At 67.4% G+C, this 57671-nt stretch carries 48 protein-coding genes and 1 tRNA gene (1 of these 49 running past the window's edge); 27 read left to right on the top strand and 22 right to left on the bottom strand.

The annotated features are described in order from the left end of the window. From E1261_RS05920 to E1261_RS05905, 4 genes are all read left to right on the top strand, one after another. On the top strand, positions 1-65 hold the final stretch of the coding sequence (locus tag E1261_RS05920) for a DUF6493 family protein (protein ID WP_132403052.1). Its footprint begins 2374 nt before the window's first position; 65 of the gene's 2439 nt are visible here — the last part of the coding sequence; its start codon lies off the left edge, out of view; it ends in the stop codon at positions 63-65. A 9-nt stretch (positions 66-74) separates the two neighbouring features. Further along, on the top strand, positions 75-1436 hold the full coding sequence (locus E1261_RS05915) for an SWIM zinc finger family protein (RefSeq protein ID WP_238176025.1): 1362 nt from the start codon (positions 75-77) through the stop codon (positions 1434-1436). 101 nt (positions 1437-1537) lie between these two features. Continuing rightward, a complete protein-coding gene (locus E1261_RS05910) occupies positions 1538-1840 on the top strand; it encodes a hypothetical protein (protein WP_132403049.1) in 303 nt (100 codons plus the stop codon). Between the two features lie 97 nt (positions 1841-1937). Continuing rightward, positions 1938-2210 (top strand): 5-(carboxyamino)imidazole ribonucleotide synthase, encoded by a 273-nt coding sequence (locus E1261_RS05905; protein ID WP_132403046.1) that lies wholly within the window; start codon positions 1938-1940, stop codon positions 2208-2210. Positions 2211-2217: 7 nt separating this feature from the next. Here E1261_RS05905 and E1261_RS05900 read toward each other — a convergent pair whose 3' ends face one another. After that, positions 2218-3597 carry an FAD-binding oxidoreductase gene (locus tag E1261_RS05900; protein WP_132403043.1) on the bottom strand — a complete coding sequence of 460 codons (1380 nt, stop codon included), beginning with the start codon at positions 3595-3597 and terminating at the stop codon, positions 2218-2220. Further along, a complete protein-coding gene (locus E1261_RS05895; protein WP_165952391.1) occupies positions 3594-4043 on the bottom strand; it encodes an acyl-CoA thioesterase in 450 nt (149 codons plus the stop codon). The genes E1261_RS05900 and E1261_RS05895 overlap by 4 nt, the downstream gene beginning before the upstream one ends. Positions 4044-4391: 348 nt before the next feature. Here E1261_RS05895 and E1261_RS05890 point away from each other — a divergent pair, with 348 nt between their 5' ends. The 11 genes from E1261_RS05890 (at position 4392) to E1261_RS05840 (ending at position 14593) form a co-directional block, all read left to right on the top strand. After that, entirely contained in the window at positions 4392-4829 is a 438-nt protein-coding gene (locus E1261_RS05890; RefSeq protein ID WP_132403037.1) for a 4'-phosphopantetheinyl transferase superfamily protein, read from the top strand. Continuing rightward, on the top strand, positions 4826-5758 hold the full coding sequence (locus E1261_RS05885) for an ACP S-malonyltransferase (RefSeq protein ID WP_238176024.1): 933 nt from the start codon (positions 4826-4828) through the stop codon (positions 5756-5758). Before E1261_RS05890 ends, E1261_RS05885 begins: the two co-directional genes overlap by 4 nt. Further along, positions 5755-6489, top strand: a complete 735-nt coding sequence (gene fabG / locus E1261_RS05880; RefSeq protein WP_132403031.1) for a 3-oxoacyl-ACP reductase FabG — start codon at positions 5755-5757, stop codon at positions 6487-6489. The genes E1261_RS05885 and fabG overlap by 4 nt, the downstream gene beginning before the upstream one ends. Before the next feature lie 35 nt (positions 6490-6524). Continuing rightward, positions 6525-6809, top strand: coding sequence for a phosphopantetheine-binding protein (locus E1261_RS05875; protein WP_132403028.1), 285 nt, complete (start codon positions 6525-6527; stop codon positions 6807-6809). Next, positions 6806-7297, top strand: coding sequence for a 3-hydroxyacyl-ACP dehydratase FabZ (gene fabZ, locus E1261_RS05870; protein ID WP_132403025.1), 492 nt, complete (start codon positions 6806-6808; stop codon positions 7295-7297). Before E1261_RS05875 ends, fabZ begins: the two co-directional genes overlap by 4 nt. 11 nt (positions 7298-7308) lie before the next feature. Continuing rightward, positions 7309-8331 (top strand): aminomethyl transferase family protein, encoded by a 1023-nt coding sequence (locus tag E1261_RS05865; protein WP_165952390.1) that lies wholly within the window; start codon positions 7309-7311, stop codon positions 8329-8331. A 28-nt stretch (positions 8332-8359) separates the two neighbouring features. Continuing rightward, complete coding sequence (locus E1261_RS05860; RefSeq protein WP_132403020.1) at positions 8360-10786, top strand: beta-ketoacyl-[acyl-carrier-protein] synthase family protein; 2427 nt, start codon at positions 8360-8362, stop codon at positions 10784-10786. Beyond that, complete coding sequence (locus E1261_RS05855) at positions 10777-11136, top strand: holo-ACP synthase (protein WP_132403017.1); 360 nt, start codon at positions 10777-10779, stop codon at positions 11134-11136. Before E1261_RS05860 ends, E1261_RS05855 begins: the two co-directional genes overlap by 10 nt. Then, on the top strand, positions 11133-11894 hold the full coding sequence (locus tag E1261_RS05850; RefSeq protein WP_132403014.1) for an SDR family NAD(P)-dependent oxidoreductase: 762 nt from the start codon (positions 11133-11135) through the stop codon (positions 11892-11894). The genes E1261_RS05855 and E1261_RS05850 overlap by 4 nt, the downstream gene beginning before the upstream one ends. 139 nt (positions 11895-12033) lie before the next feature. Continuing rightward, the gene (locus E1261_RS05845; protein WP_132403011.1) at positions 12034-14463 is read left to right on the top strand and encodes a helix-turn-helix transcriptional regulator; all 2430 of its coding nucleotides are present in this window, start codon (positions 12034-12036) and stop codon (positions 14461-14463) included. Between the two features lie 56 nt (positions 14464-14519). Further along, positions 14520-14593 (top strand) — tRNA-Met (locus E1261_RS05840). A gap of 104 nt (positions 14594-14697) precedes the next feature. Here E1261_RS05840 and E1261_RS05835 read toward each other — a convergent pair. Next, positions 14698-14976 carry a type II toxin-antitoxin system RelE family toxin gene (locus E1261_RS05835; RefSeq protein ID WP_132403008.1) on the bottom strand — a complete coding sequence of 93 codons (279 nt, stop codon included), beginning with the start codon at positions 14974-14976 and terminating at the stop codon, positions 14698-14700. 5 nt (positions 14977-14981) lie between these two features. Then, entirely contained in the window at positions 14982-15263 is a 282-nt protein-coding gene (locus E1261_RS05830; RefSeq protein ID WP_202874337.1) for a type II toxin-antitoxin system Phd/YefM family antitoxin, read from the bottom strand. Positions 15264-15427: 164 nt separating this feature from the next. On the opposite strand from E1261_RS05830, the gene tcuA reads away from it, so the two are divergent. The 7 genes from tcuA to E1261_RS05795 all read left to right on the top strand — a co-directional run bounded on the left by tcuA (position 15428) and on the right by E1261_RS05795 (position 22195). Then, positions 15428-16876: an FAD-dependent tricarballylate dehydrogenase TcuA gene (gene tcuA, locus E1261_RS05825; protein ID WP_132403005.1), complete on the top strand. Its 1449-nt coding sequence runs from the start codon at positions 15428-15430 to the stop codon at positions 16874-16876. Between the two features lie 96 nt (positions 16877-16972). Next, on the top strand, positions 16973-17215 hold the full coding sequence (locus tag E1261_RS05820; RefSeq protein WP_132403002.1) for an MbtH family protein: 243 nt from the start codon (positions 16973-16975) through the stop codon (positions 17213-17215). Positions 17216-17258: 43 nt separating this feature from the next. Further along, on the top strand, positions 17259-17672 hold the full coding sequence (gene panD / locus E1261_RS05815; protein WP_132402999.1) for an aspartate 1-decarboxylase: 414 nt from the start codon (positions 17259-17261) through the stop codon (positions 17670-17672). A gap of 46 nt (positions 17673-17718) precedes the next feature. Beyond that, positions 17719-18465 (top strand): 4-hydroxy-tetrahydrodipicolinate reductase, encoded by a 747-nt coding sequence (gene dapB, locus E1261_RS05810; protein WP_132402996.1) that lies wholly within the window; start codon positions 17719-17721, stop codon positions 18463-18465. A gap of 37 nt (positions 18466-18502) precedes the next feature. Beyond that, complete coding sequence (locus E1261_RS05805) at positions 18503-19345, top strand: alpha/beta fold hydrolase (RefSeq protein WP_132402993.1); 843 nt, start codon at positions 18503-18505, stop codon at positions 19343-19345. Beyond that, positions 19342-20970, top strand: a complete 1629-nt coding sequence (locus E1261_RS05800; protein ID WP_132402990.1) for a (2,3-dihydroxybenzoyl)adenylate synthase — start codon at positions 19342-19344, stop codon at positions 20968-20970. Before E1261_RS05805 ends, E1261_RS05800 begins: the two co-directional genes overlap by 4 nt. A 4-nt stretch (positions 20971-20974) precedes the next feature. Next, positions 20975-22195, top strand: coding sequence for an FAD-dependent oxidoreductase (locus E1261_RS05795; RefSeq protein ID WP_132402987.1), 1221 nt, complete (start codon positions 20975-20977; stop codon positions 22193-22195). Positions 22196-22245: 50 nt separating this feature from the next. Here the strand turns inward: E1261_RS05795 and E1261_RS05790 are convergent, their stop codons facing one another. Further along, positions 22246-31542, bottom strand: coding sequence for a non-ribosomal peptide synthetase (locus E1261_RS05790; protein ID WP_165952389.1), 9297 nt, complete (start codon positions 31540-31542; stop codon positions 22246-22248). Positions 31543-31609: 67 nt separating this feature from the next. Between E1261_RS05790 and E1261_RS05785 the strand changes: the two genes are divergently transcribed. The 3 genes from E1261_RS05785 to E1261_RS05775 are packed head-to-tail and all read left to right on the top strand — an operon-like array spanning position 31610 to position 35372. Further along, positions 31610-33361, top strand: coding sequence for an ABC transporter transmembrane domain-containing protein (locus E1261_RS05785; protein ID WP_202874332.1), 1752 nt, complete (start codon positions 31610-31612; stop codon positions 33359-33361). Then, positions 33358-35121 (top strand): ABC transporter ATP-binding protein, encoded by a 1764-nt coding sequence (locus tag E1261_RS05780; protein ID WP_132402981.1) that lies wholly within the window; start codon positions 33358-33360, stop codon positions 35119-35121. The genes E1261_RS05785 and E1261_RS05780 overlap by 4 nt, the downstream gene beginning before the upstream one ends. Continuing rightward, on the top strand, positions 35121-35372 hold the full coding sequence (locus tag E1261_RS05775; protein WP_132402978.1) for a phosphopantetheine-binding protein: 252 nt from the start codon (positions 35121-35123) through the stop codon (positions 35370-35372). The genes E1261_RS05780 and E1261_RS05775 overlap by 1 nt, the downstream gene beginning before the upstream one ends. Positions 35373-35418: 46 nt before the next feature. On the opposite strand, the gene E1261_RS05770 is transcribed toward E1261_RS05775, so the two are convergent. From E1261_RS05770 to E1261_RS45135, 11 genes are all read right to left on the bottom strand, one after another. Next, the gene (locus E1261_RS05770) at positions 35419-37269 is read right to left on the bottom strand and encodes a siderophore-interacting protein (RefSeq protein ID WP_132402975.1); all 1851 of its coding nucleotides are present in this window, start codon (positions 37267-37269) and stop codon (positions 35419-35421) included. 1 nt (position 37270) lies between these two features. Then, a complete protein-coding gene (locus tag E1261_RS05765; RefSeq protein ID WP_165952388.1) occupies positions 37271-44425 on the bottom strand; it encodes a non-ribosomal peptide synthetase in 7155 nt (2384 codons plus the stop codon). Further along, positions 44403-45287, bottom strand: coding sequence for an ABC transporter ATP-binding protein (locus E1261_RS05760; RefSeq protein WP_420813956.1), 885 nt, complete (start codon positions 45285-45287; stop codon positions 44403-44405). The genes E1261_RS05765 and E1261_RS05760 overlap by 23 nt, the downstream gene beginning before the upstream one ends. Next, the gene (locus E1261_RS05755; RefSeq protein WP_132402969.1) at positions 45284-46333 is read right to left on the bottom strand and encodes a FecCD family ABC transporter permease; all 1050 of its coding nucleotides are present in this window, start codon (positions 46331-46333) and stop codon (positions 45284-45286) included. Before E1261_RS05755 ends, E1261_RS05760 begins: the two co-directional genes overlap by 4 nt. Continuing rightward, positions 46330-47376, bottom strand: coding sequence for a FecCD family ABC transporter permease (locus tag E1261_RS05750; protein ID WP_165952387.1), 1047 nt, complete (start codon positions 47374-47376; stop codon positions 46330-46332). The genes E1261_RS05755 and E1261_RS05750 overlap by 4 nt, the downstream gene beginning before the upstream one ends. After that, positions 47373-48362 carry an ABC transporter substrate-binding protein gene (locus E1261_RS05745; RefSeq protein ID WP_132402966.1) on the bottom strand — a complete coding sequence of 330 codons (990 nt, stop codon included), beginning with the start codon at positions 48360-48362 and terminating at the stop codon, positions 47373-47375. Before E1261_RS05745 ends, E1261_RS05750 begins: the two co-directional genes overlap by 4 nt. Positions 48363-48470: 108 nt before the next feature. Next, complete coding sequence (locus tag E1261_RS45140; protein WP_165952386.1) at positions 48471-48629, bottom strand: hypothetical protein; 159 nt, start codon at positions 48627-48629, stop codon at positions 48471-48473. A 34-nt stretch (positions 48630-48663) separates the two neighbouring features. Continuing rightward, on the bottom strand, positions 48664-49443 hold the full coding sequence (locus E1261_RS05740) for an endonuclease/exonuclease/phosphatase family protein (RefSeq protein ID WP_132402964.1): 780 nt from the start codon (positions 49441-49443) through the stop codon (positions 48664-48666). 11 nt (positions 49444-49454) lie between these two features. Continuing rightward, on the bottom strand, positions 49455-49778 hold the full coding sequence (locus E1261_RS05735) for a putative quinol monooxygenase (protein WP_132402961.1): 324 nt from the start codon (positions 49776-49778) through the stop codon (positions 49455-49457). A gap of 9 nt (positions 49779-49787) precedes the next feature. Beyond that, on the bottom strand, positions 49788-50756 hold the full coding sequence (locus E1261_RS05730) for a proline racemase family protein (RefSeq protein WP_132402958.1): 969 nt from the start codon (positions 50754-50756) through the stop codon (positions 49788-49790). A gap of 9 nt (positions 50757-50765) precedes the next feature. Next, complete coding sequence (locus E1261_RS45135) at positions 50766-50942, bottom strand: hypothetical protein (RefSeq protein ID WP_165952385.1); 177 nt, start codon at positions 50940-50942, stop codon at positions 50766-50768. A gap of 85 nt (positions 50943-51027) precedes the next feature. Between E1261_RS45135 and E1261_RS05725 the strand changes: the two genes are divergently transcribed. Continuing rightward, complete coding sequence (locus tag E1261_RS05725; protein WP_132402956.1) at positions 51028-52185, top strand: cytochrome P450 family protein; 1158 nt, start codon at positions 51028-51030, stop codon at positions 52183-52185. 189 nt (positions 52186-52374) lie between these two features. On the opposite strand, the gene E1261_RS05720 is transcribed toward E1261_RS05725, so the two are convergent. Both E1261_RS05720 and E1261_RS05715 read right to left on the bottom strand, forming a co-directional pair. Continuing rightward, the gene (locus E1261_RS05720; protein WP_132402953.1) at positions 52375-53148 is read right to left on the bottom strand and encodes an ABC transporter permease; all 774 of its coding nucleotides are present in this window, start codon (positions 53146-53148) and stop codon (positions 52375-52377) included. Positions 53149-53157: 9 nt separating this feature from the next. Next, positions 53158-54057 carry an ATP-binding cassette domain-containing protein gene (locus tag E1261_RS05715; protein WP_132402950.1) on the bottom strand — a complete coding sequence of 300 codons (900 nt, stop codon included), beginning with the start codon at positions 54055-54057 and terminating at the stop codon, positions 53158-53160. Positions 54058-54139: 82 nt separating this feature from the next. On the opposite strand from E1261_RS05715, the gene E1261_RS05710 reads away from it, so the two are divergent. Continuing rightward, the gene (locus E1261_RS05710; RefSeq protein WP_238176023.1) at positions 54140-54874 is read left to right on the top strand and encodes a TetR/AcrR family transcriptional regulator; all 735 of its coding nucleotides are present in this window, start codon (positions 54140-54142) and stop codon (positions 54872-54874) included. Here the strand turns inward: E1261_RS05710 and E1261_RS05705 are convergent. The 4 genes from E1261_RS05705 to E1261_RS05690 form a co-directional block, all read right to left on the bottom strand. Next, positions 54855-55499 (bottom strand): nucleoside/nucleotide kinase family protein, encoded by a 645-nt coding sequence (locus E1261_RS05705; RefSeq protein ID WP_132402947.1) that lies wholly within the window; start codon positions 55497-55499, stop codon positions 54855-54857. The genes E1261_RS05710 and E1261_RS05705 overlap by 20 nt on opposite strands. 132 nt (positions 55500-55631) lie before the next feature. Then, complete coding sequence (locus E1261_RS05700; protein WP_132402944.1) at positions 55632-56321, bottom strand: urease accessory protein UreD; 690 nt, start codon at positions 56319-56321, stop codon at positions 55632-55634. Next, positions 56305-57042 (bottom strand): urease accessory protein UreG, encoded by a 738-nt coding sequence (gene ureG / locus E1261_RS05695; RefSeq protein WP_132402941.1) that lies wholly within the window; start codon positions 57040-57042, stop codon positions 56305-56307. The genes E1261_RS05700 and ureG overlap by 17 nt, the downstream gene beginning before the upstream one ends. Beyond that, a partial coding sequence (locus E1261_RS05690; RefSeq protein ID WP_202874330.1) for an urease accessory protein UreF occupies positions 57035-57671 on the bottom strand: 637 nt, incomplete at its 5' end. The genes ureG and E1261_RS05690, both read right to left, overlap by 8 nt.

The following is a 57671-nucleotide window of genomic DNA, read 5'->3' as shown; positions in this document are numbered from 1 at the left end:
AATGGCTTGGCGGCTTCGCGGGGAGTTCGGCTGCAGCCAGGACCGCGCGGCTCCTGCTCGGATAGGTTCTCGACATGGCCGCAACTGCAGAGGAGCAGATGTACAACTACGTCCGCCCGTCGACGCTGACCTTCGGCGACGGACAGGCTGACATGATGCTCGCCACCAGCGGCGGCCGCACCGCAACCGGCCACGATGCGCACCCTGTCTTCTTCGACGGCTTCCTCGGGCACCCCGAGCAAGCTGCGGCTGCGTTGCTCGCGGTCGCCAAGGTCGCTCGCACCCGCTTCTACACGCCACCCGGGATGGTCGCTGCGATCCTGCGAGCGGCTGACCCGGTTGTCACCAGCAACGGCGATCGGCTTCGGTTCGAGAGCTTCTCTGCCTGTTGCGGTGTGTACGCCCGCTACGACGCGCTGCCAGGTAGCCTCGACGGCGCCCTGCTCGACACCGGCACCACCAACGTCGACTTCAACCCGCCGATCCGCGACGCACTCGCCCGCATCAGTGGCCTCGAACCGCTCCACCTACAAGTCGGCGAGGACGTTGCCGTCCGCACCCTCGACGCAGCGGTCATCGAGAAGAAGGTGCCGCTTCCCGAGCGCTGGCTCAAGGGCTTCGCCGAGGTGCAGCTCGCCTCCGCCACAGTCGCCCCAGCCTTCGACGTTGCTGCCTCCGAAGCCAGACGATTCATCCGGAGCTTGCCGAGTTCCGGCAGTCGCAAACCGGTCTGGGTCGTCCCGGCGGGGCGCGGCCTGCGCATCACCACGCGCCCGACACCCGGCGCCGTTTCGCTTTCAGGGCTCGATCGTCTCAAGCCGCTCGAGCCGCTGCTCCGGTTCGCCCGATCCCTCCGCGCCTACGCAGCTCCACACGACGCGCAAGGCGCGACCGGCGTCTGGGAACTTCAGCTTGACCACGCACGACTCGTTGTTGCCCTCAGCCCCGAATCCAGCCGAGGCTTCTCCGGTGAAGGCGGAGTGCTCTGGGACCTCGCCGACGAGCAAACGGCCGACGACGCGGACCTCGTCTCGGCCATGCTGGCCTTCGAACCACGGATCGACATCTCACGACTGTCCGCCGAATCGGGCCTGGCTGCGGAGCGCGTCACGCGCGCGCTCGGCCGCCTCGGCGCGGCCGGCAGGGTCGGGTACGACGCGGCCGAAGGCGCTTACTTCCACCGCGAACTGCCGTACGACGCGGAGCGGCTTGCCACCATGCACCCCCGCCTGCGCGACGCGACCGCCTTGGTCGATGCGGGCGCAGTACGACTCGCTGGCGACACCGCCTACGTTCGCAGCGGCGACACCGAACACGTCGTACGCCGCACGGCCGACGGCGACAGGTGCACCTGCCCCTGGTATGGGAAACACAAGGGCAGCCGAGGTCCCTGCAAGCATGTGCTCGCAGCCGACCTGATCAGGCGCGGTTCATGATGGCCTCGATGCCGCGCTCGCAGCGTTCGAGTCTGGCAGTCGCGAAGAAGTCCGCACCTTCCTAACGGGTCTCAGCGGTCTTCGCCCGGTAGCGTTGGCTCGTGAGTACTAAGGCTGAGCGTCAGGCCGCGCGGGAGCAGGTTGCTGCCTATCACGAGGCGCAACTGGCCGCGCTGATTCAGCGGGTTGCTGAGGCGGTTGATCGGTTTCGTGGTGGTGAGCTGGACGCCTTTGAAGCCGATGAGGTGATGTTCCAGTACCAGCGTGCGGCGCGGCAGTTGTGGACGTTCTGCCAGGGTGCCGGCAGTCGGGCTGAGTTCACTGCTCAGATCATCCAGCGCATGGCTGAGGACGGTGAGCCGATCGATTGGTGGGAACGCGGCCGACCACACCGTCGCAGTTGATCGCCAGCCGAGGAGCTAGGCCTGGTTCAGGTTCGGGTACCGGGTGGTGGGCGCGTTGTCCGCGGGCAGGGCAGGAGCTTGCTTGTAGAGGAGGGGCATGATCGCCACCGTCGCCAAGGTTGCTGACCTTGATCAGTTTCTGACGACGTTCTCGAGCCAGGGGGTCGAGAAGAGACGTGAGCACGGGTGCAGGGGTGCCTATGTGTTCCGGGATCCCGAGGATCCCCAGCGGGTCTGGGCGTTCTTCGACTGGGAGCTCGAGGACTACGAGAAGTTCCTCGCCGACCCCGAGGTCCCGGCGATCGCGCAGCGACTCGCACTCCGCGAGCCGCCGGTGAAGCTCGACCCGGTCGCCGGGTTCGACTCCTGAGTCACCCTCAAGCCGGCTTGATGTTGTGGTTGAAGCGGAAGGTGTTGTTCGGGTCGTACTGGGCCTTTACTGCCGCGAGCCGGGACAGGCGGGCCTCGTTCCAGAAGGCGCTGACTCGGTCTACGTCTTCCTCGTCGGTGACGAGGTTGAGGTAGCTGTCTCCGGAGCCGACTGCGCGGAGGTCGGCACCTGCTTGTTTGGCCCAGCTTCGGCAGCGGTCGGTGTCGGTGGGGTCGGTCCATTGGGCCATGACGTGGATCAGCCAGCTGTCCTGGCGGTGGCTGAAGGCGGTGGCGTCCGGCTCGACCCGGGTCACGGCGTTGTCGAACGGGATCACCTGCATGATCGAGTGGTCGGTCGGCAGGGTGGCGGCGTACGTGGACAGGGTTTCGATTTGTTTGGTGCCCAGTTCGGGGAGGTATTCGCCGGTCCAGTAGTGCAGGTTGCCGTTCGGGTTCAGCGGGTCGAGCAGTTGCTGTACGGCGACGTACGGCATTGGGTAGATGAAGTCGAGGACCGGTGATCCGAACTCCTGGACCGGACGCACGATCTCCGGGTCGAGGTCGGTGCCGAAGTACCGCAGGAAGATTCCGATCAGCCGGCGGCCGCGGTGTTCCTCCGGGATGACGTCGAGCGGTGGGGCGAACTGGATGACGGCGTCCGCGCTCAGCTCCTCGGGAGTGTCCACGATGAAGTCGCGTAGGAAGGCCAGCACCTCGGGCGCCTGTTCGACCGGCCAGGCGACCATGCCGGCGAGGATGGTCGGACCGACCGGATGGCAGCGGAACTCGAACGAGGTCACCACGCCGAAGTTTCCGCCGCCGCCACGCAGCGCCCAGAACAGCTCGGGATGGCTGTCGGCGCTGGCGGTGACGACTGTGCCGTCTGCGGTGACTACGTCAGCGGACAGGAGGTTGTCGCAGGTGAGGCCGTAGCGACGCTGCAGCATTCCCATGCCACCCGTCAGCGCCAGCCCTCCGATGCCGGTCATCGAAACCTGGCCGCTGGGTGTGGCCAGGCCGAACAGTTGCGTGTTGGCATCCAGGTCAGCCAGCGTGGCGCCACCCGAGACGCGCACGGTCTGCGCCACCGGATCGACGCGGACGTCGCGCATGCCGGACAGGTCGACCAGCAGGCCGTCGTCGCAGGTGCCGTGGCCGGCAACGCTGTGGCCACCGCCGCGGATGGCGACCGGTAGGTCGTGCGCTACGGCGAACCGCACCGAGTGGACGACATCGGCGACGCCGCGGCAGTGGGCGATCACGGCGGGCCGACGATCGATCATGCCGTTGTAGACGTGCCGGGCGTCGTCGTAGCCGGGATCACCCGGGACAACGATTTCACCGCGCATTTGCGCGGCCAGTTGATCGGTCGGGAGCTGATTCATAACGAAGCCTTCCTATTTTCGAGAAATGCCTCGAATTTCTCGTGCCAGGATGCCGGGCCGCTCAGGCGAAGTCCTTTCTGCGGGTCCACCAGCGCGTGTTGTGACTTCGCCTCGGCGATCAGTTGCCCACCGGTTTTGCGGTAGATCTCGTAATGACAGTCGAGGCGGATGGTGAGCGGTGCCGTCCAGGTCCGGATCAGTAGGTCGTCGAGGTAGTGGGCCGGTGTGTGGAATCGGATGTGAAATTCGGTGGTGGTGACCAGGTAGTCCCGGTAGTCGACGCCGGCGGCCAGGGCGAAGGCCTCGCGGCCGAGGTCGCACCAGGTCATGTAGTTGCCGTAGTAGGCATGGCGCTGCAGATCGCACTCGGACCAGCGGACCCGGACACCCGTCTCCACGAATGCCTGGCGCATGATCCGGGGCGCAGTTTCGACCCAGCGCGGCATAGGCCGTTTCCTTCCGCTCGATTGAGAAAATGAAAGATCTTCCATAAATCTCGGGGTGGCCATAAACCTCTTTATGGTGCGACTCTCAACAATTTGAGCCGGCTGTGGCGGCTGCGCCAAGATTGGTGTCCGGCTTGTCGTGGTGTCAAGCAATCCGGCCCGCCATGGCTGATCCCTGCTATCCCGACGCTGCATTTACCGGCTAGCAGGAATCAGTCATACGACTATTCCTTGACACTGCCGCGAAACGATTCCTAGCATTCCGTCCTGTCCCGCGCTATCAACTGCTCGGAAGGTAAATAGCCGAGCCGGCCCGCCCCTCGATTCAGCGCGTGTTGGGAGCAATTCATGATTTCTGCCATCGATACCTGCCGGGTTCCGGCCGGCCGGCTGCGTGGTGCCGGTGTCGACCTGCTGGACCAGCAGCGGTTCGCGCTGGCCGCACGGCGTACCGGTCCGGCGTGGCTGCGGCGAATTTTCGCCACCACCGAATGGGACGCCGAGCAACTGCCTGGTACGGCGGAGCTCGCGCACCTGGCCCGTATGTTCGGGATCAAGGAGTGCGTGGTCAAGGTGGTCGGCGGTCTGCCGGCCGGCGCCTGCTACCGCGACATCATCGTCGGCAGGGCCGACACCGACGGCGTCCGCCTCATCGGCCTACGGGGCGAGCTGGCTAACGACCACCGGGTCGTTCTGACCGGCGGCGTCCTGCCCGCCGACGATGCACTCGGCCCCGATCTCGCCCTGTGCTGGGCGGTCGCCACCGAAGTGGAGGCGGCGCGATGATCGACACAGCGTTCGTGTTTCCCGGTCAGGGCAGCCAGCGCCCCGGGATGGGCCGCGAGCTGGCCCGCTGCGGCGTCGAAGCGCGCGAGCTGATCGTCCAAGCAGAGCAGCTGACCGGAGTCGCCATCGGCGAGCTGATGACCCGGGCGGACGAGCGGACGCTGGCCGATCCCGAGGCCGCCCAGCTCACGATCTTCGTCTGGTCCAGCGTGCTGGCAGCCGAGCTCGCAGCTGCCGGATGCCGACCGGTCGCGGTCGCTGGGCACAGCCTCGGCGAGTACGCCGCCCTCGTCGCGGCCGGCTGTCTCAGCTGGGAAGCCGCGCTGGCAATCGTGGCCCGGCGAGGGCGAGCGATGGCCGATGCTGCACGGTGTCAGCCGGGCGCGATGGCCGCCATCGCAGGGCTCTCGGATGACCAGGTGACCGACCTGTGCGCACGGTTCTCGGTCGGCGGCGGCATCGTGGTCATGGCGAACCTGAATGCACCCCGGCAGGTGGTTGTCTCCGGGACAACCGATGAGGTGTGCGGAGTGGTCGACGCTGCCCAGTCGGCTGGCGCCCTGCGGGTGAAACGGCTGCCGGTCGGCGGTGCCTACCACTCGCCGCTGATGTCCGAGGCCGAGCGTGAGCTTGCGCCGCTGCTCGCGGCGGCGGATCTGCGAGCACCGCGGGTGCCGTTCGTTTCCAGCCTCACTGGTGGCGTGGTCCACGACATCGAGAAGTACCGGAAGCTGCTCGGCGGACAGATCACCCGGCCGGTGCGCTGGACCGACACCGTCGCATCGCTCACCCGGAGCGGCCCACGCACCTTCGTCGAGGTCGGCCCGGGCCGGGTGCTGACCGGGTTGGGGCGAAACATGATCCGGACCGCTAGACATCTGACCGGTTGCGAGGCGCTCGGTGCGCTGGCGGCGGTGAGTCAGCCATGACCAACGTGGTTCTGATAACCGGCGCCACCAAGGGGATCGGTCTCGGCGTCGCACTGGAGCTGGCCGCCGCCGGCAGCCGAGTGCTGCTGAACTATCGGCGCGACATCGAGCAGGCGAAGCAGGCGCTCGATCAGGTCCGCGAGCTGCAGCCGGACGCGGAGCTGATCCAGGCCGATGTCGCCGAGCCCACCGACGTGGACCGGATGTTCCGCCGGATTCGCTCCGACCACGGCCAGTTGGACGGCCTGGTCAGCAACGCCGGCATCGCGAGTGACGGCTACGCGCTGATGATGGGCGAGCAGAAATGGCGGTCCGTCGTCGACACGAACCTCACCGGCTCGTTCCTGGTTTGCCGTGCGGCAGCCCGGTTGATGGCAGTACGGCGTACTGGCGCGATCGTCGCGGTTGCCTCCACCAGCGGCCTGGCCGCACCGGCCGGACAGGTGAACTACGCCGCCTCCAAAGCAGGTGTGCTGGCCATGGTCCGGGTGCTGGCGAAGGAGCTTGGCAGCTACGGCATCCGGGTCAACGCGGTGGTCCCTGGCTTCGTCGACACCGCGATGACGCGCTCGATGCCGCAGGACCAGCTGACCGCCTTCATGGAACGAGTACCACTGGGCCGCATCGGTACGCCGGCGGACGTGGCGCCGGTGGTCCGGTTTCTGCTCGGTGCCGAGTCGGCCTATGTGACCGGAGCCTCCGTCGTCATCGACGGCGGCTTGACCTGCTGAACGCCCACCCAACAACGCGACAGGAAGTGGCCCACATGGTGGCAACGCTGGAAGAGACGAAGACAGCCGCAAAGGCTCGGCAGGTCCTCTGCGGTGAGGTCAAACACCTGCTGGTGGACCGGCTCGGCCTCTCGGTAGACCCAGACCTGATCGGTGACGACCAGCCGCTGTTCGGTAGGGGACTCGAGCTCGACTCCATCGACACCCTCGAACTGGCGATGGCCGTGGAGGAGAAGTTCGGTGTGATGATCACCGACGACGACACCGAGAGCCTGCTCTCGCTCAACCGGCTCGTCGACTATGTAGAAGGCAATCGATGACCGCGGCGCCGTCCGTGCGACCAGGTGGTCTGTCGGCCGACGAGATCGCGCGACTGCTCCCGCACCGGTACCCGTTCGCCCTGCTGGACCGGGTCACCTCGGTCGAGCCCGGCGTACGGGCCGAGGCGATCAAGAACGTCACCGCCTCCGATCCGGTGCTCGCCGGCCACTTTCCCGGCCGGATGCTCTACCCAGGCGTGCTGCTCGTCGAATGTGTCGCGCAGCTCGCCGCGGTGATCTATGGCAGCGCAGCGGCGACCCGGAGCACCGGTGAGCTGGTGGCCGATGTCGCAGAGCGGGTCGGCTACCTCGCGGAGATCAAACAGGCCAAGTTCCTGCGCACCGTGCTGCCTGGCGATCAAGTGGTCGTCCGGGCCCAGGCCGGTCCCAGGATGGGCGACCTCATGTCGGTGACCGGCCAGGCGTCGGTCGGCCGCGACGTGGTGATGACGGCCCGGCTCGTCGTCACCGAACGGGACAGCGAATGAAGGGGAGAACCATGGAGAGCGTCTACTCCGACAGCGTCGCCGAATACGAAGTGCTGCGCAGTGCGTGCGGGCTGATCGACTACAGCGGCATCGGCCTGCTCCGAATCGCCGGTAGTGGCGCGTCGGCCTTCCTCAGCCAGGTGTCGACCCGCAGCGTCGATTTCCTGCTCGAGGGGCAGATCTCGTCGGCACTGCTGCTGAACTCGGACGGGTCAGTGCTGGCCGAGGTGTTGATCCACTGCCACGGCACCGACTACCTCATCGAGATCTGGCCGGCCCAGGCGGCGGCCGCGACCGAGTACCTGGTTGCCGCCGGCAACACCGGTGCGCACGACGTGACCGTGCAGGATGTTGGTGACGAGTACTGCGTCTTCGGCATCGAGGGTCCGCAGGCGCCTGCGATCGCGCAGAAGTTCCTGCCATTCCCGATCACCTCACTCTCGTACGCCGGCTTCGTCACCACGCCTTGGCGCGACGACCTGGAGCTCCTGGTGAGCCGCACCGGAGTGACCGGCGAATACGGCTACAAACTGCATGTACCGGTTGCTGCAGGCAACGAGTTGCGCCGGCATCTCGTCGATCTCGGTGCGCGGCAGGTCGGTCTGGCAGCCGTGAACGTCTGCCGGATGGAGATGCGGTTCGCCAACCTGGAACAGGAAGCGGCCGGTGTGACGCCGTTCGAGGTCGGCTTGCAGTGGATGGTCGACTTCGGGCACGACTTCATCGGGAAGGACGCTCTCGTTGCGCACTGGGAGGCCGGCCCGCCGCGCCGCCCGGTCTGCTGGATCGCCTCCGATCGGCTGCAGGCGATTCCGGACCCGGGCAGCTGGCTGGTGGTGGAGGACGAATCGGTGGGTGCCGTCGCCCACGCGGTGTACTCGCCCCGGCTCGGTCGCGTGATCGGCACGGCCCGGGTCGACGCCGATGTCGCGGCGGCCGGTCTGAAGCTGACCCTTGAGCAGCTCACCCGGCCGATCCGGACCACTGCAGCTCCGTTCCTGGTCGCTACCAGCTTCGGCGTACCGCTCGAATGACCGCAATCCGCCCGCGTGAGGAGAGCACATGAACGCCACAGGTGTAGCCATTACCGGCATCGGGATGACCTGCGCGCTGGGTACCGGGGCCGAGTCGGTCTGGGCCGGCGTACGCGACGCGGCGAGCGGGATCGGCCGGACCCGGCGGCTGGACACCTCGCCGCTGAGCTGCCAGTACTCCGGTGAGGTCGCGGAAGTCCCCGTCCCGCCGATCAAGGGGCGGGGCCGGACCGATCGCGCGATCCGCCTCGCGTTGAGTACTGCGGCAGAGGCGATCGAGGACGCCAAGCTGGACATCGCGGCGTTCGATCCGTACCGGGTCGGGATTGCGATGGGTACGTCGGTCGGCGGCCTCGACGCGGGTGAGCAGTACCACTGGCAACTGCTCCGGGACGGCGTCGCCGGCGCATCGAAGGCCCACCTGCTGGTGTACCCGCTGTACACGTCGACCGATGCGGTCAGCGCGGCCTTCGGACTGAAGGGTCCGAAGGTGGTGATCTCCAACGCCTGTGCGGCCGGCGCCAACTCGATCGGCTGGGCGCTGGACGCGATCCGGGAAGGCCGGGCCGATGTGATGCTGGCCGGTGGCGTGGACGTGCTCGACATGCTCTCGCTGGCTGGGTTCGACAGTCTGAAGGCGCTCGACGACCAACCGTGCGCGCCGTACTCACGCAGCAGCGGTCTCAACATCGGGGAGGGCGCCGCCTTCCTGGTGCTCGAGTCCGCGCAGGTAGCCCAAGCGCGTGGCGCGCGAGTGCTGGGTTACGTACTGGGCTATGCGCTGACCAGCGACGCGCACCATGCGACTGCTCCGGATCCAGTGGGCGGTGGAGCGTTGCGATCGATGCGACGCGCGCTGGAGCAGGCTGGGTACACGCCGGCGGACGTCGACTACGTGAACGGCCACGGCACCGGGACCCCGGCGAACGACAGCTCTGAGCCCAAGGCTGTGACGGCGCTGTTCGGTGGCGAGAAGGTGCCGCCGATGAGCAGTACCAAGTCGCAGGTCGGCCACACGCTCGGCGCCGCGGGGGCAGTGGAGGCTGCGGTCTGCGCGCTGGCAATGCGTGAGCAGATTCTGCCGCCCACAGTGAACGTCGACACCTCGGCCGACAGCCCGCCGTACGACATCGTGCCGAACGCATCGCGCCCGGCCGACATCGGTCTGGTGGTCTCGAACTCATTCGCGTTCGGGGGCAACAACTGCTCGCTGGTACTCGGCAGGACTCTCAAGTCAGGTCCGCAGCGACCAGACCGCCGAGTGGTGATCACCGGTGCCGGTGTGGTCTCGTCGGTAGGCCTGGGACGCGAGGGCCTGATCACCGGCCTGCGGACAGGTGCGGTCGGTATCGCTCCGGCGACCCGGATCGACACCAGCCAGTCCACAAGCGGGCTCGCGGCGGAGATCACCGACCAGGGCTACCGGCGCTGGATCAACCCGGCGTATGCCCGCCGGCTCGACCAGCTCGGCGCACTGGTGCTGGCTGCGACGCGAGACGCCTTCTCAGACGCGGCGTACCAAATCACTCGCCAGAACGCGACTGAGGTCGGGATGGTGTTCGGCACCTGTACCGGACCGCTGGAGACGGTGGCGCAGCTGACCGAGACGATCGGTACGGAGGGTCCGCACCGTGTCAACCCACGGCTGTTCCCGAACTCGGTGATGAACGCGGCGCCCGGCCACGCCTGCCTTTCGCTGCAGATCAAGGGCCCGTTGTCCACACTGGCCATCGGCTGCGCGTCCGGCGTCGCAGGCCTTGGCTATGCATCGGATCTGATCCGCAGGGGTGAGGCGGAGGTGATGGCAGCGGTGAGCGCGGACGAGCTGACCGGACTGCTCCACCTCGGCTACGACCACCTCGGAATCCTCGCCTCCGATGCCGTCCATCCCTACGACCGCGAGTCCAGCGGCTGCGCGATCGGTGCGGGCTCAGTGGCTCTCGTGCTCGAGTCGTTGGACCACGCGCAACAGCGTGGGGCAACGATCCTCGCCGAGGTCCGCGGGCACGCCAGCACGGGGGATGCCTATCGGGTGGCGGGTAACGACGCATCTGGGGAGGCCTGGGCACAGTGTCACCGCAGCGCCCTGGACGCGGCGGGACTGACACCGTCCGACGTAGGAGTCGTGTACGGCGACGCTCGGGGAACCGCCGCGATCGACCTGGCGGAGGCGCGTGCTGTGGCTGCCGTGTTCCCGGGCAGCTCGACCCGACTGGCCAACCTCTCCGGCCAGGTGGGTCACATCCACGCCACCACTGCACTGATGTCAGTACTCGCCGCGGCCGAGAGTGTGAGCACCAGCTGGGTTCCATCGATCGCCGGACTGCGTGATCCGTTGCCGGGGCTGGAGCCATACGTCAGCTCGGACCACGATCCCGCCGGACGTGCCGCACTGATCACAGCAGCCAACTGGGGCGGTACGTACGCATCCGTCGTACTGACGCCGTGGCAATGATGTCAGCCGTCTATGTCCTCCAGGTGCCCACTGATGCCTATGCATGGCACCAGTTCCTCAGCCCCGCAGAGCTGGCCTATTGCGCAGGGTTCGCCCGCGCTGGCGAGCACCTGGCCGCGCGGGTGGCGGCGAAGCACGCAGTCGCCGAGGCACTGCACTGGCCCGGGCCGGTTCCGTGGCAGGGCATCGAGATTCTCCGTACGCCGCCCTCCGCGCCGGTGGTATCGCTGGCCGGTGCGATCGAGCGGTGGTGCCGGCAAGCGAACCTCGTGGTGCCGCGGGTGTCACTCAGCCATGCCGCTGGGTACGCCGTAGCCCTGGCCTGGCTGCCAGTTGAGGCGGCAGCGTGACGACGGGTGCGGGGCTGGCCGGCCGCAGCGCTCTGGTCACAGGTGCGGCCAGCGGCATCGGCCGTGCCGTGGCTGCAGGTTTGGCCGCGGCTGGAGCCGGAGTTGTGCTCGCTGACCTCGACGGTGATCGATGCGAGGCAGCAGCCAAGGAGATCGAGGCGGCTGGGCACCCCGGCCGGGTCGCGGCTGCGGTGGCGGACGTCACCGACCCCGAGGCGTGGGCGAGGCTCACCAGGACTGCCCGTCGGTGTTTCGGCTATCCCACGCTGCTGGTGAACAACGCCGGTGTCCTCGGGGGTCACGGCCTCGCCGGTGTCACAGCTGACGAGTGGGATCGGGTCGTCGATGTCAGTCAGCGCGGCACCTGGCTCGGGATGCAGACCGTCGTACCGTTCATGCACCTGGCCGGTGGCGGCGCGATCGTCAACGTGTCCTCGGTGTTCGGTCAGATCGGCTCCGGCGCTGCGTTCGCGTACCACGGGGCCAAAGGCGCGGTGGCCGCGATGACCCGCGCTGCGGCTGTCGAGTTGGCGGCCGCGGGGATCCGGGTAAACGCCGTCTCACCCGGCCTGGTCGAGACACCGATGACGGTGGGGCTGCCGGAGCAGTTCGTGGCCGACTTCGTGGCGGCGACACCGATGGGCCGGATGGCGGTGCCGCGGGAGATCGCTGCCGCCGTCCTGTTCCTGTTGTCCGACGACGCCTCGTTCGTCACTGGTACAGACCTGTTGGTCGACGGTGGCTACGCGGCGAAATGACCGGAAAAGGCCTGCTGGAGAGGGGGTTGTCCACTTCGTCAACACACCGAGCGTGGGGTTAGCCTCACCGAGTGTGATGAAACGGTCGTTGGAGGCGGTAGCGGAGTTTCCAGGCGTGAGGCTTGACTAGGAGGCACCGGTGGCCAGGCAACGTGACATAGCAGGCTTGGGACTAAGAGGCGACCCGCAGGCCGGCAGCTGTGGCCTCTCGGAACGGATCGGCCCGGCCGCCGCAGCCTGGGCGGCCGGCGTCCGCCCGCCCAATCGGATGGTCGGCCGTGACGATGACCGCGCCGCACTGCGGCAGATCGTCCAGGGCGCGGCGCAGCTGGTCACCCTCACCGGCCCGGCCGGTACCGGTAAGACCCGGCTGGCTCAGGCCGTGGTCGGCGATGTGCGGGCCGGCTTCCGGGACGGCGCCTGGCCTGTCGAGCTCGCATCGCTGTCCGAGTCGAGCCAGGTCGCCGGCGCGGTCACGGCTGCCTGCCGGGTCGTGCTCGGCAGCAGCTCCAACCTCCATGACGGGCTGCGGGACAGCGAGCTGCTGCTGGTGCTCGACAACTGCGAGCACGTGGCGGACGGTGTTGCCGAGCTGCTGACCAGTCTGCTGTCGCACTGTCGCGGTCTGCGGGTTCTGACCACGAGTCGGCAGCCGCTGCAGATCTACGGCGAGCGGTTGTACCCGGTCCGGCCGCTGCCGCTGGTGCGCTCCTTAAGGGCTCCGCTGGCCGAGATCGCGGCGGTCCCCTCGGTGGCACTCTTCGGGCAGCGGGCTCGAGCAGTAGCACCGGACTTCGCTCTGACCGACGACAACGTGAGCGACGTGGCTGAGATCTGCCGGCTCGTCGACGGACTGCCTCTGGCCATCGAACTCGCTGCCACGAAGCTCCGGCTGTTCGGTCCACCTGCTCTGCTGGCGAGGCTGCACGACGGACTCGACATCCTGCGCCTGGAACTGACCGATGTCCCGCGTCGCCAGCAGTCCATGCGGGCGGCGATCCTCTGGGGCTACCAGTTGCTCACGGAGGAGGAGCGCCACCTCCTGATCAGGCTGGGTGTCTTCGCGGGCGGATTCACCGCGGCGGCCGCGGCGGACGTCGTACAGGTGTCTCAGGCTCGCGGTGACGAATTGCTGGAAGCCCTGCTGGACAAGGGGATGCTGACCTCGTCGGTGGGTGCTGATGGTGAGCCGCGGTTCGATCAGCTGCACACGACCAGAGCGTTCTGCGTCGAACAGCTGCGGAGCGCCGATGACGAGCAAGAGGTGCGCGACCGGCACGCCGAGTATGTGCTGCGGCTGGTTGCTGATGCCGGGCAGGATCTTTACGGCGGACGACTCGCTGCGTACGTTCGCCGGCTGACGTCGGACCTGGCCGACGCCCGTGCGGCCTTCCAGCACCTGCGCGTCCGTGGTGACACTGACGCTGCACTCGCGCTGGCGACTGGGATCTGGCGATTCATGTTCAGCCAGGGCCACTGGAGTGAAGGCCTGCAGATGCTGGAGCAGACGCTGGGGGACGGCTTGGTGCGCGCGGGCGGCCGGCTCAACGCGGACGCGTTCCACGCTGCCGGCGTACTGGCGACGGCGCTTGGGAAGTACGCCTGCGCCGAGAACTACCAGCGTCGTGCGATTGCGGCCTTCCACGACCTCGGCGAGGTCGCGGGCGAGGCAGCAGCCTTGAACTGCCAGGGAAACCTTGCCCGGCTCCGCGGCGATCTGCAGGCGGCCCGGAGACTGTGCGAGCAGAGCCTGTCGCTGTGGCGCGCAGTCGAGGCGCCTCGGGCGGCGGCGCTGGTGCTCATCGACCTGGCCATGATCTCGATGCGCCGTGGCGATGTGTCGGCGATCGATGAGGCGATCAGCTTCGCGTTACCGCTGCTGGAGGAGGACGGCGACGACTGGAACGCTCTCTGCGTCCGTGCGCTGGCCGGGCTGATGGCCTTCCGGCGCGGTGATCAGCAGAAGGCTGAACGCATCTGCCAGTCCGTGGCGTCGGAGGCGGTCGAGATGCAGACCCATCCTGGTACGCCGTTCGCGCTGGAAGCTCTTGCCTTGGTGCTCGCCGGCCGTCGCCGGCCACCGACAGATCTGGCGGCCGTTCGCCTGATCGCGGCCGCAGGCTCGATCCGGGCCGAGACGCAAAGCTACGCGTGCGCGGAGATCCTCACGTACGTCGACCGCGCGCTGCAGCACCTGCGGCAACGACTGGGGACCGTTGCCTTCGACAACGCCTGCATCGCGGGCAAGACGCTCCCACTGCCGACCCTGCTGGACGAGGACGCCGGTCTGGTCGAGCAACCCGCCTGGACCGAGGCAGCCGCACGGACAGAACGCGTCGACGCGAACCGCACGCCGGCCGACGTGTTCCACGGTACGACGCTCACCGCGCGCGAACGGGAGGTCGTCGTACTGGTCGCGAACGGACTGACCAACCGGCAGATCGCGAACCGGCTGAACATCGCCGAGTGGACGGCGACGAACCACGTGCGGCACGTGATGCGCAAACTCGGGATGCCGTCCCGCGTCCACGTCGCCCAGTGGGTCACCCAGCGCTACCTGGCGCAGTGACCCCCGATTTGGTTGCGCACCGGCCATCCCCTAGACTTACGAACGTAAGAAAGCGGCGCGGGGTGGAGCAGCTCGGTAGCTCGCTGGGCTCATAACCCAGAGGTCGCAGGTTCAAATCCTGCCCCCGCTACTTTCACGAAGACCCGGACCAGTTGGTCCGGGTCTTCGTCTTTCGCGCTGGCCCAGTTCGGCGACGCTGCCCGGTCCGAACCAGCGCTGGTTGCCGTTCCGGACCTACAGGTTGCGGTAGATGTCGCGGCGGTTGCCGACGGCCATGACCCACACGATCAGGTGGCCATCCTCGAGCGTGTACACGACGCGGTAGTCCCCGACCCTGAGTCGCCACCGCGAGCTATGCCCTTGAAGGGCCTTGATGTCGAAGGCCGCAATATCCCCTCCGTCCATCGCCTTCTGGAGTTCGGCGAGGCGATAGAGGATCCGCAGGGCGTCGGGGCGGGGAATCTTGAGCATGTCGCGCTGGGCGTGCGGGGTGAACCGAGTGACGTAACCCACGGCGATCAGGCGTCTGGAGTGCGGAGCAGGGCAGCCATCTCCTCGAGCGAGACCGACCCTTCAGAACCTTCGGACTCCGCCTCGTCGGCCAACTGATTGAGCCAGGACTCCTCGGCCTGCTCCGCCAGCCGGCTCAGCCGCCGGTACTCGCGAATGTCGATCACTACAGCTTCTTGCTTGCCGCGCCGGGTGATGATCGTCGGGATCTCATCCCGGCGGGCCCGGTCAAGGACGTCGGCGAGATGACTGCGGACCTCCGCCATGGACTCGATCACAGGCTCACCCATGTAACGAATGTAGCAGATGTACATCCAATGAGGTCAGAGACGGCATGTGCGCGGAGGCGGCGCCACCGGTGGCTACCAACTGACGCGCAGTGGTCCAGAACACATCACCATCCAATTTAGGTAAGGCTAAGCTTGGCCGCCTGAGGAGTGGGGTGGGAGTGGACATGCGCAATCCGGATGTTGTTGTCGTGGGCGGCGGAAACGCCGGGTACTGCGCGGCTCACGCGGCGGCCGAGCGTGGGCGACGCGTGGTGCTGCTGGAGAAGGCGCCGCGGGCGCACGCCGGTGGAAACAGCTTCTACACCCTGGGGTCGACCCGGATGGTGCACGACGGGCTCGGCGACCTGCTCGAGGTCCTCGAGCCGGATGAGCGGCACGCGCGCACGGAGGTCCCGCCGTACTCGGCGGTGGAGTTCCTGGCCGATCTGGAGCGGGTCACCGGGGGCCGGGGCGACAAGGAACTTGCCGAGGCTGTCGTTGAAGGCTCGCGTGACGCCGTCCGATGGCTGCATGCCTTGGGGCTGCGATTCCAGTTGATGTACGAGCGGCAAGCTCACGAGCATCCCGACGGGACCTTCGTGTTCTGGGGTGGATCGCATGTGCGCAACGTCGACGGCGGGCCCGGGCTGGTGTCGGTCCATGAGCAGATCGCAGCCAGGCTCGGAGTCGAGGTGCGCTACGACTGCCCGGTGACCGGGCTGATGACCGACGGCGATTCGGTCGTCGGTGTCCGGATCGGTGACCAGGAGCTTCCAGCGGAGTCGGTGGTGATCGCCAGTGGCGGTTTCCAGGCGAATGCGGAATGGCGTCAGCTTTACCTGGGAGACGGCTGGCAGCACGCGAAGGTGCGTGGCACGCCGTACAACACCGGTGACCTGATCCAGGCGGCGCTGGAGATCGGTGCGGATCGTGGCGGGGACTGGTCGACCTGCCACAGCGTTCCGTGGGACGCGTCGTTCCCCGAGAACGAGAGCAATCGTGCGTTGACGAACCGGCTCAGCCGGTACGGCTATCCGCTCGGCATCGTGGTCAACCGCCGGGGGCAACGGTTCCTCGACGAAGGCGCGGACTTTCGCAACTACACGTACGCGAAGTACGGCAAGGTGATCCTCGAACAGCCGGGTTCGGTGGCGTTCCAGGTCTTCGATGCGACGTCGCGCTCGATGCTCGCGGCGTACGAGTACGAGATGCCCGGGATCATCCCGGTGGTCGCCGACAGCCTCGAAGAGCTCGCCGCGGCCATGGAGGTCGATGTCGACGGATTCGTGCGGACGGTCCGGGAGTTCAACTCGTCGATCGACACCAGCCGGTCGCTCGATCCGACGATCAAGGACGGCCGCGGCGCGTCGGTGCAGCCCGTCAAGAGCAACTGGGCCTCGGCGGTCGAGGCGCCGCCGTATTACGCGTATCCGGTGACCTGCGGGATCAGTTTCACCTTCGGTGGCCTTCGCGGTGACGTGGACGGCCGGGTGCTCGACCGGTCGGATCGGCCCATCCCCGGGCTCTTCGCGTGCGGTGAAACGCTCGGAGGACTCTTCAGCGGGAACTACCCGACGGGGGCCGGCCTGACCGCGGGCATGGTGATCGGGCGACGTGCAGGCTCGCTCGCCTGAGCCATCGACCGAAGTTAGGCTTACCTAAGTTGTTGGTGTTATTGTCCGGCCGCGGCCCGGACCGACCCCCGCTAGGAACGACGAGGAGCAGCACTGATGGCCCAGAATCCGTTCGACGACGACAACGGTTCCTTCTACGCGCTGATCAACGGCGAGGAGCAGCACTCGTTGTGGCCGACGTTCAAGCCGGTCCCGACCGGCTGGAGCATCGCGTACGGCGAACCCGGCGGCAGGACGCGCCAGGAAGTACTCGACTGGATCGACGAGCACTGGACCGACATCCGCCCCAAGTCGTTGCGCGACCATATTTCCCAGTACGAGACGCACGCCAGCAACTGATCCCCGCAGTACCCACCCCTGCACAACTCCTAAGGAGCCGGACATGCTTCGCGAAGTCCTGGGCGGAAAAATCCACCGCGCCACTGTCACCCAGGCCGACCTGCACTACGTGGGTTCCCTGACGATCGATGTAGACCTCGCCCGGGCCGCAGGCCTGATCGAAGGCGAGAAGGTGCAGGTCGTCGACATCACCAACGGGGCCCGCCTCGAGACCTACATCATCAACGGCCCCGCCGGTGGCGGCGAGATCTGCATCAACGGCGCGGCCGCGCACCTGATCCACCCCGGCGACCTGGTGATCATCATGTCGTTCCTGCTGGCCGAGGAGTCCGAACTGGTCGGCTACGAGCCGAAGGTCGTCCACGTCGACGCAGACAACCGCATCATCGCCTTGGGGAACGACCTCGCCGAGCCGGTGCCAGGGGCGGCCGATCAGCTTTCTGCTCGCCTGGCGTGAGCTTTCGCACTGGAGGCGACCGAGAAAGTTAGGTTAGGCTACCCATATGACTCGAATCGCTGTGGTGGGTGCCCGCGGGCGCATGGGCGTGGCGTCGGTCCGCGCAATTGAGGCCAGTTCCGATCTGACCGTGGCTGCCGAGATCGACATCGACGACGACGTCCAGGACATCGTCGACCACAACGCCGAGGTCGTGCTCGTGTTCTCGCCGCCGGACGTTGCCCACGAGCAGGTCCAGTGGTGCATCAAGCAGGGGCTCCATGTCGTGGTGGGGACCTCCGGCTTCGACGAGCAGTCGGTGGAGCAGATCCGCGCCGCGCTGGTCGACCATGCCGAGGTCGGCGTGTTCGTCGTTCCGAACTTCTCGGTCAGTGCGGTGCTGATGGCCAAGTTCGCCGCCCAGGCCGCGCCGTACTTCGAGTCCGTCGAGATCATCGAGATGCATCATCCGGGCAAGGTGGACGCGCCATCGGGAACGGCGCAGCACACTGCCGAACTGATCGGTCGCGCGCGCGCCGCGGCGGGCACCGCGCAATCACCCGATGCCACCTACCTCGACCCACATGGCGTGCGCGGCGGACGGATCGAGGGAGTCAGTGTCCACGCGGTCCGGGTCCGTGGGTTCATGTCATCGCAAGAGGTGCTGTTCGGAGTCGACGGCGAAATTCTGAGGCTGCGCTACGACTCCGTGACCCGCGAGTCCCTGATGCCCGGAGTGCTCACGGCACTGCGCGCCGTCCCGAAGCTCACCGGAGTGACCGTCGGTCTCGATGCCGTCATGAGCCTGGGCTGACCCGAAGCAACGACGCCGTACCTGTGGCGGAGAGCTGATGCCGAGGCTGGCGGTCGGTGGCCTGGATCTGACGTACGACGTGGTCGGTGACGGCGACCTCGTCGTACTCGTGATGGGGACCGGTGCCAAGGGCAACGTCTGGACCTTGCATCAGGTCCCGGCGCTGGTCGGCGCCGGATACCGGGTGGCGACCTTCGATGCCCGGGGGATCAGTCCGACGCCGCGGCCGGCAGGCGACCCCTTTCCCCGCATGACGATCGACGACCTGGTCGACGACGTCGCGAAACTGATCGAGCACCTCGGTGCACCCGCGCATGTGGTCGGAACGTCATTGGGCGCACGCGTCGTACAGGAACTGGCGCTGAGTCGCCCGGAGCTCGTGCGGCGAGGAGTGGCCATGGCGGCGCACGGGCGCCTCGACGAGGTGAACCGGCGCCTGAGTGCCGGCGAGCGAGAGCTGTTCGATACGTCCATGGCGTTACCAGCTGAGTACAAGGCCGCCATCGACGCGGTCTTGTACCTCTCTCCGGCGACCTTGCGCGATCCCCGTAAAGCACGCGACTGGCTCGACGTGCTGGCGTTCTCGGCGGGCCGGATGGATCCCGGCGAGCGCGGTCAACGCGAGGTGTCCGCCCACCTCGAGAACCGGCTCGCGGCGTACACCGCGATCACGAAGCCACTGCTCGTCATCGCCTTCGCGGACGACCGGCGGATCCCGGCCTTCCTGGGCCGGGAGGTCGCCGATGCCGTACCGGGCGCGCAGTACGTCGAGATTCCCGACGCCGGCCACTTCGGCTACCTCGAGCAGCCGCAGAAGGTCAACCAGCTGATCATCGACTTCCTGGCCGAACGCGCCGGGCCCTTGAAGGGAAACCAATGAGCATCGAACCGCTGACCCTTGACGGGGTCGTTCCGTTTCCGCCGGAGACGGTAGCCAAGTACCTCGCCGAGGGACACTGGCGCGATCAGACGCTTCCGGAGTTGCTGTTCGCCACCGCGGAGCGCTGTCCCGACAAGCTCGCTGTCATCGACCGCAAGGCCGAGTTGAGCTATGCGCAGCTCACCGACGAGGTCCTGCGCCTCGCGGCCGGCCTGCAGGACCTGGGGCTGAACCGTGGCGACCGGGTAGTGGTCCATCTGCCCAACATCTACGAGTACATCGCCTTCGTCTTCGCCTTGTGGGAGCTCGGGGCGGTTCCGGTCGTCGCTCCCGTCGCGCACCGTCGTGCTGAGATCGAGCACTTCATCGAGATCGCCCAGGCGCGTGCCTACATCACGGTCGCCTCGGACAGCGGCACCGACCTCGCTGCGATGGCTGCCGATCTGAAGGACAAATGGCCGCAGCTGGAGCACACCGTCGTACTCGAACGTGATGGCGGCGGCGCCGAATACGAGGCGTTGCAGTCAAAGGGATCGCTCGAGCACGCACGCCGGTGCAGCCCGCAGGACGTCGCGCTATTGCAGATGTCAGGCGGTACGACGGGCGTTCCGAAGCTGATGCCGCATACGCATCAGACGTACGGCTACGCCCTGCGGCGAAGCGTCGGGGAACGCGGCATCACCGAGCGCACCGTGCATCTGCTGGTGATCCCGATCTGCCACAGTATGTCGACGCGTTCGCCCGGATTCCTCGGTGCGTTCAGCGTGGGCGCCACCATCGTGATCGCACCGAACGGCAGCCCCGACACGGCGTTCCCGCTGATCGAGAAGCACGGGGTGACCCGCGTTTCGCTGGTCCCTCCGATCCTGCTGGCCTGGCTGAACTCCTCGCTCCGTAAGTCCTATGACCTGTCCAGCCTGAAGGTGCTCATGTGCGGCGGCGCGAAATTGGTCGAAGCCGTGGCGTCGCGGGTCGAGCCGGAGTTCGGCGTACAACTGTCCCAGAGCTTCGGGATGGGGGAGGGCCTCGTCGTCAGCAATCCTGCCGACGTCGATCGGGCCACCAGCGTGCGGTACCAGGGCCGGCCGGCCTCGGCGGCCGACGAGATCCAGGTCATCGATGACGAGGGCAACGAAGTGCCACCCGGTGCGCCTGGTCACTTGCTGACGCGCGGACCGTCGGTGATTCGCGGCTACTACCGCAACCCCGAGCAGAATGCGCTGGCGTTCACCAGCGACGGTTTCTACCGCACCGGTGACATCGTCGAGCGGGACGAGCGCGGCTTCATCCGGGTCGTGGGCCGGTCGAAGGACCAGATCAACCGCGGCGGCGAGAAGATCGCGCCCGAGGAGCTGGAGAACGCGCTGCTCACTCATGCCGGCGTCCACAACGTCTCCGTCGTCGGCATCGATGACGACGTGCTCGGCGAACGTGTCAAGGCGTACCTGATTCCCCGGACGCCGGAGAGCGCGGCCGAGCTCACCTTGGGCAAACTGCGCCAGTTCCTGCGCGACAAGGGCCTTGCCACGTTCAAACTTCCCGATGTCGTGGAGGTCGTCGACGAGTTCCCGTACACCGCGGTCGGCAAGGTCAGCAAGCGTCTGCAGCGCGAGCTGAACTACTAGACGTATGGCGACCGAGAACACCCGGGTCCTCATCGCGGGCGCCGGGCCCGTCGGCATGGTCTGCGCGCTGGCGCTGAATCGGCAAGGTATTCCGGTGACGGTTCTCGAGTCGGAGCTGGCACCGGTGCAGGATCAGCGCGCGGCGACCATCCATCCGAGCACGCTGGAGATGCTCGACGAGCTGGGCATCACCGAGAAGATCCGGCCGCACAGCCTGCCGTCGAGCACCTACCGCTTCCACGACCGGCCGACCGGAGAGGTCGTGGCCGAGTTCGATCTCGGCCGGCTCAAGGACGAGATCCGGTTCCCGTACGTCCTGCAGTACGAGCAGTACAAGCTGACCGCCGCCATCGCCGCGGAGTACGCGAACGAGTCCGATTTCGACGTACGGTTCTCGCACACGCTGACCGGTCTGACCGAAACCGCGAGCGGCATCGAAGTGGAGTACACCTCGCCGGCCGGCACCGAACGCCTGTCCGTGGCCTATGTCATCGGTTGTGACGGCGGCCGATCGACGGTGCGCAAGTTCGCCGGGATCGAGTTCGAAGGCTTCACCTATCAGGAGCGATTCATCAAGATCGCGACCAGCTTCGACCTCCAGACCATCAAGCCGGAGCTGAGGTTCCGCAACTACTTCTCCGACCCCGACGAGTGGGCCAACGTGTTCAAGGTGCGCGGAGAATCCCCGGATGGGCTCTGGCGGGTGATTCTGCCGATCGGCCAGGACGAGGACGACGCCACCGCATTGTCGCCGGCACGCGTCGAGCAGCGGCTGCAGAAGTTCCTCCCGAAGACCGGCCCGTACCACGTCGAGTACATCAACGTGTACGGCGTCAATCAGCGCGTGGCCGCGACCTTCCGTAAAGGGCGCATCCTGCTCGCCGGCGACAGCGCGCACGTCAACAACCCGATCGGAGGCATGGGCATGAACGGCGGCATCCATGACGCGATCAACCTGACCGAGAAGCTCACGAAGGTGATCTCCGGTGCGGCCGGAGACGACGTACTCGACCTCTACAGCCGCCAGCGTCGCCACGCCGCGGTGAACTACGTACAGGCCCAAACGATCGCCAACAAACGGCTGCTGGAGGAACGCGACCCCGAGGTACGGCGCCGCAACTTCGACGAACTGCGCCGTACCGCGGACAACCTCGACACCGCTCGCGCCTACATGCGCCGAGCGGCCCTGTTCGACAGCCTGCAGGACGCAGCCGCCATCACCTGAGACCCCGGTGCGGTACGACGTTCCGTACCGCACCGGACGACGGGATCCGCTCAGCTGCTCAACAACTTCGTCAGCAGCGGCCCCCATTTCGGGAGCCCGGAACCGGGCTCGAGGATGGACTGGTGGTCTTCGTCCTCGGCGACGAAGAACGAGAAGTTCGTCAGGTGATTGACCCATCCCAGCGAGTCCGCACGACCCAGCTCGGCCACTCGGGGCTCATGAGTCGCGGACGACGCGATCACGAGCGCCTCGACGTCGAGAACGCCCTGCGTCGGCGCCGATGTCAGGACGTCGCATCGACGGCCGGCCGTCTCGACAGCCTTGAGCTGCTTCGCGTCGGCGAGCAACTCGTTGAACGCTTCCTCGCCGAAGGCTTTCCGCATCTCGTCGCGCATCGACTCGGCGGATCCCGGCCGGGCGAGGCGCTCGGTCGTGTTCTCCGAACCGGCCGGCATCGCATCCACGATCACCAAGGACCTGACCTGCTCGCCGCGGGCCAGCAGCCGGCGCGCCACGGCGAACATGACATGGGCGCCGTAGGACCAACCCAGCAGTTCGTACGGCCCGGCCGGCTGCATGCCCTGGATGACGTCGGCATAGGTCGAAGCGAGGTCGTCGAGGTCGTCGAACTCGATCTCCAGGCCGGCCATCGCCGGATCGTCGATCCCGACCAGCCCGACCGCGTCCGGGAGGTACGCCGACAGTTCCGAGTACATGAACGAGGCGCCGAACTTCGGGTGCGCGCAGAACACCGTACGGCCGTTCAGGGATGGGACGAGCCGGGTCGCGATCGCGGTGATGCCGACGTCAGGATCCGCGTCCTGCTGCAGCTTCTGGTCGACCACCGAGCTCAGCTCGCCGATCGTCGAAGCGGTGATGACGTCTCGCATCGCTATGTTGACCGGGAACGTGCGATTCATCTTCGAGGCAAGCCGCATGGCCGCGAGCGAATGCCCGCCCAGCCGGAAGAAGTCGTTCCCTGCACCCAGTTCCAGGTCCTCGCTGAGGTCGAGCACCTCACGGAAGATCGCGGCCAGCGCCAGCTCCGTCGCCGACTCGAGCGGTCGGCCCGTAGCGCCTCCGGACGCGGCGACGTCAGCCGGCGGCAACGCTCGGCGATCCAGCTTCCCGGTCGGGGTGAGGGGGAAGGAGTCCACCACGACAAGAGCTGCCGGGACCATGTAGTCAGGCAAGAACTTGGCCAGATGGTTACGCAACGACTCACTGATGTCGAGGTCCGAGGTTGTGCTGTAGTAGGCCGCCAGTTGCAGCCCGGTCGAATGGGCGAAGGCGACCACTTCGGCGCGCGTCACCTCGGGGAACTCTTGCACCACGTCCCGGATCTCGTCCGGTTCGATGCGATAACCGCGGATCTTGATCTGCTCGTCGGCGCGACCGAGGTAGTCGATCATCCCGTCGTCGTTCCACCGGGCGAGATCGCCGGTGCGGTACATGCGCTCCGCCGGCTCCCACAGGCAGGCGACAAAACGTTCGGCGGTCATCGCGGCCTGCCCCCAGTAACCCCGCGCGGTTCCTTCGCCTGCCAGGTAGAGCTCACCGGCGACACCGGGGAGAGCAGGCTGCAGGTTCTCGTCGAGGATGTAGGCCCGGGTGTTGAAGATCGGCGTACCGACACTCGACGTGGTGCTGTCGGCCAGGTCGGCACCGAGCGCGTTGATCGTGTACTCGGTCGGCCCGTAGAGGTTGTACGACTCGACACCGGGTGCGTCGCGCAACTGTTGCCACAAGCGGTCCGGGACGGCCTCGCCACCAAGGGAGACGAACACGACACCGGGTGCGTCGGAAGCCACGGACCGACCGGCCGGCCGGTCCCGATCGAGCAGCCCTTCTTCGACCAGCAGTTGCCCGTACGACGGGGTCACGTCGAACCCGTCCATGCACACCTCGTCGTAGTGAGCCAGCAGCCGCTGATGGTCGCGCCGCATCTCCTCGTCGATGACGTGGACCTCGTGCCCGTTCAGCAGCCAGAACAGCTGTTCCCAGGAGGCGTCGAAGGAGAACGAAGTCGTGTGCGCGATCTTCATCCGGCGCCCGCGCTGGTGGTCCACCACTCGATCGAAGATCTTCTCGACGTGGTTGACATACATGTTCGTCAGTCCGCGGTAGCCGACGGCGACTCCCTTGGGCCGTCCGGTGGTTCCCGAGGTGAAGATGATGTACGCGAGGTGGTCGAGCGAGACCTCACCGCCGCGTTCGGCGGCCGTGATCGGATCCGGCGCGGTCTGCGCTAGGCGGTCCAAGATCATCGCGGAGTCCAGGTTGATCACCTGGCCGGCGGCGCCGGTGATTCGATCCACGTCGCGGTCGGTCACCAGCGTGACGGTCGGTTCGGCGACCTCGACCATGTAGTTGATCCGTTCGTCCGGCAACTCGCAGTCCACCGGGACGTAGGCGGCTCCCACCGCGAACACCGCGAACATCGCGATGACCGTGCGCTCGTCGCGGGGCAGCAGCAGCGCGACCCGATGCTCCGGTCGCACGCCCTCCGCCAGGAGCAGACGGGCGTAGCGGTTCACTTCTGCCGAGAACTCGTCGAAGGTGAACCGGCGCTCGCCGGCGACCAGCGCCGTCTCCGATCCGGACAGCCGCACCTGCCGGTCCAGCAGTTCGGCGACCGTGACCGGCTCGATCTCGCGGACGAGATCAGCGGGGATGCCCGTGTGCGGGTCGGTCTCGTCCGGCAGCAGTGCGGACAACCTGCCAACGGGCTCGTCGAGCCGGCCTGTGAGCGAAACGAGCACATGCGCGTACCGCGTGAGCATCAGCTCCGCGGCCGACGGCTCGAACATGTCGCGGCGGTAGGACAGGCGCACATGCACGGTCGCCGCACCGTCGCGCTCCTCCGGGTCGACCGCGAACGTCACGGGGTAGTGGGTCGCGTCGTCAACCTTGGCGCCGACGACCTCCAACCCGCCCGTGTCCTTCCCGCCGGTCTTGGCCAATGGCATGTTCTGCACCACGAACAGCGTGTCGAACAGAACCGGAACGCCGGCATTGGTCTGGATCTGGGTCAGCGCGGCTTGTGGATGGTCGATGACGCGCAGCAGCTCTGACTGGACTTGGGCGAGCAGTTCCCGATTCGTGGTGAACGGAGGCAGGTTCACCCGCATCGGGACCGTGTTGAACAGCAGCCCGATGATGCGGTCGGCGTCGGCCAACGCCGGCGGCCGGCCGGAGACGGTGTTGCCGAAGACAACGTCATTGCTGCCGGTGAGCCGACCGAGGGTGATCCCCCAGGCGGTCTGCAGCAGGGTGCCCGCCGTGACCTTGGCGTCGCGCGCGGCCTGGAACACCGTCTCGGCCTCGGCCGGGCTGAGATCGAGGCTCAGCTCACCCATCTCACCCTGGGCGTCACCACGGTCGACGAAGTCCGGGCACAGCAACGTCGGGCCGGTCAGCTCCGCCAGGTAGTCGTCCCAAGCACGGTAGGCGGCACCGGGGTCCTGGTCGTCGACCCAGTCCAGGTAGGAGCGGAAGGACGCCGGAGGCACCCGATCGACGTACCCGGCATCGCCGTAGATGGTGAGGATCTCGGCCAGCAGCGAGTTGATGGACCAGCCGTCCAGCAGGATGTGCTCGAAACTCATCACCAACGTCCACGCTTCGTGGCCGTGTTCGAGCAGGGTGAAGCGGATCAGCGGCGGGGTCTCGAAGTCGAACGGTTCACCTCGCTCGGCCGCCAGGAACTGCTCCGTATCGCCGCTCCACTCGTCGCCGCGGATGACCCGCACCGGGACTTCGACGCCGGACGGGATCACCTGTACGTCGCCGGGCGGGACGAACGCCGCCCGGAGGTTGGGGTACCTCTCCAAGGCACTGGCGATGGCAGCCGTCATCCGCTCGGGATCGAGATCTCCTGCAAGCTGCCGAGTGATCTGCGAGACGTAGGTGTTGTGGTCGTCGGACTCCTGGGACCGCAGCAGGTGATAGAACAACCCGCGCTGCAGCGGAGCAAGCGGAAGGATCTGGGCGTCGCGCCCGTACCGGGCCCGGACGGATTCTTCTTCGCCGGGCGTCAGCGTGACCCGGTCAGCGCGCCGCAGCGTGAACGCGGGTCGACGCTCGCGGCCGGGTGCCGGGATGCCGGCCCCGCTGATCTCCTCGGTGATCGCGGCGGCCAACGCCTTCGCATCGATATCGACAGTGGCAGCTGATTCGACCCAGACGCGGACTTCACCGCCCGCAACGAACACCTGAATGCCGAGTCCGTTCTCAGCAGCCTCGGGGATCAGTTCCGCTTCGCTACGGAACACGCCTACGCGGATCCGGGGCGTCGGGACATCATCGAAGAAGCGACTGAACCGCGGGTGTCCGGCCAGCGCGGCGTACTCGGCCGCTCGCTCCGGGCTCAGCCCGACAACATCACCATCGTCAAGCAGTACAGGGAATCTGGGACCGTCGGACTCGTGGAGTTCCACGAGCAGATCGCCTTCGGTGACCTCAGCCAAAGACTTGGCCACGGCCGTCAACACCACGGACCGCAGGGAAGGTCCGTCCGTGGCGGGAACCGGCGCGACGCTCGAGGCCTCCGAAGCTACCGAGTCGCCGCGCTGCCGCAGTACCGTGTCGGTCGCGTCCGCGAGCTCATCGACCCAGTCCTCCCAGAACGGATCGTCAACAATGGCGGTCAATTCGTCGTCGCTGTACCCGGTCGCGGTCCGAACCGGGGCGACGACCATCGGAATGCGCGCCTGATAGGCGCTGACCAGCTCGGCGAGGTTGTCCCGGACCGCGTCCATCAGCTCAGGATTGCTGGTCTCGGCGACCAGCGCACCGGTGCCGTCGTCGCGGACCGCCAGGTGCAGGGCGAGACCTGCCCCCGACAGCGCATGACTGACGTGGTCGATCGCCGCCCGCCAGAGCGGAGCCGCACTGATGTCGAAATCCGCAAGCGGGAGCTGGAAGCGGCGGACAGCACCTGTGTTTTCGAGACCGTCGCCTCCGGCTCGAACGATCTGGGCGAGTTGCTTGACCGTCACCTCCGTGTGCTGGGCACCAAGCACCAGGAAGCGTGCTGTCTTCCGCAGCAACCGTGCGGTGGTCTCCGCCGAGAACAATTCGCGGGCCGCGTGCAGGTTCATCCCGTAGGCGCCGCTGCCCAGTCGTTCGATACTCGACACGAGATCGAACAGCGCGGGCTGAGCTGCCAGCGGACCGCCCGTGGTGGTCGAGACATAGTTGGCCAGTGGCGATGCGGCGTCGCCACCGCGATCGACATAGGCGGCCATCACCTGGAAGAGCGGACTGATCCCCACCTGTCGCGGCGGGTTCACCGCCTCGACGACGTGCTCGAACGGAACGAGCTTGTGGTCAGCGGCTTCGAGCATCCGATCGCGGCAACCGAGCAGGGTCTGGGCGAATCCGGCGTCGGCGTCGATATCGGCGCGCACCACGACGGTGTTGACGAAGTAGCCGATCAGGTCCTGCAGCTCGGGCAGGTCGCGCAGACTGGCCGGGATGCCGATCGGTACCGAATCGCCTGCTCCTTCGTCCCAGAGCGCCAAGGAGAAGGCCGCAAGCAACGCCTGCAGCGGCGTTGCCTTGTGCTCGACCAGGAATTCGTCGACCGCGGCCGTCTCGGCGCTCGTGAGGGATGTCGTGGCGGGCCGGATGGTTCGCTCGTCGGACTCGTCCCGGGGCCGGTCGAGCGGCAGGACCGTCTCCGTCGGGAGATCCGACAGTGTGTCCTGCCAGTACCGGAGGTCCGACTGATAGCGGGATTCGGGATCTTCTCGACTCCCCAGCACGTGCCGCTGCCAGACCGAGAAGTCCGCGTACTGCGTCGGCAACGGCGCGAGCTCGGTGGGATTGCCGGTCGCTGCTTCGACGTAGAACCTGTTCAGTTCCTGAATCAGCGTCCCGAAGGAGTCCGCATCGGTCACGATGTGATGCCCGTAGGCGATCAGAACATCGCCATCGGAATGACGCAGCAGATGGAACTTCAGCCCGAACTCGGAGGTGAAGTCCAGGGGCAGCGCGGCGACCTGGGCGATCTTGTCGGCGAGGACCCCGGACTCGACGTGTTCGACTTCCAGGACCTTGGCGTCGGCGTCGGGTTCCGGATGAATGACCTGGCGCAGTGACGAGGTCTCCTCGTCCGGTACGAGGATCGTGCGCAGGATCTCGTGCCGGGCGACGACCCGACGGACCGCGGTCGCCAGCGCATCCAGCTCGAGCCGCTCGGCTGCCTGCAACACGATCTCGGTCCGATAGATCGACCGTCCGGCGATCTGCTCGGTGAACCACAGCGATTGCTGGCCGTAGGAAACCGGTAGGACGGCGGGGCGCGGTAGTTCGCCGATTCGGGTGCCGGAGATTTCGGCGGTTCCGGTGCTGGTGTCGGCGATGCGGGCGAGTTCGCTGATGCGTGGGTGGTCGAAGACGTCGCGCAAGGTCAGTGTGGTGCCGAGGAGTGTGTTGGCGCGGGCGACGACTCGGGCGGCGAGTAGTGAGTGTCCGCCGAGGCGGAAGAAGTCGGTTTCGACGCGGAGGTCGTCGTTCAGTTGCAGAACGTCTCGGAAGATGCCGGCGAGGGCGATCTCCGTGTCGGTTTCCGGCGCCCGCCCGTCGGCCGCGCCGGCGGTCAGGTCTGGGTACGGCAGCGCGCTGCGGTCCAGTTTCCCGTTGGCAGTAACGGGGAATCGGTCCAGCTGGGTGAACGTCGTGGGGACCATGTAGTCGGGTAGCGACTGTGCGAGGTGCTCGCGCAGTTTGTCGAACGACACGGTGTCGCCGGTGGTGTAGGCGGCGAGGTATTTGCCGCCGGCGGGGTGGTCCAGGGCGATGATTGCGGCGCCTGATACCGCTGGGTGTTGTTCGAGGGCTGCGCGGATTTCGGCGGGTTCGATGCGGTTTCCGCGGATCTTGACTTGGTCGTCGCTGCGGCCGAGGTACTCCAGCTGTCCTTGGGGGTTCCAGCGTACGAGGTCGCCGGTGCGGTAGAGCCGGGTGCCGTCTTCACCGGCTACGAATCGGTTGGCGGTGAGGGCTGGGTTGGTGATGTATCCGTCGGCGAGTTGGACGCCGCCGAGGTAGAGCTCGCCGGTCGCTCCGGCTGGTACTGGGCGCAGCCAGGTGTCGAGGACGTGCGCTGCGGTGTTCGCGACCGGTGTGCCGATGGTGGCGTTGTCGGCGGTGGTGGCGTCGCCGGTGACTTCGGTGGAGCCGTAGAAGTTGTGGAGTTCTGCTTGTGGCGCAGCGATTTGCAGGGCGTCTGCGCTGGCTCGGGTGAGTGGTTCGCCGGAGGAGATCCAGTGCCGGAGGGTGGTTAGTGTCGTGTTGTCCTGGCGGACGAGAGCCTCGGCGAGGCTGGGCACGGTCAGCAGATGCGTGACGCGGTGCCGGGCGATGGTGTCGAGGAGTGCGGCTGGGTCTTGGGCGGTTTCGGCCGGGACGACGACGACAGGGGTGCCGGCGATCAGCGGCCCGAACAACTCGGTCACGGCATCGACGAAACCGAGGCCGCTCTTGGAGAGTGCGACGTCTTCTGGCCTGTAGTCCAGTACACGTTGGCCCCAGGTGAGGCGGTTGACGAGTGCGCGGTGGGAAAGGCTGACGCCTTTCGGGTTACCCGTTGTTCCTGAGGTGAAGATGACGACTGCGGCGTCGAGGTCGTTCAGCGGCCGGGCCAGGACCGGTGCGGTCTTTTCACCGTCGTGCCGTACTTCGGTGATCACGACGGCGGGTGCGGCGACGTCGAGGATGTGTTGAATGCGTTCTGCGGGGTATGCCGGATCGATCGGCACATAAGCCGCTCCCGCGCGCAGTACGCCGGCCAGCGCTACTACCAGATCGACCGAACGCGGCATGGTGATCGCGACGCGGTCTCCGACCCGCACACCCCGCTCAACGAGGTCGTTGGCGAAGGCGTTGACCCGTTCATCGAACTGGCGGTACGTAAGTTCGGTGCCATCAGCAACGATTGCGACCGCGTCCGGGGTCGCTGCCACCTGTCGGCGTACCAGCTCGTCGACAGTCGCGCCGGAAACATCGAGCGCTTCGCCCTGTGCCCAGGACGGATCCGGGCCGTCGGTGACCGGTGTGAATCCGGTACTCGCTTGGTGCAGGGTCTGGGTGGGGGAGCCGTCGAGGACAGCGGTGAGGAAGCGGCCGAGCCGGTCGGCGTGCACGGTCGGGTCGCCGGCGGCGGATCCGCTGGAGAGGTCGAGCTGGATGCCGGTGTCGCGGGTGCGGTGGATGACGAGGTCGAGTGAACCGACGGGGCCGCTGTTGATTCTCTCGGTGGTGGCGTCGGTGTCGCCCAGGTGCGGTGTTGACTCGAAGAGTTTGATGTTGATCGTCGGCAGCGCGAGGTAGGACGCTTGGCCGCCGGGCCAGGAGCGGGCGATCTGGTGGTCTTCGGCAGTCGTGTGCCGCCGGGAAGTCTTCAACTGCCCGGCGACGATCTCGAGCACGTTCTCGACTGTGTGGTGCGGGCTGATCCCGGTGACGATCGGGATCGCTCTGGAGATCGCGCTCGGCGTTTTCAGTGCTTCGCGATCGTCGCGCATCATCAGCGGAACCCGGACCGCGACGAAGTCACGACCGTCGGCCAGAGCGGTGTAGACGCCCCACAGAGCGATCAGGGCGTCGGTCCAGGAAACCCGCGCGGCGCGGGCGAACTGCTGGACTCTCGGATAGAGGTCGTCAGGGATCGGGACGGCAACCGGCCGGCTGGAGGAGGCGAAGAGCCCGGCGACGTCTTCCACGCTCTCGTGGCCGGCGTTCTCGATCTCGAGGACGCTGTTCCAGTACGCGACGTCTGCCGCCGCCGCGGCAGCGTCGTGCCGCTCGGTCTCCAGGACGTTCTTCAAGTCGCCGAACCAGCGGTCCGGGACCGGCTCACCGGCTTGGGCCGCGGAGTAGACCTCGGCGACGCGGCGGATGAAGAGAAAGATGCTGTAGCCGTCGACGAGCAGGATGCTGGTGACCAGGATCCAGGCCCAGGTCCCGTCCGCGCGGCGGACCAGCGTCGAGGTTGTCGCCGGCTCCCCGGCGGCCGTCTCGGCGAGTTGTTCGCGGGCCAGAGCCCGGACCTGGTCGTCGTCCTGGCCGGCGTCGATGATCTCGGTCGGAAGTGTCGTGGTGGTGTCGACGTACTGGAACGGGACGCCGTCGTCGTCGCCGAACCGGGCCCGGAGCGTATCGGTTTCGGCGAAGACCGCGCTGACCGAGGATGCGAGCAGGACCGGGTCGACCGGGCCGTCCAGCCAGATCAGCCGGCCCGCGCAGAACACTGAGGACTCCGGAGCGAGGCTTCGCGCTACCCAGTTGCCTCGCTGGCTCGCGGTCAGTTGCAGACGATCAAGAGCCGTCAACGGAAGCACACCCACTTCTCTAGGGACGAGGTGACGGTCACTGCCACATCAAGGAAGGTTAGGCTAACCTTGCGTCGTGCCGCCATCCATCCCACCTCCCGACCGGGAAGAGCTGTCCCGGCTGGGCCGGGGACCGTTGACCCGTTGGCTACCGCTGATCCTGCAGGCGCCCGCCGATCCGCCCGATGTGCAGCCGTTCGCGGCCGATCCGGAAACCACGGCCGGCCGATTTCTGCTGCGCGTGATCCTCTCCGTACGGCGGGTGACCGTCCCCGCCGCGCTGGCAGCGACCCTGTGGCAGGTGGGCGAGGCGGGGGTCCCGGTGGTGATGGGACTCGCGATCGACCGGGCGTTGGCAACCGGGGATGTGGGGCAGTTGGTGCTGTGGATCGGCGTACTGGTGGGCCTGTACGTCGTGCTGACGGCGGCGGCGAAGTTCGCCATCCAGCTGACCGCGTATGCCATTCAGTTGCTGCAGCACCGGCTTCGGAGCACCCTCTCGACCGGCGTACTGCATCCCGTCGCCGGTGGCGCCCACGCGCCGGACGGCGGCGTTGTCTCGCTGATGACCAATGACGTCGGTCGCATGTCCAACGGGGTTCAGCTCGTGATCATGCCGATCGCGAGGGTCGTGACCATCAGCTTCATCGCCGTCTCACTGCTGACGACGCACTGGATCCTCGGGCTCGCCGTGCTGGTGGGGGCGCCGGTGGCGGTGTGGTTGATGGGTGTGCTCAGCGAGCGGCTGTCCCGCGACACCCGCGAGTACCAGGGATTGCTGGCCACCACCGTCGGAATGGCCACGGATGTCGTGGCCGGATACCGGGTGGTCAAGGGGATCCGCGCCGAGACCGAGGCGACCAGAAGGTACCGGCAGGCAAGCCAGGAGACGCTCGTCGGTGCCAAGCGCAACGCGGGGCTGCTGGGGAGGTTCCTGATGGGTTCCGGTGTGGTCACCGGCGTGTTCGTCGCAGCGGTGATGGGGCTGGCGGGCTGGTTCGCCGTGGACGGTCAGCTGAGCATCGGCGAGCTGATCGCCGCCGTCGGGCTCGCACAGGCGTTGCTGCCGCAGATCCGGTCGATCGCGAACGACTCCATCCCCAACCTCGCCGGCTCGCGCGCGTCGTCCGCGCGCATCCTGGACGCGCTGCAGGCCGATGTCGCCGTGGCGCCCGAGCCCGACGACGCCGTATCGCCGGTGCTTCCGCAACTGCCGGTGCTGGAGGTTTCCACGCCCAGCACGACGATCCGGATCGAGCCCGGTGAACTCGTGGGAGTGCGCACCGACGACGTGACCGCGGCCCGCGTCGCGGAGGCGCTGCTGGATCCGCGCGAGTCCGGCGGCGAGGTGGCGGTGCGGCTGGATGGCATCGCGGCGGGTGAGTTGACTGCGCGGGAGTACCGCAGCCGGGTCACCTTCTCTCCGCACCGGGTGACGCTGTTCAGCGGAACGATTCGCGACAATCTCACCGTCACGGCGGCGGCACCCGAGCTGGTGACAGCGGCCGTGCGGGCCGCGGCCTGCGACGACTTCGCCGCCGATCTTGACCTTCCGGTCGGCGAGGACGGCAACCGCTTCTCCGGCGGTCAGCTCCAGCGACTTGCGCTCGCCCGCGCCTTGGCGAGCGACGCACCGGTCCTCGTACTGCATGACCCGACCACGGCGGTCGACTCGGTCACCGAGCACACGATCGCGGAGCGGCTGCGCGCCGTCCGCGCGGGACGCTCGACCCTGCTGATCACCTCGTCCCCGGCGTTGCTGAGTAGCTGTGACCGCGTCGTCGATCTGCTCGAGGACGCACCGGTGCGCGTTGGGAGATCGTCGTGAGCCAGGCATCAGCTGCGCTGCCGATCGCGAGCGGCAGGGAGACGGCCCGAGAGGTATGGCGGCTCAGCCGCGGCCATCGGCTCCGGCTCGCCACTGTCGGAGTGCTGGGGATCGTCAGTACCGCCGTGAACGTGATCCCGCCGGTGATCATCGGGTTCCTCGTCGACCGGGTCCGGGCAGGTACCGCCGACCTCGGCACCGTCGCGATGGTCACGGCCGCGATGGTCGGTTCGGCAGCTCTCGGCGCGGCCGGCACCGCGATGACGATCGTGCTGGCCACCCGCGTCTACCACACCATCCTCGCCGGGTTGCGCGAACAACTCGTGAGCCGTGCGATGACGCTCCCGCAGCACCTGGTCGAACGCGCCGGGACGGGGGACCTGATCTCCCGGACCAGCGACGATGTCACCGCCGTCGCCGATGCCGCTCCCTCGGTGATTCCCGCGCTCACCGTCACGGCGTTCACCATTGTTGTGTCGCTGGGCGGGCTCGCGGCGCTGGAATGGCCGTACGCCGTCGCGTTCGCCGTCGTACTGCCCGTCTACGTGCTCGTCATGCGCTGGTACCTCCGCATCGGTCCGCGGGTCTACGGCGCCGAACGCGCGGCGATGAGCGCCCGGGCTCAGCAGATCCTCGAATCCCAGCGTGGCTACGCCACCGTGCTCGGGCTCGGGCTCACCGAGCAGCGGCACCGCAGCGTGCTGGCCGCGTCCTGGGGCGTCGCGGTGTGGACGCTTCGCGCCCGCGCCGTGGGGGTCATGCTCAACCTCCGCCTGAACTTCGGCGAATGTCTCAGCCTGGCCACCGTCCTCGTCGTCGGCTTCGTGCTGATCGACGCGGACGTGTCCACTGTCGGCGCTGCCACCGCCGCGATGCTGCTCGTCCTGCGCCTGCTCGGTCCGATCAACGAACTGGTGTTCGTCGTCGACGACCTCCAGTCGGCCCTGGCATCGCTCAGCCGGATGATCGGCGTCGTCACGATTCCGGAGGAAGCAGGCGAGCCGTCGGCGACCGTGGACGCGGGTGTCGCGGTGCGGCTCAACGGCGTCGCTTTCCGCTACGGCGACGGCCCCCGCCTGTTCGACAACCTCACCCTCGACATCCCGACCGGTCAGCGCACCGCTGTTGTCGGTGCGTCCGGGGCAGGCAAGACGACGCTGGCTGCCGTCATCGCCGGCATCCATCTCCCCGAGGACGGGACGGTGGCCCAGCCCGGCCGGACGACGTTGATCACCCAAGAGACCCACGTGTTCGTGGGCACCCTGCGGGACAACCTCACGCTCGGCGCCCCGACGGCCGGCGACGACGACGTCCACGCCGCGCTGGACGCGACGGGGGCGGCCGGTCTGCTCGACCTGCTGCCGGACGGTCTGAACACGATCGTCGGCACCGGCGGACATCCGCTGACCGATGCTCAGGCCCAACAGCTCGCCCTCACCCGGCTCCTGCTCGCTGACCCGGAACTGGCGATCCTCGACGAGGCGACCGCCGAGGCCGGCTCCACCCACGCCGGGTTGCTGGACCGGGCCGCCGACGCGGTGCTGCACGGGCGCACCGGGTTGGTGATCGCGCATCGCCTCTCCCAAGCCGCGACCTGTGACCGGATCGTCGTCATGGAGCAGGGCCGGATCATCGAGAGCGGTACTCACAACGAGCTGGTCGCCGCCGGTGGCGTGTACGGCGGGCTGTGGAGCGCGTGGGAGGCCGGACGAAGCACGAACAACACAGTCATCGACAAGCAGGAAAACAAGGAGTTCTGATGAGTCTCACCACCGAGCAGTTGATCGCCGACGTCGCCGACGTGCTGTACATCGAACCGAAGGAGATCGACTACGAACTGAGCCTGCGCGACCAGGGGATGGACTCGGTCCGGCTGATGGATCTGGTGGAGCGCTGGCGCACCGCGGGCCTGGACCGGATCGACTTCATCACCCTGGCCGAGGACTCGCGCCTGGCCCACTGGATCGAGGTCGTCGAGAAGCTGCAGGCCGGCGAAGAAGTAGCGTCCTGATCCTGCGGTGCGTGTGTAAGTGCGGTCATGACGACCGCACTACACGTCAGGGGGCCAGCACCCGCAACATGTTGCCCCAGCCCACGAGCGACCTCTCGACCACCTTCAGGCCGGCGTCGGCGATGACTGCCTCTAGCTCGTCCTTGGTGCGGTATCCCGATCCGTGCAGCGTCAACCGCAGGAGGTCGAGCTCCGCGTCATGTTCGTCCAGCTCGTCGGGATCGAAGGTCGCCTCCACCAGCAGGACCCGGCCATCGGGGCCCAGGCTGGCGGCTGCCCGCTGCAGAATCAGCCTCGCCTCCGCGTCCGGGTGCTGCCCGAGCGCTTGGATGATCAGTACGGCGTCCGCGGGTTCGGTCTGCTCGAACACCGACTGCTCGACGATGCGGATCCGGTCACGTCGTGACTCGTCCGCGATGCTGGCCGGAACGTCCCGGCGGAACCAGTCCGCCGCGGTGGGGAGCGCCACGATCGTGACACTTGCTTCCGGATGCGTCGCAGTGAGGTAGTCGGCGTGGACCGCGGCGCCGGCGGCGTGGACGACGACCTTGCCGACGCCCGCGAGGACGGGGGACTTCGCGAGCGGCTCGGCGAGGATATGCACGAACCCGGACTTGCTCTCCAGCCGCTTGTGCTCGAACGGCTGCTCGGCACGGAGGGCGTCCCAGTCCTGGCCGGTCACCGACTCGAGCACCGGACGGTCGTGGCGGACCGCCTCCTCGAGGCCGAAGAAGGCCTGCGACATCCGGAAGTCGACCCCGTCGGCGACCAGGTGATCGAGGATGGCCTCGCTGGTCAGGAATTCGCCGGTCTCGGTGAGCTTGTACTCGTCACCGTCGCGGTCCACGAGTTCGATCGCCTGCAGGTACCGCAGGAACTTCGCCAGCGAGCGTTCTTTCGCGCCGGTGTGCTGTGCGAGCGCGGGGACGGTGCGGACGCCGCGGCTGATGCCGTCGGCGATCCCGAGGTTCGCGGCCGCCCGAATCGCCAGTGGTGGCAGCAGCTCGGACATCTCGTGGAACTTCGCGAAGGCCTTCTCGTTGCGCTCCGGGTCCGGCAGGGCGGGATCTTCGTCCAGCGCCACCACCTCGGCGCGCCGCCAGTAGCCGCTGAAATCGATGTCGGCCTTGTCGACATCGCGCTCCTCGATGAGATAGCGCCGCAGATCACGGACGATGGACTGCTCCCCGGCGAGCCAGACGAAGGTCGAGCCGTCGTGCCGGCCGGTCGCGCGGACCGCCTGCAGCAGCAAGGGCGCGGCACCCGTCGGCTGTCCGTTCCGCACCACCCAGGTCACCTCGACGCCTTGGTGCGCGGGGAAGTCGATCCGGTGCGATTCCTCGGCCACCTCGATGTAGACCTCGGCTTGCGCATCGTCGGGCAGCTCCGTGAGCAACCGGTCGATGGCCGGGATGGCCGTGTCGTCACCGACCACGAGGTACCGGTCGTACCCTTCGGCCAAACCCTTCGAGACCGATGGCCCACCGATGTGGAGGCGATCGCCCGGATTCGCCCGGTACGCCCACGTCGTCGCGACGCCCACGCCGTGTTTCACGAAGTCGACGTCGAGCTCGCGTGTCTGCGCGTCGTACCGACGGACCGTGTAGACCCGCCAGAGCGACGGCGGGTCGGACGGCCAGCGGTACTTGCCGTCCTTGTACGTCGGGAGCACCGGCTCGCTGTCACCGGGGTACGGGAAGACCAAGCGGATGTTGTCGTCGAAACCGTGGCTGGCGAACGCGGGGAACGCCGTACCGTCAGGTCCGGTGAACGGGCCCAGCTGATCACCGGTCAGAGTGATCCGGCGCAGCCCGGGAGTGACATCGACGACGCGCGCCACCTCCAGCTCCCGCAGGACGATGGCGTGTACGACGGTCGGACGGGCGCGGCGTGGCATGTCAAAACCCTAACTTTAAGGAAGCTCGGCTCAGAGCTTCTCGGAGCTCGGTGACAACGGCGTCCGCGAAACCGAGGAAATTGATGGTCGTCGAGTCCGGAGCAAGGTGATAGCGGATCACGGCGCGATACAGCTGCTCGGTGCCCTCCGTGCTTGGTGACCCACCGTCGTAGACCCGCGTGAGGAGTACCGCGGGGGAGGGGGTACGTCGCAACGCTCTCCGTCCGGTCTTGTTGTGGTAACGGAGTAACGCCAACTCGGCGGTCCTGGTTGGCTCGGGCTCGTCGAGAGCGACGGCGGTCGCCGCGGTGAACGGACCGATCGTGGTGTCGTCGGGAGTCAGCGAAACCTCTTCGTCGACGACGACGATCCCTGCTGAGTGGAGCGCGTTGCGGATGGCTTTGCGGACGACGTCTTCGGTCCGGGAGCCCTCCCGGTGGAATGTGGAGACGTTGCCAGCGACAAAGGCTTGTTCGTCGATCGGCTGCGCTCGGGCGAGCAGTCCCTTCCAGTGATCGAGGCCGTCCGTAGCCACGGCTTCGCCGGCCGCTTCGATGGCTTCGAGTGCCGGGACGAGCGCTGCTCCGCCGGACGCGGACTGCCGGAGTGCCTCCGCCAGCCGGTGCAGCGACGCCCGGTCGACGGTTCCCGCATGGACGGCCAGCACTGCAGTCGTGTGTGTGTACGCGAGCGCGGCCGGGCGGCCGGCGGAGATATCGATGAGCTCAACGGCGGCCGATCTGAGGTTGCTCTCGGCAACCAACTTTACCGTCGGGGGTTCGACCGTCTCCGGAGGCAGGAGATAGGTGAACCAGAGCCGCCGGCTGGTCGCGTCCACCGAGAGGCGAAGTGCGTCCGTGGTGGCGACGAGTGAGCGGAAGGCCGCGCCGACCGATTCGCTCGTCGACTCCGCGGACAGGTTGATGAGCTCGGTGAAGACGTACTCGTCGGGTGCGGGGGCCGCTTCGCGGAGGCGCTCGAGGGCAGCGGGCGTCGGAACCAGCACCGGCTCGGCCGGCCCGGCATCGTGCGTCAACAGCGCGGCGAGGGCGCCGATGGTGCGCTGCGCGAACACATCGGACAGTTTGAAGATCAGATCGCGCTCACGGGCGAAGGCAACGATTCGGGCCGCGGAGATACTGTCGCCGCCCAGGCGGAAGAAGTCGTCGTCGACGCTGAGCTCGGTGTCGAGGTGGAGTACCTCGCGGAAGACGGTGGCGAGCGTGAGCTCGGTGTCGGTTTCGGGCGGCCGGCCGTCGGTCGCGCCGGCCGCCAGGTTCGGTTGTGGCAACGCGCGGCGATCCAGTTTCCCGTTGACGGTAACGGGGAATCGGTCCAGCTGGGTGAACGTCGTGGGGATCATGTAGTCCGGCAGCGACTGGGCGAGATGCTCGCGCAGCGCGGCGTCCTCGGCATCCGTGATGACGTAGGCCGCGAGGTACTTGCCGCCGGCCGGGTTGTCGAGCGCGACGACGGCCGCCCCCGTGACCGCGGGATGCTGTTCGAGGACCGCGCTGATCTCGCCGAGCTCGATCCGGTTTCCGCGGATCTTCACCTGGTCGTCGCCGCGGCCGAGGTACTCCAGCTGTCCCCGGGCGTTCCACTGCACCACGTCGCCGGTGCGATACAACCGCGCGCCGTCGTCGGCAGCGACGAATCGGCCCGCGGTCAGGCCTGCGCGAGCGACGTACCCGTCCGCGAGCTGGACTCCACCCAGGTAGAGCTCACCCGCCACACCGACCGGCACCGGACGCAGCCAGGCGTCGAGAACGCAGGTCGTCGTGTTCGCCACCGGACCGCCGATCGGCACGCTGACCGCATCGACCCCAAGCACCGGGTGAGCGGTCACATCGACGGCTGCCTCAGTCGGTCCGTAGAGGTTGTGCACCTCCGCGTTCTCGAACAGCGCAACGGCACTGGCCGCGGGCGACACCGGCAATGCCTCGCCGGAGCAGAACACACGCCGTACCGAAGCCACTGAGGACTTGTCCGGGTTCGAGGTGAGGAAGGCTTGCAACATTGATGGTACGAAGTGGGTGACGGTCACGGCGTGCCGGTCGATGGCCCCGAGCAGGTACTGCGGATCCTTGTGTCCGCCGTCTTTCGCTACGACTACTACGGCGCCGGTGATCAGTGGCAGGAAGAACTCCCACACCGACACGTCGAACGTGAACGGGGTCTTCAGCAGCACGCGATCCGACGTACCGATCTGGTAGTCGTCCCGCATCCACCACAGGCGGTTGACGATGGCTTGGTGGTTGATCTGGACGCCTTTGGGGCGTCCGGTGGTGCCGGAGGTGAAGATCACGTACGCCGCATCCGTCGGAAGCAGCGGACGCGAGGGCTGCGGTGGGTCGACCGGGCCGGCCTCGAAGTGCTGCCGCACGAATTCGTCGTCGATCACCACCCGGGGTGTGGCGTCCGCGAGGATGTGCTTGACGCGCTCGGCGGGATAGTCGGGGTCGATCGGTACGTACGCCGCCCCGGCACGGATGACCCCGGTCAAAGCGACCACCAGATCGGCGGAGCGCGGCAGGGCGACCGCGACCCGATCCCCAACCTGCACGCCCTTCTCGACAAGGAGGTGGGCGAGAGCGTTGACCCGGGCATCGAACTGGCTGTACTTGAGTTCGGTGCCGTCGTCGGCGACGACCGCGACGGCGTCCGGGCTCGCCGCGGCTTGCCGTCGTACCAACTCGTCAAGAGTCGTTTCGGGAACCTCGATCGGCTCACCACGCGACCAGGCGTCCAGTTGCCGCATCTCCGGTGTGGGCAACAGGCCCAGATCGCCGACCCGCGCGTTCGGATCGGCGGCGATAGCCGCCAGCGCCGACTTGAGGACGGCGACGAACCGCTCCGCGGTGGTGTCGTCGAACAGGTCGGTAGCGTAAGCGAGTCTTCCGCTCAGCTCGGTGTGCGAATCGAAGATGTCGAGGTCGAGATCGGTCTTGACCGCGCCCACCGAGACGGGAGTTGACGTCGTCTCGACACCATCGAGGCGCAGGCTGTTCGCACGGCGGCTACCCACGACGCGGTGGGTGAGCATGGTCTGGAAGAGGGGGTTGCGGCCAACGGATCGACCGGTGCCCAGCGCGCGGATGATCTCCTCGAAGGGCGCGGCCTGATGCTCGAATCCGCCGAGTACCGATCGTCTGGTGTTCTGCAGAACGTCGGCGATCGAGTCGCCGGCGTGGAACCGATGGCGGATCGGCAGCGTGTTCACGAAGTATCCGACCAGCTCTTCCAGACCGTCCTCGGTGCGTCCGCCGACCGGTGAGCCGATCACCACGTCCGTACCGGCGCCCAGCGCCGAGACGGTCAACGCGGTCGCGGCCTGCAACGTCATGAACATGCTCACGCCCTGCGCATCGGCAACCTGACGCAGGCCGGTCACCACCTCTGGATCGATGCTGAATCGCAGATCCGCACCGCGGTGGGTCGGCGCGACCGGTCGGGGCCGGTCCGGCGTGATCGTGGACTCCTCCGGCGCATCGGCGAGGACGTCACGCCAATAGGCGAGATGGTCGAAAAGTGGTGACCGCGCATCCGAGGCTGCGCCCAGGACATCGCGTTGCCAGATCGCGTAGTCCGCGTACTGCGCCGGTAGCGGCGTCCAGCCCGGCTCCTGCCCCGCGGTCCGCGCTTGATAAGCAGTCGACAGATCGCCCAGCAGCGACGGGAACGACCATTCGTCCACCGCGTGGTGATGGACCGCGACAACGAACACCCAGTCGTTGTCGCCTGCGCGGAACAGCGCGACCCGGATCGGGAGGTCGACCGCCAGATCGAACCCGGCCCGCACCACCGCGTCCACCCGTGTGTCCACGCTCGTGACGTCGTCCTCGAGGAGCAACGAGAGCCGCTCGGCCGCTTCGTTCGCCGGTACGACGACTTGACTCAGCATGCCGTCGTTCTCCACCAGGAGTGTGCGAAGTGCCTCGTGCCGAGACACCACGTCCCGGACCGCGGTGGCCAGGACGTCAGGATCCAGCTCGCCGCGCAAACGCAGGACCACCGGTACGACGTACCGCCCACCCGGCGTACCCAGTTGGTCGATCAGCCAGAGTGCTTGTTGTCCGTAGGAGACAGGGAGGACGGCTGGGCGGGGTAGTTCGCCGATTCGCGTCGAGGACGTTCCGCTGCTGGTGTCGGCGATGCGGGCGAGTTCGCTGATGCGTGGGTGGTCGAAGACGTCGCGCAGGGTGAGTGTGGTGCTGAGGAGTGCGTTGGCGCGGGCGACGACTCGGGCGGCGAGTAGTGAGTGTCCGCCGAGGCGGAAGAAGTCGGTGTCGATACCGAGTTCGGTGTCGAGGTTGAGTACGTCGCGGAAGATGCCGGCGAGGGTGATCTCGGTGTGGGTCCTTGGTGCCCGGCCGTTGGTTGTGTCTGCGGTGAGATCTGGGTGCGGGAGGGCGTTGCGGTCCAGTTTCCCGTTGGGGGTAACGGGGAATCGGTCCAGGTGGGTGTAGGTGGTGGGCACCATGTAGTCCGGGAGCGAGCGTGCGAGGTGCTCGCGCAGTTCGTCGAACGACACGGTGTCGCCGGTGGTGTAGGCGGCGAGGTATTTGCCGCCGGCGGGGTGGTCCAGGGCGATGATTGCCGCACCCGACACTGCTGGGTGTTGTTCGAGGGCTGCGCGGATTTCGGCGGGTTCGATGCGGTTTCCGCGGATTTTGATCTGGTCGTCGCTGCGGCCGAGGTACTCCAGCTGTCCTTGGGTGTTCCAGCGTACGAGGTCGCCGGTGCGGTAGAGCCGGGTGCCGTCTTCACCGGCTACGAATCGGTTGGCGGTGAGGGCTGGGTTGGTGATGTATCCGTCGGCGAGTTGGACTCCGCCGAGGTAGAGCTCGCCGGTTGCTCCTGCTGGTACTGGGTGCAGCCAGTTGTCGAGGACGTGCGCTGTGGTGTTGGCGACCGGGGCGCCGATCGCAAGGTGTCCGGTGGTGGCGTCGCCGGTGACTTCGGTGGAGCCGTAGAAGTTGTGGAGTTCTGCTTGTGGTGCAGCGATTTGCAGGGCGTCTGCGCTGGCTTGCGTGAGTGGTTCGCCGGAGGAGATCCAGTGCCGGAGGGTGGCCAACGCTGTGGGTGCGTCGTCGTGCCGGACGAGGATGTCGGCGAGGCTGGGTACGGTCAGCAGGTGGGTGACGCGGTGCCGGGCGATGGTGTCGAGGAGTGCTGCTGGGTCTTGGGCGGTTTCGGTCGGTACGACGACGATTCGGGTGCCGGCGATCAGCGGCCCGAACAACTCGGTCACGGCATCGACGAAACCGACACCGCTCTTCGACAACGCCACATCGTCCGGCCGGTAGTCCAGCAGACGTTGGCCCCACGCGAGGCGGTTCACGAGTGCGCGGTGGGCGACGGCGACGCCTTTCGGATTACCCGTTGTTCCTGAGGTGAAGATGACGACCGCGGCGTCGAGGTCGTTCAGCGGCCGGGCCAGAACGGGAGCGGTTCGCTCGCCCTTGGCCAGGCGTTCCTGCACTTCGGTGACGTACTGCTCTGTGATCACGACGGCGGGTGCGGCGATGTCGAGGATGTAGTGGATGCGTTCTGTGGGGTATGCCGGATCGATCGGCACATAGGCCGCTCCCGCGCGCAGTACGCCGGCCAGCGCTACTACCAGGTCGACCGAACGCGGCATGGTGATTGCGACGCGGTCTCCGACCCGCACACCGTCCTCGACCAGGCGGTGGGCGAACGCGTTGACCCGTTCGTCGAACTGGCGGTAGGTAAGTTCGGTGCCATCAGCAACAATAGCGACTGCGTCCGGGGTCGCTGCTGCCTGTCGGCGTACTAGTTCGTCGACGGTGGCGCCGGAAACCTCGAGTGCTTCGCCGTGTGTCCAGGTTGGGTCTGGGGTTTTGGTGTCGGGTGTGAGTCTGGTGCTTGCTTGGTGCAGGGTCTGGGTGGGGGAGTCGTTGAGGACGGCGGTGAGGAAGCGGCCGAGTCGGTTGGCGTGCACGACCGGATCGCCGGCGGCGGATCCGCTGGAGAGGTCGAGCTGGATGCCGGTGTCGCGGGTGCGGTGGATGACGAGGTCGAGTGAACCGACCGGGCCACTGCTGACTCTCTCGGTGATCACGCCGGTGTCGCCTAGGCGCGGTGTTGACTCGAAGAGTTTGATGTTGATCGTCGGCAGCGCGAGGTAGGACGCTTGGCCGCCGGGCCAGGAGCGGGCGATCTGGTGGTCTTCGGCAGTTGTGTGCTGCCGGGCGGTCTTCAATTGGCCGGCGACGGTTTCGAGGACGTGCTCGATTGTGTGGTGCGGGCTGATGGCGGTGGCGATCGGGATCGCTCTGGAGATCGCGCTGGGTGTTTTGAGTGCTTCGCGGTCGTCGCGCATCATCAGCGGGACTCGGACCGCGATGAAGTCACGTCCGTCGGCTAGGGCGGTGTAGATGCCCCACAAGGTGATCAGGGTGTCGGTCCAGGAGACTCGCGCGGCGCGGGCGAACTGCTGGATTTTGGGGTAGAGGTCGTCGGGGATCGGGACGGGAACTGGTCGGCTGGAGGTGGCGAAGAGTTCGGCGATGTCTTCCGCGTTCTCGTGGCCGTTGGTCTCGATGTCGAGGACGCTGTTCCAGTAGGCGATGTCTGCGGCTGTGTCGGGCCGCTCGGTGTCCAGGATGTTCTTCAAGTCGCCGAACCAGCGGTCTGGGACGGGTTCGCCGGCTTGGGTCGCGGTGTAGATCTCGGCGACGCGGCGGATGAACAGGAAGATGCTGTAGCCGTCGACGAGCAGGATGCTGGTGACCAGGATCCAGGCCCAGGTCCCGTCCGCGCGGCGGACCAGCGTCGAGCTTGTCACCGGTTCCCCGGCGGCGGCCGTCTCGGTGAGTTGTTCGCGGGCCAGGGTCCGGACCTGGTCGTCGTCCTGGCCGGTGTCGATGATCTCGGTCGGGAGTGTCGTGGTGGTGTCGACGTATTGGAACGGGTCGCCGTCGTTGTCGCCGAACCGGGCGCGGAGTGTGTCGGTTTCGGCGAAGGCTGTGCTGATCGAGGATGCGAGCAGGGCGGGGTCGATCGGGCCGTTCAGCCAGATCAGCCGGCCTGCGCAGAACACTGAGGATTCTGGAGTGAGGCTTCGCGCTACCCAGTTGCCTCGCTGGCTCGCGGTCAGTTGCAGACGATCAAAAGCCGTCAACGGAAGCACACCCACCCTTCTTGAAGTGCGCCGGGCGTTCGCGGCCCAGCGGTACGACGGACGGCGTACCGGCGACTGGGTCGGGCACGACGAGGCAGCGGAGTCCGAAGACCTCGTGCACGAGGTCGGCGGTCACGATCTCGGCCGGCTTGCCTTCGGCGACGATGTGGCCGTCCTTCATCGCAATCAGGTGGGTGCCGTAGCGGGCAGCCTGATTGAGATCGTGCAGTACGGCGACCAGGGTGTGGCCGACGTGATGCAGGTCGGTGAACAGCTCCATCAGCTCGATCTGATGGGTGATGTCGAGGAACGTGGTCGGCTCGTCGAGCAGCATGATGCTGGTGTGCTGTGCGAGCGCCATGGCCACCCACACCCGCTGGCGCTGACCACCCGACAGCTCGTCGACCAGACGGCCGGAGAGGTCGGTGACTGCGGTTTGCTCCATCGCCCGCAGGACGGCCTGCTCGTCGGCCTCGGTCCACTGCCGGGCGAACCCCTGATGCGGATACCGTCCCCGCGCGACCAGATCGGCCACGGTGATGCCATCGGGGGCGATCGAGCTCTGCGGCAGCAGTCCGACCCGCCGGGCCACCTCCTTGGTCTTGAAGGAGTTGATGTCGGCGCCATCGAGAACGACCTGTCCGGCCGACGGCTTCAGCAGCCGGGACAGGCCGCGGAGCAGGGTGGACTTGCCGCACGCGTTCGGACCCACGATCACTGTGAACGACTCGTCGGGGATCGCCACCGACAGTTCCCGGGAGATGATGCGTTTGTCGTAGCCGATCGTCGCCGACTCGACGTGGAGCCGTGAGCCACTGGACGTAGATGCGTCTTCCGCCGCCGCAAGCCCGTTGTCGATATGGGTGGTCACAGGCGTCTCCTGGCTTCGGTGATCAGCAGCCAGCCGAGGTAGCCGCCGCCGAGAATGACGGTGATGATGCCGACCGGCAACGGGGTTGGGGCGACGTGCTGGGCGATGTAGTCCGCGGCCAGACAGAGCAGCGCGCCGACCAAGGCGGCGGGAGCGAGGGTGATCCCTGCGCTCCGGGTGAGCCGGCGTCCGATCTGCGGCGCGACCAGCGAGATGAACGCGATCGGGCCCGACGCGGCGGTGACCGTTGCCGTCAACGCCACCCCCAGCACGATCAGCCCGAGCCGAACTGCTGAGACCCACACGCCCTGGGCTGCGGCCGCGTCGTCCCCCAGTTCCAGTTGCCGCATCGGCCGGCTCGACATCGCTGCCAGGACAAGCAGTACGGCGATGAAGGCGCCACCGACTGCGACCTGCGGCCAGGAGACGCCGTTGAGTGACCCGGCACCCCAGGTCGCGGCAGCCATCGCCTGATCCAGATCGGCTTTGAGGATCAGCCAGGTGTTGAGCGACCCGAGCATCGCCGAGATGCCGATGCCCACGATGATCAAGCGGAACCCTTGGACGCCGCGCCGATAGGCGAGCAGGTACACGGCGACGGCCGTAGCGACACCGCCGATCAGCGCACCGCCGACGAGCTGCCAGTAGGTGCCGTTGACAACGAGGATCACGATCAGCGCACCGGTGTAGGAGCCCTGGGAGAACCCGATGATGCCGGGGTCGGCGAGCGGGTTGCGCAGTGTCGACTGGAAGACAGCGCCGCTTACCCCCAGCGCAGCGCCGAACACCAGCGCCGCTGCGACGCGGGGGAGCCGCCACTCGACCACGATGTCGCGGACGAGCCCGCTCGTCCGACCAGTCAGCGCGGAGACGACCTCTCCTGGACTGAGCTGGAACGAGCCGGTCATCAGCGCGAGCACCGCCATACCGGCGACTGCCAGCGCGAGGACCGAGCAGATGACGACCGAGCGCCAATCGAACCGGGCTGCGAACCGGCGGCGCCGCAGCACCAGCACCCGCCGCCCGAAGTCCACACGTGTGCTCATAGCCCGCTTGCTTTCTTGTGCCGCACCAGCGCGATGAGCACGGGGGCGCCGACGAAGGCGGTGACGATGCCGACGGGGATCTCGCCGGGCCGCATCACGACCCGCCCGAGAATGTCGGAGGCCAGCAGCAGACTCGGCGCCAGCAGCACGCTGTAGGCGAAGATCCAGCGCTGGTTCGGGCCGACGATCCAGCGCGCGACGTGCGGGACCATCAGTCCGACGAAGCCGATGGGGCCGGCGATCGCGGTGGCGCCGCCGGCGAGAAGTGTCAGTGCGATGATCGCCAGGACCCGGGTGCGTACCAGTTGGACGCCTTGAGCCACGGCCAGCTCGTCACCGAGGGCCATCGCGTTGAGCGGACCGGACACCGCGAAGGCCAACAGGAGCCCGACCCCGAAGAACGGCAGGATCGGCCAGACCAGGTCGAGCGGGCGGTCAACGATCGAACCGGCGTTCCAGGAACGCATCGCGTCGAAGGCGTCCGGATTGGTCAGCTCGAGTGCCGAACCGGCGCCACCGAGGACCGCGCCGACGCAGACCCCGGCGAGAACCATCATCACCGGCGATTGGCCGCGTCGGGTCGACCCGAGAGCGAGCACCATCAACGTGACGATCAACGCTCCGCCGAAGGCGAACCACAGGTAGCCCTGAATGTTGCGGATGCCGAGCAGTCCCACGGCGACAGTCACCGCGAAGGAGGCGCCGGCGTTCACGCCGAGGATGCCCGGATCGGCCAGCGGGTTGCGGGTCAGCGCCTGGATCAACGCTCCCGCGACGCCAAGCGCCGTACCGACGACCAGACCGACGACCGTGCGCGGTAGCCGGAAGTCGCGGATCGCGAACTGATCGATGTCGTCCGTTGGATGGAACAAGGCCTTCCACACCACGGCGGGTGAGATGGCCGTCGACCCGATCAGCACGCTCGCCACCAGCAACGCCAGCAGCACGATGAGCGCGATGACCAGGCCGATCAGCCGACGCCGCGATCCGGACACCGTGACGGTGCCCGGATCGCTGGGTCGACGCAGGGTGAGAGCAGTCACTTCTTGGCGGGGAGCGTTGCCAGCGCCTTGTCGAGCGAGTCCAGGTACCGCAGAACGGCGCCGTACGAGTTGTTGCCGGGGCAGAAGACGCCGAGCGCGTGACCCGACGTCACGAGCGGCAGTGCCTTCCAGGTGTTGGTGTCGACCACCGGCGCGAAGACCTCGGTCGGCTTGCCCTCGGCGTCGGCGGGGTAGGTGATCACGCCGTACTGGGACAGCTTGGTGAGCTGCTCGAACGGCAGGGACGTGTAGGCCAGTGGGTCCTTGCCGGCGGGCGCCTTGGGGAAGTTGAAGCCGATGTCGTCCTGGGCGATCTCGACGCAGCCGATGTCCCCGATGACGTACGTCCCGGGATCGGAATTGGAGTAGCGATCGAGGTTGACGAACTTGGTGGTCTTGATGAGCTCCGCGTAGGTCTGCTTCATCGTGGCGACCTTGCTCTCGTACTCCGCCTTCTGCCGGGTGAGCGAGTCCTTCACGTTACCGGCGTCCGCGAGCTGTTCGGCGAGCGCCTTCCACTCGGTGTCGAGTCCCCAGAAGACGGTCGGGGCGATCGACGTGAGTTGCTTCTCCATCTTCTTGAACTCGGCATCGGGGATCTGGACCAGGATGAGGTCCGGCTTGAGGGCGGCGACCTTCTCGAGGTCCACCTCGCCGCCGACGCTCGTGGCCTTCTTGTACGTCTCCTGCTGGTCGGCCGGCAACAAGCTGATTTCGGAGGGGGCCGCGCCGCTGACGCCCACCGGCGCGCCACCCATGTCGATGAACGGCAGGTCCGTGTTGCCGATCGTGACGACCCGCTTCGGGGCGGCCGGGACCTTGATGGGGCCGTTGCCGGCCGTGACGGTGCGGGTCTCGGCGGCGGTGTCGCCGGGCTTGGCGCCGGCGGTGTCCTCGCCGCCGCCGCAGGCCGTGAGGACGAGCGAGACGCTCAGGATCGCGGCGGTCAGGGCCGCGCCGCGCCGTCGCAGGGGTGTCGTGGTCATGGCTGTGCTCTTTCTTTCAGCTGCAGGGAGACTAGGCCGCGCTCCATCGACGCTCGGACCCTCGCGTCATATTAGGTAACCCTTACCTTAAAAGCCAGCCGTGTTCCGTCACATCTTCTGCAGGTAGAGATCCCGCAGCAGGCAGATCTCGGCGTCGAGCCGGCTCAACGCCTCCCGCGCCGTACCGGCGTACGGATAGGTCGACTCGGTGACAGGTGTGCGGCCGAGGCCGCCCGTCGATGCGAAGACGACGCTCAGGTGTGCCATCCGCCAGGCGATGGTCGCGCTGGAAGCGAAACCGCTAGAGCGCCAGGCTGACCTGTAGGCCGAGGTGGTCGGTCAGGTAGTCGGGGCCGCCCGGCATCGGCAGTTGCTCGGTGAAGGTGAGCTGCGCGGCCTCGATGGTGATCGACGGATCGGACAGCAGTAGGAAGTCGATGCAGTGCGCTGTCTGGTTGGAGTGCAGGTACGACGCGTGGAAGGTCGGCGGACAGTCGGCCCCGAACGCATCGACCAGACCGGTGTCGCGGATGAAGTCGCCGTACAGGCTGCTGTCCCGCGCGATGTTGAAGTCACCGGACAGGATCACTGGTACGTCGATGCTCGCGACCGTTCGGCCGAGTGCTGCGAGCTGCCCTTGGTGCAGGCGGTAGTAGCGGTTTGTCTCGGACCAGTCGCCGTCGAAATTGGCCAGTAGGTGAGTGTTGGCGACGGTGACACCCGGGAGGCTTGTCAGCAGTACCCCCTTCAGCGACGCCTTCAGCCGGGACAGCCGGGGGAGGCCAGCCGCATCCGCCGCGACGGGCATCGGGAAACGCCGGTAGCCGGTCCGGGCGATCGGCGTACGCGACAGCGTCAGCAGTCCGCCCGCCGGGCCGGCCGCCGACCTCCGGTAGCTGGCGAACCGGTACGACGGCATCGCCCGCACCAGTTGGCGGAGGTGGTAGTACGTCAGAACCTCCTGGAAGTTCACCACGTCAACGTCGGACGCTTCGAACACCGCACCGATCGCGGCGTACCGCTCGCCGAGCCGCGAACCGCGCAGCGGCATCCCCCGCGTGTTGAGTGAAGCAACGATCATCAGATCGTCAGCTACTTGACAGCGAGCTCGCCCAGTTCGGACCAGTCGTCCTGTGGCACCTTGAAGTTGACGATGCGCGGCGTTTCGACCAGGTGCGGCGGGAGGTGGTGCTGGGCGGTTTTGAAGTGGTCGGAGGTGACGTGGGCGGTGGCGGCTTCGTCGTCGGCGAAGGCTTCGACCAGGACGTACTCGTTGTCGTCGTCGAGGGAGCGGGACCAGTCGTACCAGAGGCAGCCGGGCTCGGCGCGGGTGGCTGCGGTGAAGTCGGCGGTGATGGCGGGCCAGTCCTCGGCGTGCTCGGGCTTCACGCGGAACTTCGCGGTGATGAAGATCATGGACCGACGTTAGCGCAGGGTGAATCCGGTGCCGAGGGGGTCGTGCGGGTCGAGGGTGAAGGTGGAGGTGCCGGTGCGGTGGGCGGTGCCGGAGACCTCGGTGAGGACGCCAGCGGGGGTTTCGGACAGCACGCGGCCGCGGAACGTCGTACCGACGATGGATTCGTGCAGCAGGGCAGTGCCGGGCGGTAGCAGGCCGTCGGCGTGCAGGAGGGCGAGGCGGGCGGAGGTGCCGGAGCCGCAGGGCGAGCGGTCGACCTGGCCGTCGGCGAAGACGGCTACGTTGCGCTGGTGCAGTGGTCCGAGGTCGTCGTACAGGATCGTGCCGTAGAGGCCGTTCAGGCGCGGGTCGGTCGGGTGGACTGCCGCGTCGTTCAGGTCCCACTTGATCTGGCGGCCGATTTTGATCAGCTCGGTGTAGCAGTCCGGTGTGACGGTCAGACCGACTGACGACGCGGGTACTGAGGCATAGAAGGCGCCCCCGAAGCTGATGTCCGCGACCACACCCGCCACCGGCACAGAACGAGCCAGTACGAACGAGGCGACGTTCTGGAACGCCACACCGACCACTCTGCCGCCGGCACACGTCACCTGCGCCGTCACTCGCCCAGACGGTACGTCGATGACCACCTCGGTCTCGCCATCCGGTGCAGCGGGGACCAGGCCGCTCTCGACTGCCCAGACACCCAAGGCGATCGTGCCGTGCCCACATGCGGTCGAGTAGCCGTCCTTGTGCCAGAACAGCACCCCGAAATGAGCACCTGCGTCATCCGGCGGTACGACGAAGCACCCGTACATGTCCGCGTGCCCACGCGGCTCATTCACCAGCAACAGCCGTACGGCGTCGATCTCCGGAGTGGACTGTGCTGTCAGCCGACGCTCCGCCACAGTGGGGCCAGGAACCACCGGACCGCCAGCAGTGACGATACGGAACGGCTCTCCAGCGGTGTGATAGTCAACAACGCTCACAGGCTCCACACGGGCAGCCTATGCGGCATGGCGGGCGGCGAGCAGTGCGCACCGCAGCTTGGTCTTGTCGGGGTAACCGGCGGCGTGGCCGATCTCGTAGACGTCGTGACTGCGCATGTTCACCATCGCTGCGACGTACCAGACCGGGTTTCCCTCGGCCAGCATGGTGATGATCATGGTGGTGGTGGCGTTCATCCTGACCCTCTCCTCTGGTTGCTCTTACTGGTACGTCGGATCAGCACCCCGGAATTTGACACCTCCACTCGACTAATTTGAAACAGTGATCGACACCGCCGACCCGTACGCCGCCTACGCCGCACTCCGCACCGCCGGACCGGTGCACCGCATCGCCGGCCCGGACGGCAGCCCGTCCTGGCTCGTCACCCGGTACGACGACGTCCGCCGCGCGCTCGCGGATCCGCGTCTGTCCGTGGACAAGCGCAACGCGCTCCCCGGCAACTACCGCGGTCTGAGCCTCCCGCCGGCGCTGGACGCCAACCTGCTCAACATGGACCCGCCTGACCACACCCGGATCCGCACACTGGTCACCAAGGCGTTCACAGCCGGCCGGATCGAGGCACTGCGCGGCCCGATCCGTCGTACGGCGGATGTCCTGCTGGAACCGATCACTGCGCGCGGTGCGGCCGACCTGGTCCCGGAGTACGCCGCACCGCTGCCGATCACGGTCATCTGCGACCTGCTCGGCGTACCGGTCGAAGCGCGGCCCGACTTCCGGTCCTGGACCGACACCATGCTGACGCCGCCCGGACCGGACGAGGCACGCGCCGCAATCGGCGCCATGCTCCGCTTCTTCGCCGGACTGATCGAGGCGAAGCGGTCGGCGCCGGCCGACGACCTGATCAGTGACCTGATCGCAGCACGCGACCAGGAGGACCAGTTGAGCGACGACGAGCTCACGTCGCTGGTCTTCCTCATCCTGTTCGCCGGCTACGAGAACGTGGTGCATCTGATCGGCAACACCACTCTGGCGTTGCTGGACGACCGCAGCCGCTGGGAGCGCGTGCGCGCGGATCGCTCACTGCTCCCGGCTGCGATCGAGGAGGTGATGCGGTACGACGGCCCTGCGCCGCTCGCCATCCGCCGCTTCCCGCTAGAGGACCTCGAGATCGGCGGTGTGGTGATCCCGGCAGGGGAGACCGTGCTGCTGGGACTCGCTTCGGCGAACCGGGACGCCGACCGCTTCCCGGACGCGGACCGGTTCGACCTCGACCGGGCGGCCGGTGGACAGCTCGCACTGGGCCACGGCATCCACTACTGCCTCGGCGCACCACTCGCTCGGGTGGAGGTGGCGATAGCGATCGACGCGCTACTCGACCACGCACCGGGTCTCACCCTCGCCGTACCGCAGTCGGAGCTGCGGTGGCGGGACACCATCCGCACCCGCGGTCTGACCGGACTGCCTGTAAAGGTTGGGTAGGACTTGTGAAGGTTGGGTAAAACGAAGCGCCCCGGTCGATGACCGGGGCGCTTGTCCGTGTGGGTCCCGGGGGGAGTGGGACCTCCACACGTTGGGGGGGACTTGGACATTAACAATTTGGCGGGGTCATGTCCGAACCATTTCGCTGCTTCTCGAAAAGCTGTCCGCTGAGCGGTGCGTTTCGTGCGCTCAACGGCGAGTCCGCTTCCGGTACAGCGAAGTCGCGAGCACGACCGAGAACAGGAGTAGACCACAGCACCAGAGGAGTGCGCGGATGCCGTTGTTTCCAACCGGTGCGCCGGTCAGAAAACCCCGTACCGTTTCGATCACCGGAGTGATCGGCTGGTGCGTACTGACCGGCCGCAACCACGCCGGCATCGTCTCCGGCGGTACGAACGCGCTACTGAGGTAGGGCAGGAACAGCATGAAGAAACTCAACGTGCTGGCCGACTCCACCGACCGCGCGATCACACCGAGTCCAGCAGCCAGCCATGACAGCGCAACGACGTACAGAAGCAGCAGTCCGATCGCAGCGAGCCAGTCGCCGACGCCGGCGTTCGGCCGGAAGCCCATGGCGAGTGCAGCCAGTACGACGATCGCGGTCGCCGTCGCATTGCGCGCCACGCTCGCTGCGACGTGGCCGGTGAGCACTGCGACGCTGCGGATCGGCAGTGAGCGCAGACGGTCGATCATGCCGGTGTTCATGTCGTCCGCGACGGCCATGGCAGTGGACGCGGCGCCGTACCCGGTGGTGAGCAGCAGGATGCCCGGGACGACGTAGTTCACGTACTGCGTGCCGGTGCTGATGGCACCGCCGAACACGTACACGAACAGCGCCATCATCAGTAGCGGAAGCAGGATCGCTGCGAACAGCGTGTCCACGTTGCGGCGGGCTAGTCGCACACTGCGGTCGATCATGGTCGCCGTGTCCGACAGTGCGGCGGCAACACTCTGGTGTGACATGTGCAGCTCCTAGGCGGTCAGTGCGAGGAAGACGTCGTCGAGAGTGGGGCGGTGCGCAGACACGCGCTCCGGCTGGAGACCGTTGTCGCGCAGCAGGTCCAGCAGCTGGTGCAGGTGCTTCGCCGTACCGTCGGACGGAACGCTCAGCACGTCACCGGCGTGCACGGCTCCCAGTACGGCGGTCGCCTTCAGCAGCTCCGGTTCGGTGGCGAACCGCAGCTCGACTCGCTCACCGCCGATCCGCGCCTTGAGGGCATCGGCAGTACCGGCGGCCACGATCCGGCCGTGGTCCAGCAGCACGATCCGGTCGGCCAGCCGGTCCGCCTCCTCGAGGTACTGGGTGGTGAGCAGGATCGTGGTCCCGTCCCGGACCAGCTCGCCGATCGCCTCCCACATCGTCGAGCGGCTGCCCGGGTCGAGCCCGGTGGTCGGCTCGTCGAGGAAGATCACCCGCGGCCGCCCGACCAGGCTCATCGCGAGATCGAGTCGCCGCCGCATACCACCGGAGTACGTCTTCACCCGCCGGTCCATCGCGTCGGTCAGCCCGAACTGCTCGAGCAGCTCGCCGGTACGACGGTGTGCGCCGGCCCGGCCGAGATGCATCAGCCGGCCGACCATCACCAGGTTCTCCCGGCCGGTCTGGTTCTCGTCGACCGCGGCGTACTGGCCGGTCAGACTGATCACGCTGCGCACCGCGGCCGCCTGCCGGACGACGTCGTACCCGGCGATGGTCGCGCGGCCGCCGTCCGGGCGGATCAGTGTGCTCAGCATCCGCACGACGGTGGTCTTGCCGGCGCCGTTGGGGCCGAGCAGGGCGAGCACGGAACCTTCCGGCACCCCCAGGTCGATCCCGCTCAGCACCTCGGTCCCGCCGTACGACTTCCGGATCCCGGTGGCCTCGACGATCATGATCCCCTCCTTACTGCGTATGGACTACGCTAAATAGCGTAGCAGGTACGCAGTGGTGTCGCGCAAGCCCTAGACTGAGGTCGTGGACGAACTGCCGCCCGACGTGGCCCTGATGTGGAGACTGCGGGAGACGCCGCGGCGCGGGCCGAAGCCGACGCTGAGCCTCGACGACATCGTCCGGGCCGCGATCGAGATTGCCGACGAGGAGAACGACCTGGCCGCCGTCTCGATGGCACGGGTCGCCGAGCGGCTCGGCAACTCGACGATGGCGCTCTACCGGCACGTGAAGAGCAAGGACGAGCTGCTCATACTGATGTCGGACGCGGCGCTCGAGCGCCCCGAGCCGCTACCGGCCGATGTCGATTGGCGGACCGGGCTGACGTTCTGGGCCGACGGCGTGATGACCGCGGTCCGCAAGCACAGCTGGTACGCGAAGCTGCCGATCTCCGGGCCGCCGGCCGGACCGAACAACCTCGCCTGGTTCGACGCCGCGCTCGGAGCGCTGGCCGGCACCGGGCTGCCAGAGGAGGCCAAGGTCGGCATCGCGATGGGCTTGATCACGTACGTCCAGGGCGAGATGCGGATGGCGATGGACCTGGCGGCAGGGTTCGCCGACAACCCGGACGTCTTCCGCCAGTACGGCGCGACGCTGGCTCGGGTGATCGATCCGAAGCAGATGCCTGCGCTGGCGCGGGTGCTGGATGCTGGTGTCTTCGACGAGGTGGGGGACTTCGAGCAGGAGAGTGACCAGGACTTCGACTTCGGTCTGCAGCTCTACCTGGATGGTGTTGCCGCCTTCATCGAACGGGTTGGCTGAGTTCCACGATCGCGTCGGCGGACTTGGCGGTCGCGGCGATCAGCTGGGCGTTGCGTTCGTCGCTGCCGAAGGTGCGTTCGTGGGCCTCCGCCTGAGTGCGGCCGAACTGCATGTGCCGGGCCTCGAGCCGCTGATGCCGCAGTTCCTCGGGCACCTCGACGTACCAGCACTGATCGAGCACTGTGCGGATGGTTGCCCACGGCATCTGGTCGAGCAGTAGGTAGTTGCCCTCGGTCACGACCAGGCTGACCTCCGGTGCAACTCCGATGCTGGCGGCAATTGAATCCTCAAGCCCGCGGTCGAATCGCGGCGCCCAGATCTGCTCGGTGGGTGCCTCTTTCAACCTTTTGAGCAAGGCAACAAAACCGTACCCGTCGAAGGTGTGTGGTGCGCCCTTCACCGCTGCCAGGCCGAGCTCGTCAAGCACGGCCTGCGCCAGGTGGTACCCGTCCATCGGTACCAACGCGACCCCGTGGCCCGCCTTGGTCAGGCGCTCCGCGAGCTGCTCCGCGAACGTCGACTTCCCGGCCGCAGGCGCCCCACAGATCCCGAGGATCCGCCGTTCACCACTGGTCGCCAGCTCAACCGCAAGGTCGAACGCGGCCTCCGAATCAAGTGTGCGCACCCGCCGATCCTAGAGCGGCCTGCCCCGCCACCGCCCGCTTTGCGCACGACGCGGACCGCCACCACTGATCAACTCGTCTACCCGCGGTGGATCCACGCTCAGCGGAGGCGCGGGTGACGGCGTCCGGGGATGTTAGTCAGTGGCTGGCGTCCGCATCCGCGTTCGGCCGAGGTCGCTCTCGTGTTGCTGATGAACCAGTCGGCGAGCGATTGAGCCGCTGCCTTCCAACTGGAGGGTGTGCGGGGCCTCGGGTAGACGGTGGCCGAGCGTGGTCACGGTGTCGAGGCAGCGGGCCTGACCGAGAATCGCCCAGCCGGTGCGGTTCTCCGGACTGAGGTCGAGGTCCTCGGCCAGCAACAGTTCCGGCCCCATCCACGCGCGAGTCTGGGTATGCAACGTGCCGCCGATTTCGCCGTACCGGCCAAGGACGAGCGACTCCCGGATCTCGGCCGTGCACCCCGGCTCCAGGCGCACGGTCGTGGATCGGGTGACGTCGGCCTCCGCGGCGACCACGAACGGTTCGCCGTACCACTGCAGGCTCGCGCCGTCGATCAGCTCGATCTCCACGTCCCATCGCGCCGACGAACCGCGCATCGCGTACGCGACCGTCCCGGCCGTCTCGACGATCTCGAGCCGGATCGGTCCCGACACCACGACCTCGATCCGCACCTGATCCCCGGCAAGCAGCAGCGCACCGGCCGCCACCAGAGCGACCCGTACGACGCCGGGCGGTCCGGGGAGCCGCCGCGGTGACAGGTGATCCGTGATCAGCACACAGCGGTCGCGAACCGGGTCGGCGACGACCTCAATGCGAGTGGGCATGGGTATGCGAGATCAGTACGCCGTTCTCGTCGACGTGTGAATGCGGTGCCATCGGACCGGGGTCGATCGGTGTGTGACCGCCGTCCCGGACGATCTTGGTCATCGCCAGCACCCATTCCTTCAGACCCGCAACGGATTCCGGGTCGTGCCGGGACAACGCGAGTACTGGCTTACCGTTGCGGGCGGCCTCGGCGTCCTTGACCATCTGCGGTACGTCGACGCCGACGTACTGGGCGAGGTCGGTCTTGTTGACCACCAGCAGATCTGCCCGCGCGATGCCCGGTCCACCCTTGCGCGCGACGTCACCACCGCCGGCCACATCGAGCACGAAGATCTGCGCGTCGACGAGTGCGGGGGAGAAGGTCGCGGTCAGATTGTCGCCGCCGGATTCGACCAGTACGACGTCCAGGGGTGCGAAGTCGCGTTCGAGATCCTCGACGGCGATCAGGTTCGGCGTGACATCGTCGCGGATCGCGGTGTGCGGGCAGGCGCCGGTCTCGACGGCCCGGATCCGCTCCGGGTCGAGCACACCGGCCGAGCGGAGCAGGCGCGCGTCCTCGTCGGTGTAGATGTCGTTGGTGATCACGCCGAGGCGGAGTTCGTCGGCGAGTTCGCGGCAGACCGTGGCGATCAGCGAACTCTTCCCCGTACCGACCGGGCCGGCGACGCCGAGCCGGAACGAGCGAGTCCTGGTGGTCTCAGGCTGTGTCGTGTCAGGCATGGAACAACCTCATTCTCTCGATGGCGTGCTGCTCGGCGAACTGATCGATCAGTGGTGCGCCGCCGGCGGGAATCTTCTCGATGTCGGTCAGCGGCGCGACGTCGTCGACGAGCCGTTCGATGTCGTCATGCAACGCGGCCAGCCAGGTGACCGCACCGGCCGGATCAACCGGCAGCAACTTCAGCGACGCGGCGACCACGGTCTGCGCATCGTCGTACGCCACGAGTCGTGCCACCTGCTCGGCCGACAACCCGGTCACCGCCCCGATCACGCCGATCACGATCGGCCGCGCGATCTCGCCGTCCCGTGGCAAGTACCGCAGCGTGTCGGGCCAAACCCGCTCGGCCAGCCGCAGATATGCCCGCCCCTGCCGCCGCGACGCGGCCCGCAACGCCCGGCTCGGCGTCCGCGCACCCCACGCCGACTCAAGCTGCCCGAACCTGGGGGCCATCACAATTGCGGTTTGCTCGCTCTCTCCCGCCTGAGCCGGCCCGAGTTCGCCAATTGTGATGGCCTGGGGGTCCGGGTGCGCGAGGTGCCGGGCGAGTACGGCGACGGCGGCCTCGATCCGGGTGACAGTCCGCAGCCGGTCCCGTGCGTACGCGCCCACGTCCCCCAACTGCTTGCCC

The sequence above is a fragment of the Kribbella albertanoniae genome (assembly GCF_004348455.1).
Lineage (GTDB): Bacteria > Actinomycetota > Actinomycetes > Propionibacteriales > Kribbellaceae > Kribbella > Kribbella albertanoniae.
Note: the sequence above shows the minus strand (reverse complement) of the source record. Positions and strands in the feature narration are given on the sequence as shown.

Excerpts from the sequence above, each read along its gene's own strand:
- E1261_RS05915 (WP_238176025.1), top strand. The coding sequence starts at position 75 with ATGGCCGCAACTGCAGAGGAGCAGATGTACAACTACGTCCGCCCGTCG.
- E1261_RS05905 (WP_132403046.1), top strand. The coding sequence starts at position 1,938 with ATGATCGCCACCGTCGCCAAGGTTGCTGACCTTGATCAGTTTCTGACG.
- E1261_RS05900 (WP_132403043.1), bottom strand. The coding sequence starts at position 3,597 with ATGAATCAGCTCCCGACCGATCAACTGGCCGCGCAAATGCGCGGTGAA.
- E1261_RS05895 (WP_165952391.1), bottom strand. The coding sequence starts at position 4,043 with ATGCCGCGCTGGGTCGAAACTGCGCCCCGGATCATGCGCCAGGCATTC.
- E1261_RS05890 (WP_132403037.1), top strand. The coding sequence starts at position 4,392 with ATGATTTCTGCCATCGATACCTGCCGGGTTCCGGCCGGCCGGCTGCGT.
- E1261_RS05885 (WP_238176024.1), top strand. The coding sequence starts at position 4,826 with ATGATCGACACAGCGTTCGTGTTTCCCGGTCAGGGCAGCCAGCGCCCC.
- fabG (WP_132403031.1), top strand. The coding sequence starts at position 5,755 with ATGACCAACGTGGTTCTGATAACCGGCGCCACCAAGGGGATCGGTCTC.
- E1261_RS05875 (WP_132403028.1), top strand. The coding sequence starts at position 6,525 with ATGGTGGCAACGCTGGAAGAGACGAAGACAGCCGCAAAGGCTCGGCAG.
- fabZ (WP_132403025.1), top strand. The coding sequence starts at position 6,806 with ATGACCGCGGCGCCGTCCGTGCGACCAGGTGGTCTGTCGGCCGACGAG.
- E1261_RS05865 (WP_165952390.1), top strand. The coding sequence starts at position 7,309 with ATGGAGAGCGTCTACTCCGACAGCGTCGCCGAATACGAAGTGCTGCGC.
- E1261_RS05860 (WP_132403020.1), top strand. The coding sequence starts at position 8,360 with ATGAACGCCACAGGTGTAGCCATTACCGGCATCGGGATGACCTGCGCG.
- E1261_RS05830 (WP_202874337.1), bottom strand. The coding sequence starts at position 15,263 with ATGGGTGAGCCTGTGATCGAGTCCATGGCGGAGGTCCGCAGTCATCTC.
- tcuA (WP_132403005.1), top strand. The coding sequence starts at position 15,428 with ATGCGCAATCCGGATGTTGTTGTCGTGGGCGGCGGAAACGCCGGGTAC.
- E1261_RS05820 (WP_132403002.1), top strand. The coding sequence starts at position 16,973 with ATGGCCCAGAATCCGTTCGACGACGACAACGGTTCCTTCTACGCGCTG.
- panD (WP_132402999.1), top strand. The coding sequence starts at position 17,259 with ATGCTTCGCGAAGTCCTGGGCGGAAAAATCCACCGCGCCACTGTCACC.
- dapB (WP_132402996.1), top strand. The coding sequence starts at position 17,719 with ATGACTCGAATCGCTGTGGTGGGTGCCCGCGGGCGCATGGGCGTGGCG.
- E1261_RS05805 (WP_132402993.1), top strand. The coding sequence starts at position 18,503 with ATGCCGAGGCTGGCGGTCGGTGGCCTGGATCTGACGTACGACGTGGTC.
- E1261_RS05800 (WP_132402990.1), top strand. The coding sequence starts at position 19,342 with ATGAGCATCGAACCGCTGACCCTTGACGGGGTCGTTCCGTTTCCGCCG.
- E1261_RS05795 (WP_132402987.1), top strand. The coding sequence starts at position 20,975 with ATGGCGACCGAGAACACCCGGGTCCTCATCGCGGGCGCCGGGCCCGTC.
- E1261_RS05775 (WP_132402978.1), top strand. The coding sequence starts at position 35,121 with ATGAGTCTCACCACCGAGCAGTTGATCGCCGACGTCGCCGACGTGCTG.
- E1261_RS05770 (WP_132402975.1), bottom strand. The coding sequence starts at position 37,269 with ATGCCACGCCGCGCCCGTCCGACCGTCGTACACGCCATCGTCCTGCGG.
- E1261_RS05755 (WP_132402969.1), bottom strand. The coding sequence starts at position 46,333 with ATGAGCACACGTGTGGACTTCGGGCGGCGGGTGCTGGTGCTGCGGCGC.
- E1261_RS05745 (WP_132402966.1), bottom strand. The coding sequence starts at position 48,362 with ATGACCACGACACCCCTGCGACGGCGCGGCGCGGCCCTGACCGCCGCG.
- E1261_RS45140 (WP_165952386.1), bottom strand. The coding sequence starts at position 48,629 with ATGGCACACCTGAGCGTCGTCTTCGCATCGACGGGCGGCCTCGGCCGC.
- E1261_RS05740 (WP_132402964.1), bottom strand. The coding sequence starts at position 49,443 with ATGATCGTTGCTTCACTCAACACGCGGGGGATGCCGCTGCGCGGTTCG.
- E1261_RS05735 (WP_132402961.1), bottom strand. The coding sequence starts at position 49,778 with ATGATCTTCATCACCGCGAAGTTCCGCGTGAAGCCCGAGCACGCCGAG.
- E1261_RS45135 (WP_165952385.1), bottom strand. The coding sequence starts at position 50,942 with ATGAACGCCACCACCACCATGATCATCACCATGCTGGCCGAGGGAAAC.
- E1261_RS05720 (WP_132402953.1), bottom strand. The coding sequence starts at position 53,148 with ATGTCACACCAGAGTGTTGCCGCCGCACTGTCGGACACGGCGACCATG.
- E1261_RS05715 (WP_132402950.1), bottom strand. The coding sequence starts at position 54,057 with ATGATCGTCGAGGCCACCGGGATCCGGAAGTCGTACGGCGGGACCGAG.
- E1261_RS05700 (WP_132402944.1), bottom strand. The coding sequence starts at position 56,321 with ATGCCCACTCGCATTGAGGTCGTCGCCGACCCGGTTCGCGACCGCTGT.
- ureG (WP_132402941.1), bottom strand. The coding sequence starts at position 57,042 with ATGCCTGACACGACACAGCCTGAGACCACCAGGACTCGCTCGTTCCGG.